The sequence below is a fragment of the Oceanospirillum multiglobuliferum genome, assembly GCF_900167095.1.
In the GTDB taxonomy this organism is placed as follows: domain Bacteria; phylum Pseudomonadota; class Gammaproteobacteria; order Pseudomonadales; family Halomonadaceae; genus Oceanospirillum; species Oceanospirillum multiglobuliferum.
In genome coordinates this window covers 201,670-256,906 of the sequence record NZ_FUXG01000003.1, presented here as the reverse complement: position 1 = coordinate 256,906, position 55,237 = coordinate 201,670, and the positions used below count along the sequence as shown (strand labels likewise).

The window sequence follows — 55,237 nt, the reverse complement described above, 5'->3', positions numbered from 1 at the left end:
CTTACCTTGATAATCTTGTGACTTTCCAAGACCATCGAAGCAAGCGCCCACACGAATTATCTGATTGAATTTTTAAAGAGCAATTTAGTTAATCGAAGGAGAGACAGAATCTCGATCACTTCGCTCAACTGAGGCTGCGTATTCTACAGGACCGAACCTCGTATTGTCAACCACTTTTTTCAACTTTCTTTTCAGTGATCATTTCGAAAACTTAAAGAAAACAAGCGGTTACACAAGCTGCCGAACATCTCTGCCTGACAACGAGGGCGAATTATACGCACCTCTGAGCACTAAGCAACTGTTTTATTAAACTTTTGTAGTTTTATTTCAAAACCGACTGTTTTCGTCCTCTTCCTTCTTTAATAGAGCAGCCACAAAAAGCCCATGACGCAGGCTTTTTGTGGTTTTGTTTCTTAGTCTAGATCTCGGTCGCTGTAACCGATTAGGTAGAGAATGGCATCCAATCCTAATGTTGAAAGCGAGTGTTTAGCACTTTCTTTTACAATAGGCTTAGCTCTGAATGCAATACCTAAACCTGCCGTTCCCAGCATTGGTAGGTCATTTGCACCGTCACCAACCGCGATGGTTTGCTCCAATCGTACACCTTCTTGCTGCGCGATTTGCTTTAGCAATTCACGTTTACGCTCACCATCCACCACGATACCAGTAACATTACCCGTCACTTTGCCGTCTTTGATTTCAAGCTCGTTTGCATATACGTAATCGATCCCTAATTTCGACTGAAGATACTGGCCAAAGTACGTAAAGCCACCTGACAAAATGGCCGTTTTATAACCGAGCGCCTTTAAAGTCGAAATGAGTTTCTCAGCGCCTTCGGTAATTGGCAGATTCTGAGCAATCTCACTCAAAACAGACTCATCTAAACCCTTGAGCAATGCCACGCGCCGTTTGAAGCTTTCAGTGAAGTCAATTTCACCACGCATTGCACTTTCAGTGATTTCAGAAACTTGCTCGCCAACCCCTGCACACTTGGCCAGCTCATCAATCACTTCTGCTTCGATTAGCGTCGAGTCCATATCAAATACGACCAACCGACGATTACGGCGGAAAACGTTATCCTCTTGGAAAGAGATATCCACACCCAGTTGATTTGCCAAACTCAAAAACTCACCGCGAATCTGTGCAGGATCATCAGGATTCCCTCTCACAGAGAACTCAACACAAGCGCGACTTTGTTCTATCAGCTGTTGCAAGGGAATACGACCGGACAAACGATTGATTCGGTCTATATTCAACCCATTATTCGCCACTACACCAGTCACTTTAGCAATATGCTCCGCTGTAATTCTGCGAGCTAGTAAAGTCACGATATAGCGTGACTTACCCTGACCTTCAACCCAATGGTCATAACTGTCACTCGAAACAGGTGTGAATCGAATATTGACACCTAGTTCATGCGCTTTAAAAAGCACATCACGCAGAACCGGTGACGACTCGGCTTCTTCCGGTATATGTATCAAGATACCCAATGACAGAGTGTCATGGATAACGGCTTGCCCAATATCAAGAATATTAACACCGTAACCCGCTAAAATTTCGGTAATAGATGAAGTTAATCCAGGCTTATCAACGCCCGATATATTGATCAAGATAATTTCTTTCATGAACCTGCCTGTTGCAGCCACTGTAAAGGGCTAATATGAAGTCATAAAGAGGGCTAGAAAACAGCTTCCAGTATATCAGTTCTACTTTTTTTTGCCGATCACGAACCGTAAAAAGGCCAAGCAATATGACAAAGCTTGACCTTTTTACTAACCCACTGAAATCTATTCTTGGGTTTTAACTTCTAGCAGATCAACTTTTTGGAAACCTCTTGGTAATTTGTTACCTCTGCGACCACGCTCACCTTGATAATGCTCCAAATCACTACCTTTAAGTACTAAGTGGCGTTTGCCTGCATGAACAATCAGCTGGTCATCTACAGACAGGACAACAATTGCCTTGACATATTCTTCTCGCCCCGCAGCTTTAAGCGCGGCAATATCAATCATTTTATTGCCTTTACCTTTGCTTAAAACAGGCAGTTGCTCTAATTTAAATAACAATAAACGACCTTCTGTACTTACAACCGCCACCTGTAGATTATCAGCTGTAGGCAATAATACTGGTGACAGCACTTCTCCGCCCTTAGGAACAGTCAATAGTGCTTTACCAACTTTATTTTTAGCCAACATCTCTGAGGCTTGCACTACAAAACCATAACCTGCATCACTTGCCATTAAATAGCGCTGCGCCTCGTCACAGATCAACATACCTTCAAAAGAAGCACCTGAGGGCGGATTGATTTTTCCAGTTAATGGCTCACCCTGGCCTCGCGCTGAAGGTAGCGAATGTGCAGCCAATGAATAGCTACGACCACTACTATCTATGAATACAACCTGCTGATTAGATTTACCTCTGGCGACTAAGTGAAAACCATCTCCCGCTTTATAGCTTAAGGTAGTTGGATCAATGTCATGGCCTTTTGCAGCACGCACCCAACCCTGCTTAGATAGCACGATAGTAACTGGATCAGCTCCTACAAGGTCAACTTCTGACAACGCCTTAGCTTCATGGCGCTCAACTAAGGGGGAGCGACGCACATCACCGTATTTGTCCGCATCCGCTTGCAGCTCCGCTTCAATCAGCTGATTTAAGGCCAACTCAGAACCTAACAGATGCTCTAGTTGTTTGCGCTCTTCCGACAGCTCGTCCTGTTCACCCCGAATTCGCACTTCCTCTAACTTCGCCAATTGACGCAATTTCAGCTCTAAAATTGCTTCTGATTGACGCTCGCTTAAGCCAAAGCGCGCCACCAGCACAGTTTTTGGCTCATCTTCTTGACGAATAATCTCAATGACCTCATCAATATTCAGATATGCGATGAGCAAGCCTTGCAGCAAGTGCAACCGATCAATCACTTTTTTTAGGCGGAAATCCAAACGTCTGCGTACTGTGGCACGACGATAGGCCAGCCACTCGGTTAAAATCTCAACCAAACCTTTAACCTGGGGCCGACCATCCGTACCAATCATATTCAAATTGATGCGGTAGCTACGTTCCAAATCTGTCGTAGCAAACAAATGTGCCATGATCGGCTCAACATCTACACGATTTGAACGCGGTACAATCACTAAGCGCGTAGGGTTCTCATGGTCAGATTCATCACGCAGATCAACTACCATTGGTAACTTTTTGGCCTGCATTTGCGCGGCAATTTGCTCAAGAATCTTTGCGCCTGACACTTGGTAAGGCAGGGCGGTGATCACAACATCGCCATCTTCAATTTGATATAACGCCCTCTGACGGATGCTTCCTCTACCCGTTTCATAAATTTTTTCAATATCAGCATGCGGTGTGATAATTTCAGCATCAGTCGGATAATCTGGCGCTTTAACAAAGCGCATCAAATCTGAAAGGCTAGCATCGGGTTGATTTAATAGTTGAATACAAGCCTGTACTAACTCTCTCAAGTTATGTGGAGGGATATCAGTTGCCATACCAACGGCTATACCCATTGATCCATTCAAGAGAATGTTAGGTACACGAGCAGGCAAGACCGAAGGCTCATCTAATGTGCCATCAAAATTCGGCACCCAATCCGCTGTACCCTGCCCTAACTCTGACAGCAGAAGCTCAGCATAGCGTGCTAATCGCGCTTCTGTGTAACGCATCGCTGCAAAAGATTTGGGGTCATCTGGAGAACCCCAATTACCTTGCCCATCAACCAATGGGTATCGATATGAAAATGGCTGCGCCATCAACACCATGGCTTCATAGCAAGCACTATCTCCATGAGGATGGAACTTACCTAAAACATCACCAACTGTACGCGCAGACTTCTTATGTTTAGCGCTGGCTTTTAAGCCAAGCTCTGACATTGCATAAACAATACGACGCTGAACAGGTTTTAGACCATCGCCAATATGAGGTAGTGCACGATCTAAAATGACGTACATGGAATAATCGAGGTAAGCTTTTTCGGTGTATTGCTTGAGCGATATCTGCTCAACACCCTCATGACTGATATGTGCGCTCATTGAAAAAGTTAGTCCACTGTAGAGATGAATCTTAATGCCGTGCAGTCTAACATCTGTTTATCTTTACAGCATCTTGGAAATGATTACTTTACTTTTTAAAGCTATACCTAAAGTGCAGCTACTCATTAGCATATTTTTCTGACTATAATTGTTAGGCTATCCAAGGACTTCATTAGAGCATTAACGCATGATTCTAACCGAATACAGTTATCGTCCAGACACCGACTCACGCGCAGAGGAAAACTGTGCTGATGTTGCCAGCAAGCTGAAAACCGCCTTCGCTGAGAGCGATGATTTTATTATTATCAACAATGCTCAGATTGATGTTTATGACCGCATGGTAAACATTGATCATATCGTGCTACACAGTTTTGGTATCACCCTAATCAATAGCCGTACGCTGTATGGCAAAATTGAGGTGAACTATCGTCAAGAATGGGTGCGCAGCGTCAAAGGCCGGGATATCCCTATGGAGAACCCGACCGATCTGTTTAAACATGTCAGCAAATCTCTACGCGACAATCTGGTCAAAAATGTCGAACTGATTCTCAGCAAGCATAATGGTGTACAAAAAACCTTTGATGGTTTACCGATCGAATTAATGTTTATTCAGGCTCCGAAAAGCGGCCTACAAGGCAACGGTATTAATTCATCCAATATTCTCTTTGCAGAACAGCTGACCAACACTATCACTCGCCACTTCAACTCCTATAAAAAGCGCGTGTATCAACAGTTTGGTGGCATGGATGTGTTTCGCTTTATTTCCTCAGACTTATACGCTTGTGCCGACTTTATTGTCGGTAATGAGATCCACAGAGAAAATTACCCTGTGGCACAACCAGATCAGTCACTAACGAATGAACAAACGGCTAAAGTTAGAAAATCTCAAAGACCTATGATTATTCGAACACGCAAGATAGGAGGGGGACCGGGTATTATTAAAGCAAGGGATATTAGACCCAGCCGAAAAAGTAGTGAGCCTGATACCCCAAAGTGAAGCTCAGCTAAACAAAGCACAATCTAAAAAATATAAAAGAGCCGACTGAAATCGGCTCTTTTTTCAAACCTACAGATCAAAACTTATTATCTAAGTTTAAATTGATCAACCATTTTTTCTAACTGAACAGCCAAAGCCAGCAAGCTTTCACTCACAGCAACACCTTGACTGGCCTCCTGAGAGGTTTTTTCTGCGATAGCGCTAATCTCTTGTACACTACGATTAACTTCTGCTGACGCTTTTTCCTGCTGTTGAGCAGATACTGTCATCTGACCATTCAAGCTATTGATACCAGACACTGCTGCAGCGATCTGTTGTAAGGAGCTGGATACCTTTTCCACCTCATCTACACTGCTTTTCGTGCTTTGCTGAGCGCCTTGCATCATTTGAATAGCTTCAGCGACCTCTTGCTGTAACTGTTCAATTGTTTTATGTACCTCTAATGTCGACTCATGAGTACGGTTGGCGAGTGAACGCACCTCATCAGCAACAACTGCAAAGCCTCGGCCTGCCTCACCTGCACGAGCCGCCTCAATAGCTGCATTTAGTGCTAATAAATTAGTTTGCTCTGCAATAGAGGTGATCACATCCAATACAGTACCCACTTCAGAGCTATAGTTACCTACTTTAGATATCACACCTGAGGCTTGCTCAATCTCTCCTGTTAGACGACTAATGGCTGCGATTGCGGTACTGGTTAATTTTGCACCCATCTGAGCCTCATGATCCGCACTCGATGAGGCATCAGATGCACGCTCGGCGTAACTTTTAACCTCATGGGCATTCATCTCAACCTGATGCATCGCACTCACAACGGTTTCCGTGCCTTTACGTTGACTATTAACGGCTGACACGGTGCTTTCAGCTACTTTAGAGATACTTTCTGCAGCTCCTTTCAAATCATGCGCCATACCAGATACTTGCTGCATACTGGTTCTGAAGCGCCCGAGCATATTATTAAAGGCTGCGGCTACAGCACCAATTTCATCTTTACTGGTAATACCTTTCACTTCTACCGACAGATCAGAGTTGCGCTCAACCTGCTGCATCACATCACGCAAAGTGTTCAACGGTTTAACAATTAAACGGTTAAGCAAGTAAACAATGACCAAAAAGCCAGCAACGAACAGAACAATTTGAGTACCTGCCAATGACCAGAGATTATCGTTGATATGGGAGTCTAAGGTGTCTAACGAATAGCTCACGCGTACAGCACCTAACACAGTGCCTTCATCGACTACGTGGCACATTAAGCAGTTGGTGCCGCGATAGTCTTTACTGGCAACCATCGGATTTAAAACTGTTAATACACGACCTTTATCAGTGGCCACAATTTCACTAATGCGCTCGCCTGATAAGGCTCTACGATCTAAGTCATCTTTGGCTTGCTCCTCTGCACGGCCACCCCCAAATACACCAGAAACCGCATCCCCACGAATAATACGCGCATCCACTACATCCGGTTGACTCATCACCTTTTGACGCAAAATATCACGGTTGTTTAACGTACCTGTGATCATCATAATATTGACTGCATCAAAGTAGGAGTCCGCAGTGTCTTGCGTATGCTGCAGAATCACTTGTTCAACCATCGCACGCTCATTACGTACACTGAAAACCATTGATACAACAAGGACGAGAACAAACACCAAAAGCAGCGCAATGGTAATTTTGGTTTGTACAGATGTTCCCGGGGACGACTGGCTCATATTTCTCTCCGTCTTATTATTTTCTTGGCGCAATTTTTCATTATTGTATCTAGTAGATTAGCTGCTATTTAATGCAGAAAAATTAAGATAACTTTTATTTATATTTTTATCGTGTGTAGTTTTAACCGATACTACAATAAAAGAAATCTCTTTCGATTCTTTTTTGTAGAGCTATTGTAACCTAAGACCTTAATAGGAATATTTCCGTGTCAGAGATCAATACTTCAGATGCAAGTCCTGAGCCGATTATCGCTTTTCAGGGTCATCTGGGCGCCTATTCTCACTTGGCCTGTCGTACAGCAACCCCCGCTTTTACACCTGTGCCCTGTGGCACTTTCACAGAAGCTATGCAGATGGTCGAAAAAGGTGCTGCTGAACTAGCCATGATTCCAATAGAGAACTCTACAGCAGGTCGAGTTGAAGAGATCTATCGGCAGTTACCCAAAACCCACCTTTCCATTATAGGCGAACATTTTGAAAGCATTAATCATTGCCTAATTGGTTTAAAAGGTAGCACATTAACGGATATTCAAACGGTTTGTTCTCACCCTCAAGCCTTAGCTCAGTGTGACAACAACATTATGCGGCTAGGCCTTGCCACCGATGTAAAATCGGATACCGCAGGTGCTGCACGAGAGATAATGCAATTACAAGACAAGAGTCGTGCCGCTATTGCTTCCTCTTTAGCTGCTGAGCTGTATGAAATGGAGATTCTGCAGGAGAATTTTCAAGATTTTGATGGCAATACGACTCGCTTCATTATTCTATCCCGTCAAGCAGAAGTCCCTGCTTACGAAGTTGGCAAACGCTATCTAACCTCATTGATGTTCCGTGTGCGAAATATGCCAGCAGCGTTATATAAGGCAATGGGCGGGTTTGCGACGAATGGTATCAACATGATCAAACTAGAAAGCTATATGAATACAGGCAGCTTTCAGGCAACTTCATTCTATGTCGACGTAGAGGCACATCAAGATGAACAGGGAATGATTAACGCTTTAGAAGAGTTGGCTTTTTTTGCACAGGATATTCGTATTTTAGGCACTTATCAGCCACATCAGTGGCGCAAAAAAGGTGGGACTTTATCTTAGTAAGTCAGTTGTACGAGAGCACCGCAACGGCCATCATTGTTGTGCTCTCTTGCTAATCATTGCCGCTTATCGGCTAAAAGTGGCAGGGTCAATCCAAACACCTAAAGAATTACGATCAATCCAAAGTGCCTTGCCTGCTTCTTTATAACGAAAAACCACTACATCCCCTAAAGCTACTGACAGCTCTGGATCTTCTGTTTGATATGAATAGCTTACAGCATCTACCACTAGGGTATGACGATATAACTCAGGCATCCCTAACCATTCTTGGAATGGTCCCTCTGTTGTAATCGACTCCAAGACTCCTTTGCCTTGCAATTTTGGGGTACGGGTACGGCGCGCACCTGGGCGAAATTTGCCAGCCATTCAAGCTCCTTAACTATCATTAATTCAATTAAAGCCTCTACAGTTAAGTCTACAATCGAGGCTTCAATAAGGGGAGGGCATTATAGGGGTTATTGTCTACTAGGCAAGCCATAGCCAAAGACTTTATTCATCCGAATTATGTCCATACTGACTATAGTAGTCCGGTGCTAAATCTTCAAAGCGAGTGTATTTACCAACAAATGCCAACTTTACGTTGCCAATAGGGCCATTACGCTGCTTGCCAATAATCACTTCAGCTATGCCTTTATTACTCTCATCATCCTTGTTATACACCTCATCACGATAAATGAATGCAATAACATCCGCATCTTGCTCAATCGCACCAGATTCACGTAAATCAGACATCACGGGGCGTTTATTAGGACGCTGCTCTAAGCTTCGGTTAAGCTGAGACAGTGCAATCACGGGGCAATTAAATTCTTTTGCCAAACCTTTTAACGAGCGTGAAATTTCAGAGATCTCAGCTGTGCGATTATCAGATAGCCCTGGCACACGCATCAATTGCAGATAGTCAATTACGACTAAGCCTATATCACCATTTTCACGTGCTAGTCGACGTATACGCGCCCTCATTTCATTAGGTGTTAGAGCAGGGGTGTCATCTACAAATAAGGGCTGACTTTCCAGCAGGTTGACAGCTGAAGTGAGCCGAGGCCAATCATCATCACCCAGTTTACCCGTACGCACATTGGTTTGATCAATACGTCCTAGCGATGACAACATACGCAACATAAGAGACTCACTTGGCATCTCCATACTGAACACGACCACAGGTTTTTTCTGAGACAAGGTGGCATGCTCTGCAATATTCATCGCAAAAGTGGTCTTACCCATCGAAGGACGGCCTGCCACAATCACAAGATCCGAAGGCTGTAAACCAGAGGTCATGGCATCAAGATCTTTAAAGCCTGTACTTAAGCCCGTCATGGCAGTATCAAGCTTATATAACTCATCAATACGCTCAATCGTTTTACGCAGGATAGTGGCTACCCCTTCTGGCCCACCAAATTTAGGACGAGACTCAGAAATCTCAAATACCAAGCGTTCCGCTTCATTGAGCAGCTCATCTGAAGTTTTACCCTGCGCATCAAAAGCCGTTTCCGCTATTTTGTTAGAGGCTTTGATCAGTTGACGTAGTGTTGAACGCTCGCGTACGATCTCAGCATAAGCCAATATATTGCTTGCAGATGGCGTGTTACGCGCTAGCTCAGCTAGGTAAGGCAAACCACCCACCTGATCTAGCTCTTTTTTCTGCTCAAGCACTTCTGAAATAGTTACCACATCAAAAGGCTTAGCAAACTCAGCTAAACTTGCCATCGCTTCAAAAATTAGCCGATGATCTCGTCGGTAAAAATCTTTTCCTGTTAAGCGCTCTGCAGCACCATCCCAAGCCTCATTGTCTAGTAGCAAGCCGCCCAGTACTGCCCTTTCCGCCTCTAACGAGTGTGGCGGCACTTTTATCGCAGCCGTTTGTTTATCAACCGGAGTAAAGTCGGACATAGTATTGTGGCCTCCAAAACTAAACTGATATGAAATACTCAGTACAAAAATATTGCGTAATTGAGAGATTATCTTACAAATTTACGCATAAAAAAAAGGCACATGACCTTAGGTCACGTGCCTCTCTTAACCAACTTAAAGTTGATTATTCTGCAGCAACAATCACGCGAACGCTTGTTGTTACATCGCTGTGCAGCTGGATTGCAACGTCGAATTCACCAACGTTACGAATCGGGCCGTCAGGCAGGCGTACTTCGCTCTTAGCAACATCGATACCTGCTGCGCAGATTGCGTCAGCCAGATCACGAGTACCAATAGAACCGAACAGTTTGCCTTCGTCACCAGCTTTGGCAACGATTGACAGTTCGATCTCTTCTAGAGCAGCAGCGCGTGCTTCTGCAGCTGCTTTAATTTCAGCTGCTTGAGCTTCTAATTCAGCACGACGTGCTTCGAACTCAGCCAAGTTAGCTGCAGTTGCTGTAACTGCTTTGCCGTATGGCAATAGGAAGTTACGGCCGTAACCAGATTTAACGGTTACTTTGTCGCCTAGGCCACCCAGTTTGCCAACTTTCTCGAGCAGAATAACTTCCATCTCGTTAACCTCTCTTTATTCTGTGTCCTGATCTGGTGGTCTTTTACTTGCCAATTTTTGGCGGAAATTAAAACCACTATCCAGAAAGGCCACAAAAATCATCAATACGTACAGTGAGTGTCCAGTGATGGCAAACAGCACATAAAATGCTATTAACCAAGATCGACTCAATTGTTTGATCGCTACAACACCATGAATCAGTGCAATACAGGCTATCGCCAGTGGAATCGTCAGAGACGGTATCCATTTAACTGTTTCTAAGCTGATACCAGCTCCAAAAACAATTACAGCTCCTAATGCCAGTGCGCCCCAAATAGGCAACCTAAGTTGATGAAACTCTTGTTGAAAGCCACCCGGATTAAAGAGTACAGCTTGCCACCAACGAGCAAGCATTAAGCTTCCAATCATCATCAATGTGTGAACGGCTGAGATGATACCGGTAAATAAACTGATTAATAGCTGATCTAGCCCAACACCTACGTGCTCGGCCAGCTCTGTACTACCAGAAATCATATCTCGGCTTGCTTGCGCAACTTGCGACATCACTTCTGGAGGTAACCAATCAATAAAACTACCGGTAATGGCTCCCATTACCGCACCCACAATTAAAGTTTGTGACCAGTTGGCTGAGCTTCTCAGCACCAGCGCCATTAACATGACACCAAAGATCACAAGAGCAGGTGTTGGATCACCTTGCCCGAGCCAAAACAATGCAGGTAGTGAGCCCCAAAGCATCACGTGACTGCCGTCTTTAGCTCCTTTTCTTAGGGTTATTACACCGACTACGGCGGCAGCAATCCAAAAAAACATTGGAATCGCCGCACTGATCGCCGTAGCGATAATCGCGTTAGTACGCGATTTCAGTGCATAGTTTGCGATGAAACGCATGCACTAAGCCTTATATCATTTAGATTACTGGTGGCTGTCAGTGTATGGCAGCAAAGCCAAGTAACGGGCACGCTTAATAGCAGTTGCCAGCTGACGCTGATAACGTGCTTTAGTACCAGTAATACGGCTTGGAACGATCTTGCCAGTTTCAGTGATATAGCTTTTCAGAATTTCGATGTCTTTATAATCGATCTGATCAACGCCTTCAGCGGTGAAACGACAGAACTTGCGACGACGGAAAAAACGTGCCATTTCTATACTCCCAAAAATTTATGTTGGTGCTTATTCTTCTGAATCGTCTGCTTCATCATCAGCATCGATATCATCAGACTCAACTTGGGCATCATCAGCACGCTCTGCACGACGATCATCGCGACGATCTTCACGAGAGGCTTCAGCTTTAACTGGAGATGCTTCTGTTACTGCAGCTTTAGTACGAACAACCAAATTACGGATGATCGCATCGCTATAACGGAAGATTTCAGTTAGCTCGTCAACAACTTCGCTAGTTGCTTCAACGTTCATTAGAACGTAGTGAGCTTTATGAATTTTGTTAATTGGGTATGCCAGATGACGACGACCCCAGTCTTCCATACGATGAATAGCACCACCAGCTTCCTGAATCAGGTTGGTGTAACGCTCGATCATCGCTGGAACTTGTTCGCTCTGATCCGGATGAACCATGAACACAATTTCGTAATGACGCATTATAGCTCCTTACGGTTTTACAGCTTTTTCAGTGATGTGATTAGCACCCGCGAAAAAGCAAGGAGTGGAAAGAATATTCTTTTAATCAAAAAGAACCGCGAAATTCTATAGATGGAAACAAAACTGCGCAAGAACTATTTACTGAAACGGCTTATTTTACGAAAGTACGTTGACGAACAATTTCATACAAACATACGCCAGTAGCAACTGAGACATTCAAACTGCTCACTTCACCCGACATAGGCAAGTTAATCAGCAAATCACAGTGCTCTCGTGTCAATCGACGCATGCCTTTGCCTTCGGCCCCCATCACCAATGCAATAGAACCTTTAACATCAGACTGATATATACTCTGTTTAGCTTCACCTGCCGTTCCCACAACCCAAACTCCCGCCTTCTTTAGGTCATTTAGCGTGCGCGATAAGTTAGTCACCGAAACGACTGGCATCGCTTCTGCTGCGCCACAAGCCACTTTACGTACAGTCGCATTTAACGGGGCAGCTCGATCCTTCGGCACAATCACCGCATGAACACCCGCAGCATCGGCTGTACGCAGACAAGCCCCTAGATTATGAGGATCTGTAACGCCATCTAAAACAAGTAACAAGGGCTGCTCTGTTTTATCTAACAACTGATCCAACCAAGCTTCACTGTAGGTTTTCAAAGGCTTGCAGATTGCGACTACGCCTTGGTGTACAACTTCACCTACCAGCTGATCTAACGACTCGCGATCATGACTCTGGGTTTGAATTCCCAGCTGCTGAGCCGATGATACAATCATGCTCAGTTTTTCATCTTCTCGACCCGACAAAAGGTGTAACGCAATAATTTGCTCAGGCTGTCGGCTAATCAAGCTTGTAACAGCATGAATACCAAACACAGCTTCAATGCCTGTGCCTTGGTTCGCTTTAGGCTTATGCTGTTTACGCTCAGGTTTTGCAGAACCCATACGAGCTGCACGTCCTACATTTTGATGGCGAGTTTCGTTTTTTGCTTTCACTATTATTCCAGACCTATACCAAGAATAAATACGGTAAAAAAACAAACCGCTCCACCAAAAGAGAGCGGCTGTTTTTAATCAATCACCGTCTTTAAATTACTCTGCTTTTGCCGCTTTATTGCGAGCACGTTCTTTTTTACCTGAACGCTTTTTCTTTTTCTTTTTGTGAGGTTTATCAGCTGTATTCAACACTGTTGCAGCACTCGCTTTTTTAGGCTTTTTACGCTTATGCTTTTTCGCAACTTGAGTAACCTCTTTAGCAATCCTTTGAGCTAGAGAGGTTTCCGCAGATGTAACCGCAGGCTTGGCACTAAACCTTCGCCCTTTTCTTTCTACAGGTTGCGACTGGTCCAGCTCGAAATCAATTTTACGTTCATCTAAATCAACTCGCGCTACAATTACAGTTAGCTCATCGCCTAGGTTAAATATTCGTCCACCACGCTCGCCTCTTAGGCGCTGTTTTGCAGGCTCGAACTGATAATAGTCTGATGGCAGCGAAGTGATATGCACCAAGCCTTCAACATAAATTTCATCTAAACGAACGAATAAGCCAAAGCCTGTAACACCCGTCACAGTGCCTTTGAAGCTGTCACCAATACGGCTGGCGGTATATTCACACTTCAGCCAAGCCAGTACATCGTACACGCCCTCATCCGCTCGGCGCTCCGCCATCGAACAATGTTCGCCTAACTCAATCATCTGTTCTAATGAGTATGGCAACCACTTGCTACGAGGCTCGACAACTGGATGATCTAAGCGCAAAACGTGATTGGTTTCTTGATCACTACGAATTAACGCACGAATCGCACGATGCACTAATAAATCAGGATAACGACGAATAGGCGAGGTAAAGTGCGCATAGGCTTTATAGTTCAGGCCAAAGTGACCCTGGTTATCTGGGCTGTAAACTGCCTGTGATAACGATTGCAGCAAGAAGGTTTGAATTGCAGAAGCATCAGGGCGATCCGCAATTGATTGCAGCAAAACCTGATAATCTTCAGGCGTTGGTTTTAAGCCGCCTTCCAGCGTTAAGCCAAGCTCACCTAAATAAGCTTTAAGTTTTTCTAGGCGCTGAGTTTTAGGCCCTTGGTGTACACGATACAAGCCATGTAGCTTATGCTTTTCTAATAGTCGCGCTGCTGCTACGTTCGCACACAACATACACTCTTCAATCAGCTTGTGAGCGTCGTTACGGACAACGGGGACAATCGATTCAATTTTGCGATTTTCATCAAATATGATGCGTGTTTCTACGGTTTCAAAATCGATTGCTCCACGCACTGTACGTGCTGCGCGCAGCACATGATATAAGCCATACAGGGTTTGAACGGGCTTGACGACATCGGCGTATCGAGTTCGGAAAATTTCAGCATCGGGATGTTTCGGATCTGTAAGCAAAGCCCCTACCTGAGTGTAGGTTAGTCGCGCCTGAGATTGAATAATCGCTTCACAGAAGCGATATCGGCTGATCTCACCATTGGCACTGATGTTCATCTCACACACCATGACCAAGCGATCAACATGCGGATTTAAAGAACATAGGCCATTAGAGAGCAACTCAGGTAGCATCGGCACCACTTGCCCAGGAAAATAGACCGATGTAGCACGATTATGAGCTTCAAGATCTAACGGTGTATTAACACCTACATAGTGCGATACATCTGCGATGGCGACATAAAGCTTCCAACTACCCCAACGCTTTTTCTCACAGTAAACCGCATCATCAAAATCTTTGGCGTCTTCACCGTCAATAGTAACAAAGGGTAGGTGGCGCAGGTCAATGCGATGCGCTTTATCCCCTTCTTCAACCTGCTCTGACATATGACCAATTTGATCAAGCACCGCATCAGGAAACTGGTGTGGAATATTGTATTTGCGAATTGCAATGTCAATTTCCATACCCGGTGCCATTTGATCACCTAGTACTTCTAGCACTTGGCCTTGAGCATGCAACCTTGGTCCCGGTTGCTGAACAACCTTGGCGCAGACCACTTGTCCATGCTCAGCATTTAAAGACAGACCGGGCGCAACAATTAAGTCATGTTGCAATTTACGGTTATCTGGGCGCACAAAACAGATGCCATTTTCTTGAACAAAGCGTCCAACTATTTCATCTGTATTGTGCTGTAGTACCTCAACGATTGCACCTTCACGGCGACCTTTACGGTCAACACCAACAATACGTGCCAATACCACATCCAAATGGAACACTTGACGCATTTGGCGACTGGATAAAAATAGATCATCCGAGCCATCTTCAGGAATTAAAAAGCCATAGCCATCAGTATGTGCTTCTACGCGTCCTTTAATAAGCTGCATTTTTGAGATCAAGCCGTAAGCACCTTTGCGATTACTTAACAGTTGACCATCTCGCTCCATCGCCCGTAAGCGGCGGCGCAGCGCTTCTATATCATCGTCAGTTACTAAGCCCATACGCTCGCACAGTTGCATGTGCGTGAGCGGCCGACCATAGTTTTTCAACCAATCCATAATAAACTCGCGGCTAGGTACCGGGTTGTCATACTTGTTGGCTTCTCGGTCGGCATGTGGGTCTTGTGTGACTGACCAGCGTTTCATATTAATTTGCCTTATCCTTTATAATTTTAAAGCGGAACACCTCAGATTATACGCTATATCTGTGTGATTTAATTTTTAGAATTTTTTCAGAAAACTATTGCGTGCATAAGCGGCTTGCGTATAATTCGCCCCCAGTTGCCCAGGTGGTGAAATTGGTAGACACGCTAGCTTCAGGTGCTAGTGGCCTTACGGTCGTGGAGGTTCAAGTCCTCTCCTGGGCACCAATAAGACTTTTAATTCCGTTAAAAGTTACGCAACTCAAAATTTGTTTTTCCTGTGCGTTGAGCCCAGGTGGTGAAATTGGTAGACACGCTAGCTTCAGGTGCTAGTGGCCTTACGGTCGTGGAGGTTCAAGTCCTCTTCTGGGCACCATATCCCAACGCAGAAAAACAACATTCCCTCGCCCCCTCTATTACAAATTTTATAGACAGTATGTTACCTTTTTTATGAAAGTTTCGAGTTCATTCATGCATCTGCTCTCAGTAACACCTCAAAGTCAGATTCAGATAGTGGCTTACTAAAGAAATAGCCCTGAAAATAGTCGCAACCTTTTTCTGATAGAAACTCAACTTGAGCTAACTCTTCTACACCTTCTGCGACAACAACCAAACCTAAACTACTGGCCATCGCTAGAATAGCATTAACCAACGCCACATCATTCTGATCGCTGGGAATATCACGTACAAAGCTTCTATCAATTTTCAAACAATCTAGCGGGAAACGCTTAAGATAGCTTAAAGAGGAGTATCCCGTACCAAAGTCATCAAGGGATATTTTGTAGCCTTCTCGTTTAAATGCTGACAACATTTCAGAGGTACGCTGTAAATCATCAAGTAAAACACCCTCTGTTACCTCTAATTCCAACCACCGAGGTTCAATACCAAAATTAGATACCTGCGTGTTGATCTGATCAACTAGATCTTGTTGTCTAAAATCCATTGCAGAGAGGTTTACAGCCAATTGAACCATTAAGCCTTGCTGGTGCCACGCCTTTAATACTCGGCACGCTTCGGTTATCACCCATTGTGTCACCTCTAAAATCATGCCTGTTTCTTCTAATACAGGTACAAACTCAACAGGAGAAACCATACCGCGCTCTGGTGAGTTCCAACGTATCAGCGCCTCAGCCCCAATGATTTTGCGTGTTTTGGCATCAACTTTAGGCTGGAAGTGTAATAAAAACTCATTACGGGACAATGCATAACGGAGTTGATTTTCTATTTCCAACCTATTATTCACCATACCGGCTAAGGCATGATCATAGAGACAGTATTGATTTCGTCCCAGCTCCTTAGCACGGTACAAAGCTATGTCCGCTTCTTTCAAAAGCTGCTGAGCGGCTATCTTTTCCCCTGCATAATGCACCACACCAATACTTGGCGTCACAAATAAATCATAGCCTTTCACTAAAAAAGGCCTCTCAAAAAGTGACAATATTTGCGCGGCAAAATGATTAGGCGCAAAAACAGCTTCACCTTGCTCTAATAAAAAACCAAACTCATCACCACCTAAACGCGCCAACACACCAAAGCCTTCACATTGATTGAGCAAACGCTGGCTCACCGCAACAAGCAGCTCGTCGCCTGAATCATGACCTAAACTATCATTGATATTTTTAAAGTTATCTAAGTCTAAAAATAGTAACGCTATGTTTTCATCCGTTCGACGGCAGCGCTCAATCGCACTATATAGACGCTGCAGCAGAAGTGAACGATTAGGCAAACCTGTTAATGGGTCGTTTAAGGTAAGGTAGTTCAGTTCTTCTTGTGCTATTTTTCGCTCACTAATATCTCGAATGATGACGACGTACTGCAACAAGCTTCCCGTATCATATTCTGTGATGGTAATTTCCATAGGAAAGGTAGTTCTATCGAGCCTAACCCCTACCGTTTCCGACAACTGTTCTAAACGGGCAATACGTGTGGAGACATCTACAGAAGAAACCACTGATTGCTCACTTACTGACAATAAAGAGAACAATGTTATCTGATGTAGATTGTCATCAGGCAGCATAAATAAAGCTACTGCGGCAGGATTTGCAGTTATTAAATAACCTTTCTCATCGGCGGTTAAAATCGCATCTGGGGCATTCACTAAAATTGACCGTGTACGCATTTCAGCTTCTAACAACTGCCTGCGATCAGACTGTATGGCATTAGCCATAGCATTAAAATTTTGAGCTAAATGCGCAACTTCATCTCGACCCACAACCTCTGCTCGTGCAGACACATTTCCACTGGCGAATGCGATAGCCATCTGCTGAATATTGTTAATTCGGCTCACAACAACCTTTCGGTATAGCAAGCCTGCAAAAAAGGCCAATGCAAATAAAATGCTAAACAGCTCCATACTTTGGATGAGAACATTTTTATGTGCAGACTTTAATTTATTTGAAATATCTAGCCCGACTACAAGCATTGCTGTTTGCTGACTACGTAACTGTCCATCCGCAAAGCTGTCTAAAGGATAGTAAGCCACCCATTTAGTGCTATGCACTGTATCAATAATTCCACGCTTTTGCTTTTCTGCTAGCAGATAGCGTGTTTCACTCAAATCTAACCCCATACCCCACAGATAGTGCTGTTGCCATTGATAGCGTGTAGAGGCTAAAACTGTTCTATTGGTATCAACAACTGCAGCCCAAAGCACACCTTCAACACCTGATAAATCTGACAGCTGAGAGGATAATTCGCCCCACCGCCCTGCAATAAGATTGCTATTAATACTGCCCTGAACCAAGCTCAATATGCCATGGTAGCTATTTTGGTTGCTTTCTCTAACATCCTCCTCAACCTGCGGCAGATATACCAGCAACTGGAATAAGCTAAATAGCAAGGCAAGCATTATCAGTAGCAAAGGAAATGTGATTCGAAGAGAATATTTAGCCAAGAAGAGCATTACTGACTGGCCTTTTTATAGATACTTGGGTCGATGATGAACGCCGCATTGGCACTTAGTTTAGATGACAACAAATGCTCTTCCAGCATCAAATCTTGCAAGCGCTGAATGCTCAAATACAGTGATGGCGGAGATTGGTTTAAGAATGATTGATTGACTTGAATATCTCCCATTTTCAACGTAGACAGCACTTCCAGCAACTCAGACTCAGACAGCCCGAGCTGTTGAGCAAGCAGTTCGCGATTAACTTTTCCCTCCTGCCAGCTGTGCCAAGACTTAAACCAACTTTTAGCTAAGGCAACCAGTTGTGCTTCGTCCTGCCACTCAGCATTAACCACCAGTACATCAACTATCTCATTCGGTATTGCAGATGAGTCAAAAATCTTTGTAACGGGGTAACCCTGTAAGTGTCTTAATTCTGATGCAAATGTAACAACAGCATCAATATCGCCTTGCCGGAGATGTTGAATATGATTATCTATAGAGGTAGGTACAACTGTAATATCTGTCGACGACAGTCCATTTAATGACAATGCTCGACTAAGCATAAAACCACCAACGGCAGTATTTTCAACGCCCACTCGCTTACCTTTAAGCTCAGCAACCGTTTTAATGCTTTGTCGGGCAACAATAATATCCGCGCCGTCCGATATATCTGCTACTAATATAATACGTAAAGGATAGCCCGTATCAGCCAGAGTCATTGCCTCATCTAGAGTCAATGCCGCAGCATTGATCACCCTATTCTTCAAAGCCCTAATCACATCGACAGAACTGGAATATTCCAGTAACTGAGTATTACTTTTTGCCAATAAACCTTCAGACTCTGCTAGATATAATGGGAAGTAACCTACCCAATGATTAGCACCAACCTTGAGACGATCCTGATAAGGACGATCACAACTTGATAACAGTACACTCATCAATAAGAGCCAAAACTTAAGGTAAAAAAGTCCTCGGCTGGTCATAGATCGCCCTTTTTATAAACTTTTTATCAACATAAGCACTTGCATTTAATATCGAGAGGCTTTACTTGCAACCTCTGCCAAACGCCAACGTTGAACCGCGATATTTTTCTCCAAATTATTTTCTACTTCGTCATCCAGCTGACTAAAAAAATCAAAGCCTGTCATCAACTCAAGTTGATCAACAGAGACAACAAACTTACTAAGCGACTCATTTCCTTTAACATTTTGCGGGAAGAAAAAAGCCAGCATACTGACGGCTTGATCCTTAGCATCAACACCCACAAAAACTTTGTAGAAACCATCAGGAACCTCAACCCAACTCGATAGCCGCTCTACTTCACCTTCAAATACTGGCCCAGTCATCACCCATACTTTGGAAAACTGTGGGGCAAAGTGATCAATAGCAGCCTCCTCCAGTCGTTGCCAAATTTTTCGATTGAGATTTGGCTTTTGCGGACTGATATTGGTCATCAAAAAAGTATCAAGCTGGGCTTGCTTACCAAACTGCCTAGATATTGCATAGTTTGGTGCTAAATGCCCACGATCATAGCCTGTGTTGCTATAGTCACCGTGGCTGACTCGCCAAAAAGTGCGCCAATCTTCGTTGAACTGAGATGGTCTTTTATAGCCCTGCTTTTTCTGTTCAGCCGTTAATGCTGTCAGCGGGTAACTCACCCACAAAGGGTTTAAACGTAAATCAGAATAACCTACTACAAAGCCTTCGTTTGGTAACACTCGATACCAGTTTTGCCATCCAGAATTGGTTCGCTCTGGTAGCCCTGCGTATACCATGCTTTGATCAGAGTGCTGCTCGAACCAGTACCAAGCACCACTACCAAAAGTAACCACAATAAAAACAAGTATTATTGGCATAAATCCTCATAGATAACAGTAAATAAATGTGCTGCTTTTGATTTAGATATGTCTATTAGCCACTGAAAAGTTCACTAAATCAATGATTTGTCCCGTTTGAGCAATCTCTGCTCTTAGGTTTAATTGGTGCTGAACCTCTAATTGTAGATCTTGTTGCGCTCCAGACTCACCATGTACTAAATAGAGTTTTGGAGGTCGCTTGAAAGCCTTTAGCCAATTCAATAACCCTTGTTGATCGGCGTAGGCAGAAAAACCTCCGACAGTGTGTACCTGAGCGGCAACATGAATTGACTCATGCCACAGTTTGATTACTTTCTCTCCCTCTACTAATCGACGCCCTAGTGTACCTTTGGCTTGAAAACCCACCATTAAAATATGGCTATTATGACGCCAAGCGTGATATTTCAGATGATGACGAATACGCCCGCCTTCACACATACCACTACCTGCTATAATAATCGCACCGGAACTAATTCTATTCAGCGCCATAGACTCTTCAGGGCTACGGGTAAACCTAAGATTTGGCAAATCATCTAGTTTATGGTCATTCAGCGCCAATCTCTTGGCCTCTTTATTGAATAACTCACTATGTTTGAGATAAACCTCTGTAGCCTCAATTGCCATAGGACTATCTAAAAATATTTGCCAGTGGCCTATATTCCATTCATTAAAGTGCTTCGCAAATAGATATAACAGCTCTTGCGTTCGCCCAACCGCAAACGATGGTATGAGCACATTACCTTTAGCTTTAGCAGCTTCAGAGAGTATCGCGCCCATCTCCTGCATACTTTCATCCCAAGGCTTATGACATCGCCCACCGTAGGTACTCTCCATAATGACAAGGTCAGCGTGATGAATTTCTGTTGGCTCACGCAAAATAGGCACACCAGCATGTCCCAAATCACCCGAAAACACCACTTTGCGCTGGTGTTTACCATCATCCAGCCACAGTTCAACTATTGCAGAGCCTAGAATATGCCCTGCGTCACGCAGACGTATGCGGATACCAGGTAATATTGCCTCTTCCGCATCATAATCCAGCCCCTGAAAGTGCTTCAAAGCCTGTTCTACATCTTGTAACGTATAAAGCGGCTCAACTGGGGGCAGGTGTTTACGAGCGCGTTTTCTATTCGCAGTGACGGCATCATGGGCATAAATATTAGCGGCATCTCGAAACATTATGCCGCACATCTCTCGACAGACTTTTTGTGTGTAGATAGGGCCTTTGAACCCTCTTTTCACTAATAAAGGAATCCGCCCACAGTGATCAAGGTGGGAGTGACTTAAAATAACGGCATCAATTTGCGTAATATCAAAAGGGAACGATTCTGCGTTACGTAATTCATCTTTTGCGCCACCTTGGATCAATCCGCAATCCAATAACACTCGATATTGGCCAACTTCGATCAGGTGACAAGAGCCTGTCACCTCCTGCGCTGCGCCATAAAATTCAATATGCATAATTGCCCATCCTTTTTGTTTGTATCTTAAATAAGCCAAGACAAAACTGAAGCAGACCAACAGCTACCTATCTTGATACTCTAACGAATAATCACTGGCCTATAAGGGGCTTTATCGGTACAGTTCCACAGTAAATGAACCACACTGCTGTAGCAAATGTCGCGTCTTAAATTATTGTTAAAATCCTTCGTACTCCTGCTGTCTATCAGCATTGGCTCTCCTATATTTGCAGCATTTGCAGCGGAGCAAACCATAGAGCAACAAGATGCTCTACAACAGTTTAGAGTTTTGCTAAGCAAACAACTTAACCCTAATCGCTCCAGTATTGAGCGGGTATTTAACCCTATGGGTGAGGGTGAGGCTCTGCTGGTTAGAACCTATCACACAGGTTTACAAGAGCTGGTGTTTCGCCCTTTGATAGATATTGGTAACCACCTAAACGGGCAAGAGAATAATCAGGACAGCTTCATACTGAGAACACTCCCCAATACAGAGCTTAACGAAGTGCTGATCAGCTTTGATCAAGCCAACTCAGAGTATCAAATCTATTTCGGTCAATTTCACTACAGTGTAGATCCTGACCTAAGTGCCACGCAGCGGCTACGTGTCAGCCCTGATGTATTGCCTTTTCTAACACGTAACTTTCAAACCCTATTTATTGATCAACCTTTAATTGCACTTGCAACCCAGTATCTGCTCCAACAACAATATCTGCTTGACCAACCCGCAATACTCCAACTTAAAAAAGAGTATCGTGACAGTATAACAGGACAGTTGCTGGTAAATGGTGACGGCGACATTATCAATCGTTATCGCTTTTCACTTTATAACTCGATTCCGATACAGCCGATTTACTTTATTGAACAATCGCCCTTTGGCTCAATCGAGTCCACTCGATATTACATTCAAGACAACGGGCTGCAGAGCTACCGTATTGACCAGTATGGGCAAAAAAAACCAACAGAATGGCTGTCTCTACAACAGATAAAATCATCTATAGAAAACACATACAACCTTGACGTACCCTCTTCTGAGAGCAATAAGGCATCAATACTAGACTAATTAATCGGCAGACTTACGACCTTTGGTCAGCTATTTTTGCATCAAAAAATCATTATGCTGCTTGAAAGATGATTTACGCCAATGCGATAAGGGGGTACTTTTGTTCTTATCGCACGGCAATAATTTTAATGCTCAGCACCTTGATTATAAGGTGACTGATCAGATTAGCTTGAAAACATTAAGTAAGGTGAACCTATGAAAAAACTACTCGCAATTGCAGGTATTGTCGCTCTAACTGCATCTGGCTCTGTTCTAGCAGCTGGCGATGCAGCAGCAGGCAAAGGTAAAGCAGCTGTATGTGCAGGCTGCCATGGTGCTAACGGTGTAAGCATGGTACCAATGTATCCAAACCTAGCAGGCCAAAAAGCGATGTACCTTGAAAATGCTCTGAAAGCTTACAAAGCAGGCCAGCGCACAGGTGGTACTGCTGCAATGATGGCACCGCAAGCAGCAGGTCTAAGTGATAAAGATATTGCAGATCTAGCGGCTTACTTCAGCTCTCTATAAGCGCTGCGGTCAATCGTCAGTTAGACATTGCGACACAAAAGGCCTGAGCTATCAGGCCTTTTGCTTTTCAAGAAGCATTAAAGGAGAAGTGATTAATGAACATAAATCGCCGAAAGTTTTTGTTGCTAGCCTGTACAGCACCAACAATCCCTTTTATTAGCTCACCAGTTTTAGCTGCCTTTCCTGTATTAAAAGAACGAGACTCAGCCGCACGTGCTTTACATTACAAAGCAGATGTACGAGATGTTCGGCACCCTAAATATCAATCCGGACAAAACTGCGCTAACTGCCAACTATTTAACTTTATTGATAACGGTTGTGTACTGTTCTCTTCAAATAGCGTATCACCAAATGGCTGGTGCCAAGCATGGGTAAAAAAGGTCTAAGGCGTGTTTCGCAACACAAATATCACATCTGTAGACCTTTTATCTTTTATCTTTTATCCTCTCTCCCCATCCCTTGAATAACTAAGCCTTAGCAGCCTCTGTCTCTGGCGGCCAAGCGTAGCACTGCTTAGTTCCATCCTCCATGATAGTTTTCAAGCGCACAGGAAAACCCCAAAGCTGGTAAATATAACGCAGAACTGAAGGTGTTCCCGCATCCAGTGGCCTGCGATTATGGGCGTAATGATTAAGTGTTAATGAGCGATCACCTCGCACATCCGCTTCAACCACCTGAATATTTGGCTCTCTATTGCCTAAATTATATTGTGCGGCTAATTGCTGGCGAATCAGTTTATAACCGGAGTCATCATGAATAGCGGCAATTTCTAATTCAGATTCTTTATCATCATCGACAATTGAGAACAACTTCAAATCACGCATCACTTTGGGCGATAAGAACTGTAAAATAAAACTCTCGTCCTTGAAGTTATGCATCGCAAAATGCAGTGTTTTCAGCCAGTCGGTGCCTGCTATATCAGGAAACCACTGACGGTCCTCTTCTGTTGGCTCTTCGCAGATACGCTTGATATCCGTATAAATAGCAAAACCTAATGCATAAGGGTTAATCCCATTGTAATAGGGGCTATCGTAACTCGGCTGATAAACAACACTGGTATGGGATTGCAAGAACTCTAGAATAAAGCCTTCTGTTACTAAACCCTCATCATAAAGCTGATTCATAATGGTGTAGTGCCAGAATGTTGCCCAACCTTCGTTCATGACTTGTGTCTGGCGCTGTGGATAAAAATACTGCGCGATCTTACGCACGATCCGCACAATCTCACGCTGCCAAGGTTCAAGCAGAGGGGCATTTTTTTCTATAAAGTAGAGAATATTTTCCTGAGGCTCAGAGGGATAGCGGAAACGCTTACCCGCAACCTCATCATCTGTCCGCTTTAAGGGAATCGTGCTCCAAAGCTGATTCACTTGCTGTTGCAAGTACTCTTCGCGCTCTTGTTGCCGTTTCTGCTCCTCCTCTGCGGAAATTGGCGCAGGGCGTTTATAACGGTCTACCCCATAGTTTTGCAAGGCATGACAAGCATCCAGCAAAGATTCAACCTCTTCAATACCGTGGCGCTCTTCACACTGCGCAATATACTTTTTCGCAAACAGCAGGTAATCCACTATAGCCGCAGCATCTGTCCATGTTTTGAATAAGTAATTCCCCTTAAAGAACGAATTGTGACCATAACAAGCATGAGCAATCACCAACGCCTGCATTGTCATGGTGTTTTCTTCCATGAGGTAAGCGATGCAAGGGTCAGAGTTAATCACGAGTTCGTAAGCCAAGCCCATTTGCCCACGCTTGTAACCCTGTTCAACTGACAGAAACTGCTTACCAAACGACCAATGATGGTAACCAAGGGGCATACCAACAGAGGAATAAGCATCCATCATCTGCTCTGTAGTTATCACTTCAATTTGATTAGGATAAGTATCTAAACCAAAGCTTCTGGCGATACGCCCAATCTCTCGGTCATAATCCTCCAAAAGCTCAAAAGTCCATTCTGAACTCGTTGAGATTGGCGTACGCTTCTCTGTATCAGTATTGGCACTTTCAGAAGCCTGATGTGCAATCACATTAGAGGTAATGTCATTCATGATTCTTTCCTCTTGAACAACTCCCTGAAGACAGGGTAAATATCAGCTTCACTGACGATCTGTTCCATTGCAAACCGATCAGGGTAGCGTTGGCGCACCCCAACATATTCCTCCCAAAGCGCCTGATGTGCATGTGGCGTAATTTCAACGTAGGCAAAATACTGAACCATTGGGATCAGCTCATTCATCAGTAGCTTGCTACAGTTTGTGGAGTCATCATCCCAGTTATCGCCATCTGAAGCTTGAGCAACGTAAATATTCCACTCATTCAATGGAAAGCGCTTACTGATCACCTCTTGAGTTAACTTGAGTGCACTTGAAACAATAGTGCCGCCTGTTTCTCTGGAGTAGAAAAATTCTTCTTCATCCACTTCTTTAGCGCTGGTGTGGTGACGGATAAATACCACTTCGATGCGCTGATAGTTACGCTCTAAAAATAGATACAACAAAATAAAGAAACGTTTCGCCATATCCTTGTGAGCTTGTGTCATAGAGCCGGACACATCCATCAAGCAGAACATCACCGCTTGATTGCTAGGCTGTGGCTCCAGCCGGAAGTGGTTATAACGAAGATCATAAGTATCTAAAAAAGGCACTCGGTCGATCTTTTGTTTAAGCTGTGCAATCTCAAGCTCTAACTCCTGAATTCGTAAAGGATTACGCAACAGCTCATCTTTCGTTTGCTCCTCTAATAACAATGCCTCTAATTCCCGTAAACGACGACGACTTTTACCTGTCATTGCTCTACGTCGTCCGTGGGCATTCTTCATGGAGCGCACAATATTGATCTTCGCGGGAGTACCATCTTTGATGATACCTGCACGAACCAGCTTAGCCGACTCCATATCCTTGAACATTTTCCGCTCAAGGTTTGGCAGCTCTAGACCATCAAACATAAACTCCAAAAATTCATCTTTGGTGATCGAGAATGAAAACTCGTCATCCCCCTCGCCCGAATTACTAGCCTGTCCATCGCCCGAGCCACCGCCGCCGCCCCCTTGAGGTCGACGAATACGATCTCCCTGTTGAAACTCTTTATTACCGGGATTAACGATCTCGCGACGTCCGCCTTTCCCCTGCTGGAAAATAGGCTCGTTGATATCTTTGGCAGGAATGTTGATTTTTTCACCGTGCTCAAGATCGGTGATGCTGCGGCGGTTCACCGCGTCTGTCACCGCTTTCTTGATATGACCACGATAGCGGTGCAAGAAACGCTGGCGGTTTACCGCGCTTTTATTTTTGCCATTGAGGCGTCGGTCAATAATGAAACTCATGCGGTTTCTCCTTATGCATCGGCAAACACACACCCTGTTGATTCAACAGCAAACCAGATTAAGCATCGAAACAAGAGGGTGTGAAGGCAGCGCTACTCACTCAAGCGGGAGAGCAACAACGCTGTCGTTGCGCCCTCTGGCCTAAGCGGCTCATCAATAAACAGAGCTTGTGGCCACCTCTCCTTCGCCCTTACTGAGATTTACGTACCCGTAGATACCACTCGGACAACAACCGCACTTGCTTCTCGGTATAACCACGCTGTTTCATTCTATCGACAAAGTCATCATGCTTACTTTGCTCAGATGAAGACGCTTTTGCATTAAAGGAGATCACAGGCAATAACTCTTCTGTATTAGCAAACATTTTGTGCTCAATCACCGTTTTCAGTTTTTCATAACTGAACCATGAAGGGTTTTGCCCACCGTTTTGTGCTTGTGCCCGCAACACAAAGTTAACCACCTCATTGCGGAAATCTTTTGGATTACTGATACCGGCTGGCTTCTCAATTTTTTCCAGCTCTTCGTTCAGCGCTTGACGATCAAACAGCTCACCCGTTTCAGGATCACGGAACTCTTGATCCTGAATCCAGAAATCAGCGTAGATCACATAGCGGTCGAAAATGTTCTGTCCATATTCGCTGTAAGATTCCAGATAAGCGGTTTGAATCTCTTTGCCGATAAAGTCGACATAGCGAGGCGCCAGCCATTCTTTAATAAAACGTAGGTAACGTTCTTGCAGTTCGGGCGCAAACTGTTCTCGCTCAATCTGTTGCTCCAATACGTACAGCAAGTGCACGGGGTTCGCGGCCACTTCTGTTGCATCAAAGTTAAAGACTTTAGACAAAATCTTGAACGCAAAACGGGTTGAGAGCCCTTCCATACCTTCGTCAACGCCTGCACTGTCGCGGTACTCTTGCAGTGACTTGGCTTTAGGGTCAGTGTCTTTTAGATTTTCACCATCATAGACACGCATTTTGGAGTAAATACTAGAGTTCTCAGGCTCTTTTAAACGCGACAGCGTGGTGAATTGAGCCAACATTTTCAAAGTGTCTGGCGCACAGTGCGCAGAGTGCAAAGAACTGTTTTCCAACAGTTTTTCGTAGATTTTGATCTCTTCAGACACTCTCAAACAATAAGGCACTTTCACGATGTAAACCCGATCGAGAAATGCTTCATTATTTTTGTTGTTTTTGAACGCTTTCCACTCAGACTCATTCGAGTGCGCCAAGATAATGCCTTCGTAAGGAATCGCAGACATCCCTTCTGTACTGTTGTAGTTACCCTCTTGAGTGGCGGTTAAGAGTGGGTGTAGCACTTTAATCGGCGCTTTAAACATCTCCACAAACTCAAGTAAACCTTGGTTCGCACGGCACAGACCACCGGAGAAGCTATAGGCGTCAGGGTCATTTTGTGCAAAGTCCTCCAACATTCTGATGTCAACTTTACCCACTAACGCACTAATATCTTGGTTGTTTTCATCCCCCGGTTCTGTTTTAGCCACCGCAATCTGATTGAGTCTTGAAGGGTAGAGTTTAACGACTCGGAATTTGGAGATATCCCCACCAAATTCTTTCAAACGTTTCGCGGCCCAAGGCGACATGATTGAGCGCAAATAGCGTTGCGGGATGCCGAACTCTTGTTCCAGAATTTCACCGTCCTCAGTGCTATCAAAAAGCCCTAGAGGCGATTCAAACACTGGTGAGCCTTTAATGGCATAGAAGGGGACTTTTTCCATCAAGGCTTTCAGTTTTTCAGCCAAAGATGACTTACCGCCCCCAACAGGCCCTAACAGATAGAGAATCTGTTTACGCTCTTCTAAACCTTGGGCAGAGTGTCTGAAGTAGGAGACAATCTGTTCAACAGCCTCCTCCATACCAAAGAAATCTGAAAAGGCCGGATAACGGCGAATCACCTTATTCGAAAAGATCCGACTGAGCCGGGTATCCTTCGCGGTATCAATCACTTCTGGCTCACCAATTGCCATCAACATACGTTCTGCTGCAGAGGCATAGGCCAGAGGATCACTTTTACAAATTTCTAAATATTCTTGCAGGCTATACTCTTCCTGCTGAACTCGATCAAAACGATTTTGTACATGGTTAAAAATGCTCATGACGGCCTCCTTTCATACAGCCGTGACAACGGAGTCGCTTAGGTGAACAGCGATACTGAATCACTCAGGTCACACTTACAGCATAGACGAAGTTCTGAACTGTCAATTAAGCTTTGCTCAACATTAGATAGATAAAAGAAGAATCTTTCATAAAATGAGGGCAACGTCAGAGAAAACACGAGAAATACACGACAAATATTGATGAAATAAAATTCCAAAAAAATATCTGCATGCTTTTAAGGAGATCAATAATGCTATTTTTAGTCACAACACTACTAGCATTTACTTTAATCGTTATCAGCCTTTTTCTAACCAGCTTTAGCCACCCGCCCAAGTTCCATAATGAGCGTAGCGACTTTATTCAGCTCATTGAACAGACCCTAACAGGACAAGCTGAGTACGAACAATGGAGTGCCGTAATACACATACCAATCAGACACGACCCAGCATTGGAAAGTATTAGAATACGTTGTATAGAAATAGAAAGGCTCTTCTATCTGGGCAGAGAAGCCAGTCTCGGTCATGCGGATAAAATGTTTTCCGCTTTAGGCTTGCGAAAGTTAGAAGATATTCTTCTTGAACTTCAAGATGTTACTCAGTTCAACCCAGAATAAAGGCTATACCAGATTGGCAAGGTGTAAGCCCATCAGATAAAAACCGCTTTACCCCTTTAACCAAAGTCGTACAATGGCCGCCCGTTAACAACAATCATTCACAGCCAACAGAGTACAGTGTTTGAGCCTTGTCATGCATACAAACATTCGTGTTTACAACTTACCCAACAGCTGTTTAAACCACGACCATAGCTTCCATCAGTTGGTTGTGGGGCTAACGGGCAGCGCTGAGTTTGAGATTGAAGGGGCTTGTGGACAGGTTAACCCTGTCAAAGGCTGCTTAGTACCTACAGAACAGACGCACTTTTATGAAGGTATAGGTACCAATAATCATCTGATTATTGATCTATCCACTCAGCACCCTCTCCTTCAAAGTAGCATGATGGACTTGAATCGAGTTTTCGATCAGCCGGGTTACTTCAACATCGATAATAACTTAAAACTATTTTTGTCATTCTTACTGAAAGAGGTCGAGTTATACGGTGACGATCCTAATACTGCTGACTTCTTAGCCTTTGCTTTTTTACACCGCCTGCATGAACGCCTTTTTGATCAAACCGTACCGATCAAACAGCCTGACAGGGTAACGCTGAACATGGATCGTATAGACCAGTTCATCGCTAAAAATATGGCTGATAAAATCTCAGTTGCACAGTTGTCTCAAGTGGCCTGTATGAGCGAAAGCCATTTCCATATTGTCTTTCGCAATATTGTTGGCACTACACCGCATCAGTATCTGATCCAAGCACGATTGAAAGAAGCTTATCGTCTATTGCAGTATTCAACTTTGCCGACCACTGACATTGCAGAGCAAGTAGGATTTACCAGCCAAAGTGCGCTTACCAACGCCTTTAAAAAATACTTTCAATCAACACCTGGGCAGGTTCGCCGCCAGCACTAGTTTTTCAACACCACCCATCAATTATCCAACGCCATAGTTTTTTACAAAAAATACCCAGTTTTTTGCAAGAAGCTATTCGACCTTCTTCATTACAGTGTCAGCACATTTCTATAGCGATTCTGAAAGTCGTTACATTTTGGTGAAATCCTCACCATCAATAAAAACAAATACGCCTCAGCTCTGAAAGGTAAATGCTATGATCGAAGCAAATGCAATTGTAGGCTGGACCTTTGTGGTCTATATCGCCCTAATGCTGGGCATTGGTATCTATGCCTATAAGAAAACTCAAGATTTGTCGGACTACATTCTAGGTGGTCGAAGCTTAGGCCCTTGGCCTTCTGCAATCTCTGCTGGCGCATCTGACATGAGCGGCTGGTTGTTGCTGGGTTTACCAGGCTATGCGTTAGCGGCAGGTATGGAAGCTTTCTGGTTGGCTGGAGGCCTTTTATTAGGCACTTGGTTAAACTGGTTGATCGTCGCAGGCCGTTTACGCGTTTACAGCCAAGTGGCACGCGACTCTCTTACTCTGCCTGAGTTCTTTGAGCAACGTTTCCGTGATAACTCTCACGTATTACGTGTAATCTCTGCATTCTTTATTCTGATGTTCTTCCTGTTCTATACCAGCTCTGGTTTAGTCGCAGGCGGTAAACTCTTTGCAACTGTATTCGGTATGGATTACTTCACTGCAGTACTAGTGGGTACTCTGGCAGTAATCACCTATACCTTCTTCGGCGGCTTCTTAGCAGTGTCTTGGACAGATTTAGTTCAAGGCTTAATGATGGCTGCGGCATTAGTTGCAGTGCCAATCGTGCTGATGGGTGAAGTTGGCGGTATTAGTGAAACTTTTGCTGTAATGGAAGCGAAAAACCCTGAACTATTAACCTTATTCACAGGCACTAACGGCGAGCCACTAGGTGCAATCGCTATTATCTCTTTGATGGCATGGGGCTTGGGCTATTTTGGTCAGCCACATATCTTGGCTCGTTTTGCTGCTATCCGTAGCGAAAAAGACATTCCAGCAGCGCGTCGTATCGCAACCAGCTGGACGGCTTTGACATTATTAGGCGCCGTATTTGTTGGTTTTGGTGCGATTGCTTACCTTGATGGCGGCCTAAAGGATGGTGAGACCGTATTTATGGTACTGGTGAACGCACTATTCCACCCAGTGGTTGCAGGCATTTTGCTAGCCGCAATTTTGGCGGCGGTGATGTCAACAGCGGACTCTCAGTTGTTGGTGTCTTCTTCTGCACTAACCGAAGACTTCTACAAGTCTCTATTCCGCAAAGAGGCCTCTCAGAAAGAGTTAGTGATGGTCGGCCGTATCGCCGTAATTGGTATTGCAGCAATTGCACTACTATTGGCACGTGATCCAGACTCTTCTGTACTAGGCTTAGTGTCTTATGCATGGGCAGGCTTTGGTGCAGCATTCGGCCCAGCACTTATCCTAGCTTTGTTCTGGAAGCGCATGACACGTAACGGTGCTTTAGCAGGTATCATTGTAGGTGCAATGACTGTTGTAATTTGGAAACAGCTGTCTGGTGGCATTTTTGATCTGTATGAAATTGTGCCGGGCTTTATTCTGGCTTGGATCTCAATTTATGTTGTAAGCCTAATGGGTGAAGCACCTTCTATGGAAATTCAAAATGAGTTTGACCAAGTGGTAAATCGCTAGTCAGCTCTATTGAGCAGTCTGGACAATTGCTAATTGCCCAGACTACACAACACTCTCATGCAAATTTAACCACAGGTTTCAGCCTGTGGTTTTTTTATACAAAAAAGTGCGCATTTGATTCAAAGCGTTGATCCTTCTGAGTTACAATTTCCATACATCATCACTAGGCTGCGATGTTTAAATATTGTTATCAGATTTCCTGTAGCCTTTTGCTTTAAGACTTTTACAAGATTTGGAATCAATATGCCTGCAACGTCTTCAAAAAGTGTCAATCAGAAATCTAAAGGGTTGTCTCACTGGCGTAAGCAGCTATTACAGGTCTCATTACCCGCTCTACATCAAACAGGGCAAAAACTCGCCATAGCGATGAGAAAACCAGATTGCGGACTGCTTGATCTAGAAAAAATCGTTGCTGAAGACCCTGTTTTATCCTTCCAAATGCTTTCTCATGCTAATAAAGCCAATCAGAACCCTGATAATGACGTGCTATCGCTGCCTCATGCCATGGCGCTTTTGGGCATGGATAAGGTCAAACCAATACTGAAAAATGTAAAATACATCCATTTCAACCCAGAGAAAATTGCTCACAATGCCTTTCTACAGGCTCTAAACACAAGTCTACACGCAGCCACTCAAGCTGAGAGTTGGGCCGAAATGAAAATCCAAGGCAGCGGGGAAGCGCATTATTGGATGGCATTACGCTTAAGTGTGGTTTACTGGTACTTAGCGCTTTCGGCACCCAAAGAGTACTACGCCATTGAGCATAGAGTGCAAACTGGAGAAAACCGTAACCATGTCGAAACAGAGATATTAGGCTGCACCTCCCAACAACTGAGCCGTACATTACTACCTTATTGGCGACTAACAGAGTTCACCGCTCAGAATTTGAATAAACTGCTAAATCCAGATGCCAAAATGCTGGGCAAGCTATCTAAATGCGCGTGGAAAACTAATGTCGCACCTGAAATACCTAAAGCGCAGGGTCTCTATCTGCAAACCCCTTGGCTGGCATCTATGTTGGCACACTGGTTAGCGATGAACAGTGCGGTTAGCTGGTATAGTCCACAAACGTTACGTACCCTTAAAATACTATCTGTATTTCTACACCGCCCATTACAAGAAGTTATTGTTCAGGTTCACAAAACGGCTGTGAGCTTTTCTAAGTTACATCAGCTACAAGGCGTATGGTCTCCTGCGGTACAACTACTACATCCCAAACTACCAAAACGCTCACTGCCTAAAAAAGTATTGCTTAGCGCACAAAAGAAAGCATCCACAAAGCCTGTAGCCGAAGCGACTAAGGTAAAGGCTAAAAAAGATCTTTCTGTCGATCTACGCAAAAAAGTAGAGATCAAGCCGACACGAACCACTCAAGACACTGCATTAGTACCTATAAAGCAACAACAGGTTTTGCCAGTCAATGAAGTACAAACAGCACTGTTTAAACTGTTTTATTTACAAACAGTGAAGCAGCAGCAAGTCTTTTCTATCCATCAACTAATGGATGGTGCTAGTCAGGTTCTGCACTTTGATTTGGGCTTAACACGTTGCATCTTATTTATGAAGTCTCGTAAACAAGGCTCCGTAAAGGGTATTTACGCAAAAGGCTTCGCAGACAATAGTCCATTTGCCAGCATGGAACTAAGCGCTGAAAGCGATCATTTACTCGGTAAGCTATTAGGAAAGCCAGCAGCCTTATGGGTACAACCCCATCAATGTGCAAAATATTTAAATGATTTGCCGGAGCCACTACAACAGGCATTAGAGAACCCTAAAGAATTTGTCATTGCGACAATCAGTATTAGAGGCGTGGCTTCAGGCATACTCTATGCCGATAACAAAGGTGGCGATAAAGCGATAACATCAGCGCATTACAGCACTTTCCGCAGCCTATCACAGGCCGTTAATCACGGTTTTGGCACACTCGCGCAGAAAAAAGAAAAAGAGCATAAACAACAGCGCTAAACTATTAAAGCCGAGAGGCTTCAGAGGTAGGCATCTGAATAATCAAATGCACATCTTGTGTTTGTGCATTCAGATTTTGGCGTTCAATTCGCACTTGATAAACACCATACTGCCATTGTGAATTTTCATTGGACTGCAACACTTGGCCAACCTCGACAGGCAATGTATGGCCCATAACAGGCAGTGCCAAGCTATTACCAAAGCGGATTAACTCTTTGATGGCTTGCAAATCATATTGGCTCATTCTCAAGGAGAGTCGCATCTCTTCAATCTGCTCTAGCGTACCGAAAGCAGCATAGCGTATGCCATGACGCTTATTATGACCAAAATAACGAATAGAGCTAACACAGGCCATACGACCTGTAGCCAATAATTGATAAGGCTCGGCATCAAGAAAAAAATGCTTCAGGTACTGGCACTCTTGCGGCATCGCTTGAGGGCTAGAAATAACAGAATGTATTTGAGGCTTAGAAAACAAAAATGTAAAACCAGCCCATATCAGCGCCAGTAAAAACCAAAGAATTGCAACCAACTGCCAATAAGGTGCAGATTTTAAAAACGAGAGCAAGCGATTAAAGTTGGACTTCTGCATTGTAGGGGAAAGCCCAATATCAGACATTAAATCAGTATTAGATCGTCCTGACCGAACATCTGAGAACATGCTATAAAGTTGGGTTATTTTGCTGCCCATACCGAACTCCTTATTCGGAACCGGAACTAAGCTAACCACAGCGAGTGAATTTTGTCTAATACTTTAGTTCTAACAAAAAAACTGGGGTATCATCAATAGAATCAACCCCAGCACTTAATATCCTTATTATAAAGCGCATCTAGCAGTGTAAAATTAATTTACCGAAGCAAAGCCATCGCAAGCCCAGGCCTCTGGTTGGCTTGAGCCAGAACAGAGCTTACTGTGTCAAATAAGATCCTATTCCGAGTCAAGCTTGCAGTTTCAGCTGCATAGTCGGTATCCGTAATACGACCTCTAGCCTCTTTAATATTCACCATAGCCGTACTATTCGCTCTAATGGTTGAACTAAGTCCATTTTGCTCAGCACCGAGACGGGTTCTCTGCCGCGTGACTTCTGAAGAAAGTCCTGTCATCGCCGTCAGTAAAGCGTCAGTAGTAAAGGCATGCAGTTGATTGATTTGCGAATCAGAAAAGCCTGTAGCAGAGTCAACGGCCGTATCTGCAAATGCAGTAAAGGCAGCAGCAACACCTGTAATTAAAGCTGACTGCCCAACCTGAGCTGTCACTTCATTTACAAGCACCTTTTTCAACTCTGTAATATCAACCTCAATAGCACTATTATCTAGCATCAGACTGATATCACCCGCTCGGGTTCCTGTCAGCAGAGCATCAGCACCAACGCCCGCGTCAGACTCACCTGTCACAACCATATAAGCCGCAATAAGCTTACCAAGCGTTCCAGTATTACCTAGATTTGCACTAATCGTTGAAAGTGTTTGCCCTGTTATACTCTCTGTATTGGCAAGCTTGCCAAACAAAGCGCCTAAAATAGCATTACCTGTGGTCACTGTTTCTGCCGCAGCAGGCTCTGGACGAGTTTGGATTTTAAAGCCCGCACTATCAGACTCGTAGTTTAAAATTTGTATATCGCCATATTTCGTATTGTTTGCAATACGATTATTGGTTTCCATTAAAACTTTAAACTCTTCGCCAAGCGCTATTCGCCCTTCGCTCGATAAAGTACGGTTACCACTGGTTACAGCAAGCTGGTAGCCACGCTGCAAGTTTGTTGAAACTTCTGTTAACGAACCTTCTGCAATCTGCGCTAATGCCAAGCCATAGTTGGCATTACGGTTAGATTGCGTTAAGCCTGTTAGTTGGGTCGTCATTTGATCGGCAAGCCGCAACCCTGCAGCATCATCCCTTGACGCATTAACTCTACTGCCCGTTGATAATTTTTGGACAGATAAATTAATTTGGTCTGAAATTTGCTGTAAGTTATACCGACCAGTGGACGCTGCCATATTCGTATTAAGAAATAGCGCCATCGGGTCACCTCTGATTGTTGTTTGCCTATAGATCAAAACGGTCAAGCTTGATCTAAAGCGCAATGGTCAGGAATCACATGGTTTTTGGAGACTGGATGGCATAGCACTACTACAGAAAACAATAGCTCAGAAAAGTAATAGCGGTCTGGTCACCACTCTTACTGCTTTCTAGGTATTATTATCTGTTAGCTCATGTTATTTCAGGTGAACCCATGGAATGTGTATCGGCAAAACTTTGCCGCTATTGTCGACTGGTACTCGGCAATAACACGCCCATAGATTCAATTCACCATAACATTCAGGCTCCATTAACCATAATTCTTCCCAAGCGTTACATCACCACCTCTTTGTAGAAAAGCCTTGTCACTTAAGGCTTATCGAATTTTATTTTTAAAACTCGACTACTATATCGACTATTTAACAGTAATCTTTAACAACTCTTCACAAAAAACCACAAACTGTGCCGCTTGGCTTTCAAAACCATAACTCGAACTCCACTCACCAGTAACAGCAATACCGCTAAGGCTGACAATATGACAAAGCCTTTACTCCACAACCCTGCTTTCGCCATATGCAAGGCTGAGATCCAGCTCGTAAAACTGTCCACTGCAAACTCTCCAGTTGGTATATAAACCGCTTTCATCTCCCCATTGAGAGCATCAAACCAGATTGAGGTTCTCGCATAGTCTCCTGACACATCTAGCTCACTGTGCACCCGATAAAGATAGTGGCCACTATAAGGTGAGTAAGAGAGGCCAACAGGCGCAACGATTTGAAAATCCCGCTGAGCGGCCAGTTCTACCATTAAAGCCCGCCCATGTTGTAATGCCTGATCAGAAGACATAGGAATGTGCTGCATGAATGGAGTAGAAGCCAGAGTAAGATGTGCAGTTTGTCGATTCAAAAATAAGTCAGTCACAGCGAAATAAAGAGGCTTTAAATTAAACGCCAACCCAGATAGCACAAAAACTAGCATCATAGGGCTCAGCCATAACCCTAACCAACGATGCCTAAAATAACGCGCCTGAAACTCGCTTCGCCCTTTACGAAAACGCCAATAACCCAACCATTTATAACCCTGCTGCACAAAACCTATTGAGCGACCTTTTGGCCAAGTCAGATAAAGCCCCAGCAACATTTGCAGCAACCAAAATAAACAGGCGATCCCTAAAGCTTTCGCGCCGCCAACGCCCAACATCAGTGAATAATGTAATTGATAAGTTAGGGGCATGAGATTCACCAAAGGTGAACGCCAATCGCCCCAACGCCGCCCCCCTAAAATTTCCCCTGTGGATAAATCAATAAAGATCTGATTATGCTCGGGTGCAATATATTGCCCCGTTTCTAGGTGAGCTTGACCTGACAACCAATATATAGCAGCTCGTTGATGAGCAGGTTTTAGATCGAACCATGAAACTCGGCTATTGGGGTAACGCTGTTTAATCTGTAGTTCGATTTGCTCAAGAGATAAACGTGAAATCTTTGAGGACTCTGGTTCAGCCAACCACATCATGTCACGGTTGATCAAATAATCGACTTCATCCTTAAACACCAGTAACAAACCTGTCAAACAGGAGAGTAAAAGAATGACCATTAACAATAAGCCAAAGCACTGATGCATCAGTTTGACTAGCCTACAAATCTGTTTGAACCGCATCGACCACCTGCAAACAACATGAAAGAAATTGAGAGATTGATACCCGCTCAACTACACTGACCTTAAAACAATGGTTCACACCATCAAGATGAATTGAGACTGTTATGCTGAAGTTTTTCTTTGGGTTCATCCTTATAGGGGCATCTTTTTCGGCGTTCGCCTGCGAACTCGTCATGGGCTACCGCACCAATGCCAAACCGCCTTTTATTTCTGCCGCACCCGATAACTCAGGGCTTTATCAAGCGTTATATAAGGAGGCAAGCCGTAGGATTAACTGCACATTAACCGTTGTGCGCCAGCCAAAAGCGCGCATTTTGCACCTTATGAAAGAGGGTGCCGTTGATTTCTACCCCGGTCTCTCCTTCTCCTCAGCAAGAGCCGAACATTTTGTTTTTTTGCCTAACGGCCTTAAAGATGGCTATATCGGCCTGACTCGGAGTAGCGAACAAGAGATCCACTCGCTGCACGACGTAGCGGCAAGAAAACTGGTGATGGTGGTCTCTTTTGGAGGTTACGACTTAAATGCCAAGCAATATGGGATCCATACCCGAAAACCCTATGATTTCACCCTGACACAAATTGTTGATCTAATCCTTGAGGGGCATGCGGATTTTTATGCTTACAACCTCTTGGCCGTGCGCTACTTTCTCAAAACACACCCCGAAAGAGCTTCGCGCTTGAAAATACACAATCACTGCTGCCAAGAAGCACAACAAATGTTTTTTGGTGTGTCAAAGCGGTCAAAGCATATTTTACTTCGCCCCAATCCAAACTACCGCCCAGATCTTACCCTTTCTGAAACCAACACACCTGAGCAAGTGCAGGAAAACAGCACCATCTGGCGGCTTTATCAAGCTTTAGAAGAGATGGCGCAAGATGGCAGCCTGAGGGCCATTGAAGCGCGTTACTTTGGGCAAGAGTAGTCTCTCTACCCTCCTGCAACCAAACCGCACGCTAACCAGAGACCGAGAGCTGATAGGCGCAGATTCCAACTGAACTGGCTAAATTGAGCGAATCAATACGGCCACATCCAGCAATGGTATAGGCCTCAGCATTAAAAGCCGACAACGCCTCCAACGGTACACCTCGCGCTTCATTGCCAAATAAGTAACATTGATAGTCTGCAAAAGCGGACGCATTGATAACTTCACCGTTTAAATCCAGATACGCAAATTGACTGAAGCGCTGCGACAGTGTGGTTAACGGCACATCAAGTTCAATCGGCAAATGAAAAATAGCCCCCATACTGGCGCGCACCACCTTTGAATTAAAGGGATCGACACTGTTGGGACTGAGCAGTAAACGAAAATTGCCGAACCAAGCCAAAGTGCGAATAATCGTCCCCAGATTGCCGGGGTCCTGTACCTCATGCAAATAGATACAACGCTCTCCCTGTTGTAATGCCTCAGGCTGATGACAAAGATCCGGTAAGGGTAAGCGAGCCATAATCCCCTGAGGCGTTTTGGTATCACTCAGCTGCGCCATCTGCTTTTCACTCAGCACCACCTGCTGAAAGTTAGCATCGAGTTGACGGGCCCAGTCCTGATGCGTTTCGGTCACATACAAGGTGATCGGTGTTGCATAAGGCTTTGCCTTAAGGGCTTTTTGCAGTTCCAAAATCAGATGCTCGCCCTCCACCAGATAATGACCAAACTGGGTGCGATACTTCTTCTGGTGGAGCTTTTTAACATCGTCTAATTTCATGTCTCTGCCTTTGTGGCCTGATATTTCCGCCGCCTACGCGATACCTTGTTCACTGTACCGCGCTTAGCGTAGGAGGTTTTGCAATTCAAAGGCGAAAGTTTACAATAAGTGCCGTTTTAGCGACAGCAGACTCCCCTCATGGCCCGATCAAAAACTAGTCAGAAATGGCTGGACGAACATGTTAACGATCCTTATGTAAAAAAAGCTCAGATGGACGGCTATCGTTCACGCGCCAGCTATAAGCTGATCGAGATTAACGAAAAAGACAAACTGTACCGATCCGGCAGTGTCGTGATGGATCTCGGCTCAGCCCCCGGTGGCTGGTCACAGGTCGTTGCACCTGTTGTGGGCGAGTCTGGGCGCGTGATCGCCTCAGACATTTTGCCAATGGATGGGTTAGACGGTGTCACTTTCATTCAGGGCGACTTTACCGACGAAGCGGTCTATGAAGAGATTATCCAAGCACTAGAGGGTGATCAGGTGGATACAGTGATCTCTGACATGGCACCCAATATGAGCGGTGTAAACACTACCGATCAGTACGCGTCGATGTATCTGGTCGAGCTGGCACTGGATATGGCGCGCAACGTATTAAAGCCCGGCGGTAGCTTCTGCGCCAAGGTCTTCCAAGGGGTGGGGTATGAAGAATACGTGAAAGATGTACGCAGCTCTTTTGACAAAGTGATCGTACGTAAGCCAGCAGCCTCTCGTCCACGTTCAAGAGAAGTCTATCTGGTTGGTAAAGGTTTCAAAGGCTGAGCGCTCATTAGCGCTCAAGCAAATGCAGCTTATCCGCCACCCCATTCCACTCATCCGCATCGGCAAGCGGTGCCTTCAATTGAGTGATGTTAGGCCACACCTGAGACAACTCTGCATTTAATGTAATGTACGGTGTTTGTTCAGGTGGCAACTCTATATCTTGAAAAATGGCATCTGCTGGGCATTCCGGCAGACACAAGCCACAATCGATACAGATCACTGGATCGATAACCAAAAAGTTAGGCCCCTCAAAAAAAGCATCTACGGGACAAACCGCGACACAATCGGTGTACTTGCATCGAATGCAATTGTCAGTGACTACAAAGGCCATTGCGGGCTAATACCTCCATCATTCTGTGTGGGCGGCAAGTGTAAAGTAGCTTATTCAAAACTCAAGTTTTTTGCACCGGAATCCCTTTAACAGGGCAGTTTACCTACCTAAAGCATAGCAACTGATTTAGAATGTTCTGCTTGCCTTTGGCACCGCCCTGCAAAGTAAACGAGTACTTTTAATTATGTTGCGTTTAACCGATATCAAACTTCCCCTGAATCATGATGAACAGGCGCTGGAACAGGCCATTTTGCGTAAGCTGGCCATCAAAAAACAGCAGCTCCAAGCCTTTACGATATTCCGAAGGGGTTACGACGCACGTAACAAAAGAGATATTCAACTGATCTACACCTTAGACGTAGAGGTGACGGGCGAAGCCGAACTGTTAGCTCAGGATTCAAGCGTAAGAGCAACGCCCGACATGACCTACAAGTTTGTCGCCCAAGCCCCTAGCGACTTAGCAGAACGCCCAGTGGTAGTGGGTCTTGGCCCTTGCGGCTTATTTGCTGCACTTATTCTGGCACAAATGGGCTTTAAACCCATTGTACTGGAGCGCGGTAAAGCAGTACGAGAACGTACCAAAGACACCTTCGGTTTCTGGCGCAAACAACCGCTTAACCCTGAGTCTAATGTACAGTTCGGTGAAGGCGGAGCAGGCACCTTTTCCGATGGCAAACTTTACAGCCAAGTCAAAGACCCCAAACACTATGGGCGCAAAGTACTGCATGAGTTTGTGGCTGCAGGCGCTCCAGAAGAGATCATGTATGTCAGCAAACCCCATATCGGCACCTTTAGGTTGGTCAATATGGTGGAGAAGATGCGCCAACAGATTATTGATCTGGGTGGTGAAGTTCGTTTCAGCACTCGCGTTGAAAAACTCGACCTCGAACCACTGGCAGAAGGCTACAAACTGAAAGGTTTACATCTATCAACGGGGGAATACCTCAGTTGCTCCAAGATGGTCTTGGCCGTAGGCCACAGCGCCCGCGACACCTTTCAGGCTTTGTATGATCAAGGCGTCTACATTGAAGCCAAGCCCTTCTCTGTCGGGTTCCGAATTGAACATGAGCAAAGCATGATTGACCGCTGCCGCTTTGGCGACAATGCAGGCCATCCTATTTTGGGTGCAGCAGATTATAAGTTGGTACATCACTGCAAAAATGGTCGCAGCGTGTACAGCTTCTGTATGTGCCCCGGTGGCACCGTGGTTGCCGCCACCTCTGAAGAGGGTCGCGTGGTCACCAACGGCATGAGTCAATACTCCCGTAATGAGCGCAACGCCAACAGCGCCATTGTCGTGGGCATCGATCCAGAAAGAGACTATCCGGGTCACCCACTGGCGGGCATCGACCTACAGCGTCGATTAGAAGAGCAAGCGTTCAAAGCAGGCGGCGAAAACTACCATGCACCCGCTCAACTGATTGGCGATTTTCTATCTGGCAAACCAAGCGCAGAACTGGGCGAGGTTCAACCCTCATACACACCGGGCATCACACTGACCGATCTGAGCAAAGTGGTACCTGATTTTGTAACAGCAGCCATCCGTGAAGCCATTCCCGCATTCGACCGGCAGATCAAAGGCTTTGCTAAACCCGACGGATTACTGACTGGCGTTGAAACCCGCACCTCATCCCCTGTTTGCATCAAACGTGGCAAAGACTATCAGAGCATCAACGTACAAGGTTTGTATCCCGCAGGTGAGGGCGCAGGCTACGCGGGTGGTATTTGGTCAGCGGGCATCGACGGCATTCGCGTCGCAGAAGCACTGGCGTTGGCTTATTTAGAAGATTAAGACAGACAACAAAAAGCCCGCGATTAAGCGCGGGCTTTAGAGATGATAGACCTACATTTACATCTCTTTTACCTTAACAGATACTCTATCCACATTGTAGGTGGTCAACTGGCCACCTGTGGCCTGATCTGGATTGAATAAAGCAAGATTAATCCCCTCACTAACAGAGCTGCGATAAACAACTCCATCAAATCCTTTCTTTTTAATAAACTCACACAAGTATTGACTGGGTATATAGTCTATAGCGGCACCTGAGGGCTGAACAGGTCTTGTCAGCTCTTCCCCTAAACGCTCTAGAAAAGGCAAATCAGCTCGCAACTGAGCTATTTTTCCTGCATCATCCAACATGAAGGGAGAAACAAATTCACGTGGGTTACGCAAATCTACAGCTTTAATTTCTGGAATATCAAAAATGGCTACGGAAGCAACCTCACCTGTATGCGGCCTGACTTCTGCAACAGCCGTCTCAGGTATAGAGCCCAAATAGAGGTAAGGAATACCAGCAGGGTTTGCACGACCATTTGAAGAACGTCTCTTAGGTGGAGCACCCATTTCATCTATTTTAAAAGCTCTACCCTCAGACTGGATTCTAGCTCGATACCAACGTAACGGTAGCTCTTTCGCTATTAGCATATCGAGAAGATCCTCGAGGTTATCTTGATCGATTGTTACATCAAGAAACCAACGATTTGTGTACATCATCTCGTCTCGCAGTCTGTCCCATTTGAGCAGAGCATCACTACTGTAACGAGTAGAAGGCTCAAACGTGCGACGAACTATTTCACCATCATTAAGAATGTCACTCAGTAGTTCTTTTGCATGAGCGATGTCCATACGGTGATGGCTAAATATCAACCAATCATCTTTCATCCACTCAACTAATGTTTTTCCATCAGGACTTGGTTCATAAACATTCACCAGAAGTTCAAAATATATAGCTAAACTAGCAGGAGCAACTAGAAAGGTATTATCTGTCCCACAATAATCACAAGTTCCTTCTTTTGGTTCCAATGTCGGAAATACCCCATCCCGCAAAAAACGATCGCCAAAACATTCAGGGCAACAGAAATGCTTAGCCATAACTACCTCACTTCAAATAGTCGGCAAGCGTTTCGATATGATGCTTCATCGAAAGCTTTTTTACATAGCCTAAACCGGGAAAATGCCCTTTGGCATGAAGAGCTTTAAACTCCTCAATTGCCTTACCTTCGAAAATCCCTGAGGTGCCACTCTCGAGTTTACTGATTAACTTATTAAGTGCTTGGCCAAACTTGCCAGCAGGGTCTGTTGGGGTATCTTTTGTATCTGAAACAAAATGATAAATGTACATCACGTCATCCTTTTCGCGATCTATAAATGTTAAGTGAATTGCGACGGCGTATGCTGGGCCGCCACCCTCAGTATATGCATCCCCAACCATCAAAAAATCCCCAAATCCACTCATTCCTAGATCTGAATAGGTTGCATGAACCTCGGAAAAAACTTCAACTTCGGGATAATCTGCATTGCGTTGGCGGTTGAAGCCATCGCGAATCAGAATACGCTTACTTCTACCGAAATGCTTTCTGTATAATAGCTTTGCATAGTCGTCTATAAAGATATTTGTCAGCTCTGGCATTCGTGTTTCTAATTTAGCCGCCAAAGCCTTTGGCTCAGTAAAACCTGCATGAACTAGAACAGGATTATGGGATTGATGCTGTTCAAAGCAATGCAGGGCATCATCTACCGTCATACCATTGCGTAGTAGGATTCCTGCAGATATTTTCTCAGAATCAGAAAACTCATCTTCAAGAAAACAGGATATATTAGCGCCATCATCTTGATGATCCCCATGGTAAGGATTAACTATTACTATTGCCCCTCCATCTGCGTCATGAATCGCGCCTAGCGCCTTTTTCAAGCCATTAAATGACTCACGAACAGGCTCTATAATCGGTATAAAATGATTTTCAGCCAAAAGCGGAGCCATTTCACGAATCGTTATGAGTTCAAATTGCTTTCCACGAAAATATGGGTAGTACATACGTCGATTAACTCCATGTCATTGCCGCATGTAGCGGGGTTTCTGTAGCATCGATAAGTTTTGATTGATCAGAGCGACGTACAGATATTGATAGCGCAGCTGTTTGTAAGGATTTTGGCAGACTTTCGACAAAATCATTAAGAGATGCAAGGTCTCGAGTCCGCTTTAGCGTTTTTACCATTTCAAAGTGCAAAGTAGCAGGATCAAGCTCAGAAAATAGCTTACGTAATACTGCATACCGCTGCGTATTAGGCACATCAGGAACCCCAACCCCTAAACTCTCAAGGATTGAGGTACTTTCAGTTATACGCAAAGAGTCAAATACAGTACTAGGGCAGATCCTTTCGGGACAACTCTTAGCCTCACGTATCGTTTTAATTTGATAACGCTTAGTCAGGCACATAACTCCAACATCTTCTGGTACAGTTTCAAGGATACCATCGATGTGACCTTCATTAGATATGACATTAACTTTTGCAAACACACGTTTGTAATTCGCTACTTGATTTTCAAGGCGGGCAAGAGAGTCTCTCTCAGACTTTATCTCATAAACAGTTGCAGTACCGTTTAAAATAACAATATCTGCCTTACAGCCACCTGCTCGAAACTCATTAAGCATTGAGGCCGTACGAAGAGAATGAGTTCCAAGAAGAACTTTATGACTTACAGCTGCCCGATATATGTATTCGTCACGATGCCCTGCAACTTTCAGTATATTAAACGCAAAATCAAACGCTTCACCAACCGTTGCATTTAGCCCAATGTGGTCAACTAATCCTGCTTCTTTAAGCAAGCGAGAGAACAAAGCTGACTGCCCCCTCTTCGCCATCTCTCTAAAAACAGCAGCAGAAAAAAACCTAGTCAGAGCAGAAAGCTGAGTTACACTATCGATCTTCATTTAGATACCAGACAAACGCCTTTACACCACATATATCATCACCGAGAAGACCATCTAATTTTTTAAGCCTACGCTCAAGATAATCTGTACATTTTAAATCACATCGAGATTTGGCTGGGATACTAGCACCCACATTGAATTGAGGCGATGAAAAAGCACTCCCTGATTTCAATCGACTCATATTATTGAACTTTAGACCATTACAACCTACATGCCCTTATACAACAATCTTTAATACTTCTAATTAAGAAATAACACCAAAAACAAAAAGCCCGCGATTAAGCGGGCTTTGAGCGTTTATCTTGCTTAAAAACGTCGAATCATTCCCACTCAATGGTCGCTGGTGGCTTGCTAGACACATCGTAAGCGACACGAGAAATACCGCTGATCTCGTTGATGATACGGTTAGACACTTTCTCTAACAGCTCATAAGGCAGGTGCGCCCAACGTGCGGTCATAAAGTCGATGGTTTCAACGGCACGCAGTGAAACAACCCACTCGTAACGACGACCATCGCCCACAACACCAACCGATTTAACTGGCAGGAAGACCACAAACGCCTGACTGGTTTTGTGATACCAACCAAAGTTGTGCAACTCTTCTAGGAAGATGGCATCGGCTTCACGCAGGATGTCAGCATATTCTTTTTTCACTTCACCTAGAATACGCACGCCCAAACCTGGACCTGGGAATGGGTGGCGATACACCATGTCGTACGGCAAACCCAGCTCCAAACCAATTTTGCGTACTTCGTCTTTGAACAACTCACGCAATGGCTCAACCAAGGCCATTTTCATATCGTCAGGCAGGCCGCCTACGTTATGGTGCGATTTGATCACATGAGCTTTGCCAGTCTTAGCAGCGGCTGATTCAATCACATCAGGGTAGATGGTGCCTTGTGCAAGGAAGTTTACATCCTTCAGCTTGGTGGCTTCTGCATCGAAGACTTCGATGAAGGTGTTACCGATAATTTTGCGTTTCTGCTCTGGATCAGAAACCCCTGCTAATTTGCCTAGGAACAGTTCCTCTGCATCGGCACGGATCACTTTGACGCCCATGTTCTTCGCGAACATGTCCATCACCATGTCGCCTTCGTTTTTGCGCAACAAGCCGTTATCCACAAATACGCAGGTCAGTTGATCGCCAATCGCTTTATGCAATAGAGCAGCAACAACAGAAGAATCCACACCGCCTGACAAGCCTAGCAAAACTTTCTGGTCGCCTACTTGCTCGCGTACACGGGCAATTTGGTCTTCGATAATGTTGGCCGCAGTCCATAGCGCTTCACAGCCACAGATGTCCATTAGGAAGTGTTCTAGTAAACGACCACCTTGAAGCGTGTGTGTCACTTCTGGGTGAAACTGTACACCAAAGAAGTTTTTCTCAGCATGGAACATCCCTGCAATGGCGCAGCTTGGTGTTGATGCCATCAGCTCAAAGCCTTCCGGCATTTTGGTGACTTTATCACCATGGCTCATCCACACATCGAGCAATGCTTTGCCATCGGCATCAACATGGTCTTTAACCGCTTTGGTCAGGGCATTGTCTGCTTCAATTTTGACCTGTGCATAACCAAATTCACGAATGTCTGAGCCTTGAACTTTACCGCCCATCTGTTCAGCCATCGTTTGCATGCCGTAACAGATGCCCAGTACTGGCAGTCCCATTGTGAATACGCACTCTGGCGCGCGTGGAGAATCTGCTTCTGTGACAGACTCAGGGCCACCCGCCAAAATAATACCTTTAGGGTTATATTCGCGAATCTCTGCTTCGCTCATATCAAAGGCACGAATCTCACTGTATACGCCCAGTTCACGTACACGACGTGCAATCAGTTGCGTATATTGAGATCCAAAATCCAAAATCAGGACTTTCTGAGCATGAATATCTTGGCTCATTGTTTTACCAACCCGTTATCAAGTGACGACCAGTCTGAAAGCTCAGACTGCATAAACAAAACTGCTAATTTAGAACGCAAAGTGGGGCATAAAGCCCCACTTTTTAACTAACGCTAAGCCTAGCCCACACGATAGTTAGGCGCTTCTTTTGTGATCTGCACGTCATGGACATGAGACTCACGCATACCTGCGCCAGTGATTTGCACAAAGGTCGGCTTCGTACGCATCTGTTGAATATCACGGCTACCAGTGTAACCCATTGAAGAGCGTAAACCGCCCATCAACTGATGTACAATCGCTGTCATTGAGCCTTTGTAAGGCACTCGACCTTCGATACCTTCCGGCACTAACTTCTCAACACCGGCATTTTTATCTTGGAAATAGCGGTCGCTAGAACCTTGAGACTGAGACATCGCGCCTAAAGAACCCATGCCACGATACGCTTTATAAGAGCGACCTTGATACAGTTCAATTTCACCCGGCGCTTCTTCTGTACCCGCCAGCAGACCACCCACCATGATTACGCTTGCACCTGCAACAATCGCTTTGGCTAAGTCACCAGAGAAACGCACGCCACCATCCGCGATTAGCGGGATGTCATACTTTTCCAACGCCGCAGAGACGTTCGCAATAGCAGAAATCTGTGGAACACCTACACCAGCAACGATACGAGTGGTGCAGATAGAGCCTGGGCCGATACCTACTTTAACGGCATCTGCACCTGCTTCAGCCAGTGCGATAGCCGCTTCAGCTGTTGCAATGTTGCCGCCAATCACTTGTACCTGTGGGAAGTTTTCTTTCACCCAGCGTACACGGTCAATCACGCCTTTTGAGTGTCCGTGAGCAGTATCAACCACGATCACATCCACGCCAGCTTCAACCAGTGCGGTGACACGATCAGGGGTTTCTGGCCCTGTACCCACTGCTGCGCCCACGCGTAAACGACCATCTTCGTCTTTACAAGCGTTCGGATAAGTACGCGCTTTTTCAATATCCTTAACTGTTACCAAACCTTTCAAGTGGAACTCTTTGTCTACCACTAGAATTTTTTCTACACGGTGTTGGTGCAGTTTGGTTTTGATTTCATCTAAAGAAGTACCTTCTAGCACTGTCACCAACTTATCTTTCGGCGTCATAATGCTAGCCACTGAATCATTCAGATTCGGCTGAAAACGTACATCACGACTGGTCACAATACCGACCAGTTCTTCACCTGAAACCACAGGCATACCAGAGAAACGTGTGTCGCGCGTCAATTCCATTAATTCACTAACAGTGGTTTCTGGAGTCACTGTAACAGGGTCTTTAACAATCACGCTTTCGTATTTTTTCACCTGACGCACTTGCTGAGCTTGCTGCGTAATGGTCATGTTTTTGTGAATAATACCGATGCCGCCTTCCTGCGCCATAGCGATTGCCAGACGTGCTTCTGTTACTGTATCCATCGCCGCAGAAACCAGCGGGATATTCAGAGAGATGCCACGGGTGATTCGTGTTTTCAGGTTAACGTCGTTCGGAAGAACATCAGAGTAACCTGGAACCAGCAAAACATCATCAAAGGTGAGTGCTTCTTGAGCAATACGTAACATATTCTGCGAGCCTGCTGAAGAGAGAGTATAGAATGAAGATTAACCTAACATTTTATCGTAAGAGTCTTTTTTCGTAAACATTAACAATCACCTCATTTCACACTTTAGTCGGTCTATCTACTGGTGATTTCCGCTTAAAAACTTATTTCTTAAGCTAAACTCTAGTGGCTTGCGCTGAAAATGACAGCCACTCAACTTGTTAAAGCAATCTGTCAGCCTACTGCTCACAACCTAAGTCAGTGATAAGATAAACCCTTTTGATGATTTGGATCGATAATGCAGCCTGCCTCTCCCTCCCTATCAAATATTGGCCGCCCAGTTTTAACCGTTACCCAGCTAAATCAAAAAGCGCGTCAATTATTGGAGGGGCAGTTCTCGCTCGTCATCGTTGAAGGCGAAATTTCCAACTTAAGCATACCCAGCTCTGGACACTTATATTTCAGTTTAAAAGACGAACAGTCTCAGGTGCGCTGCGCGTTGTTTCGCAATCGCGCGCAACTGTTGGCGTTCAAACCTCAGAATGGCGACAAGGTGCAGTTGTACGCAAAAGCGAGTTTATTCGAGGGACGCGGAGACTTTCAGCTGATTGCCGAAACCATGGAGCAACAAGGTAGAGGGGCACTGATACGGGCTTTTGAGGCTCTAAAGTTTCGCTTACAAAGCGAAGGTCTATTTGAAACCAAGCACAAACAAGCACTACCACCTATCCCCAACACTATAGGCGTGATTACTTCAACAACTGGAGCCGCTATCCAAGATATTTTGACGGTATTGGAGCGTCGTTTTCCACTTGCAGAAATCATCATCTACCCCACATTAGTGCAAGGCAGTGAAGCACCAAATACTATCGCCCGCGCTATTGAGTTAGCCAACTTGCATGACCAGGCAGATTTATTGATTGTTGGCCGTGGCGGTGGCAGCCTAGAAGACCTATGGGCATTTAACGATGAGCGTGTTGCCCGTGCAATATTTGCCAGCTTTATCCCCATTGTCAGCGCTATAGGACACGAAACAGATACCACAATTGCCGACTATGTTGCCGACTTAAGAGCGCCTACACCTTCAGCTGCCGCAGAACTGATTAGCCCAGATTTGGAGCAATGGTTAAACTGGCTGACGCAGGCAGAAAAGCGACTGATAAAAGTTAACACCCAACTTCTTATTCAACAGCAACAGCGTTTAGATTATTTAGAGCAGCGTTTTAAACAGAACATCAAGCAGCTTGAACAACAGAAGCAGCAGCTTGTTTATACCGAGCAGCGTTTACATCGAGCTTTGGCACAACAAATCCAGCAGTATCACCATCGGTTAAGTAAACTAGAGCTAAAACTGCGCCACCCGCAAACGCAGCTAAATCAACAGCACAGCACGCTCAAGCAATTAAGTCAGCGCTTAGAGCAAGCGTTCCAACAACAGATGCATCGGCAACAAGCCCAATTTTCAGATTTGAGTGCGCGCCTATGGCGAGCATCGCCAGTTAAGCCACTCAATCAACAACAGCAAAAACTAGCCAAACTGCATCAAAGCCTACAGCGCGGTATACGCCAGCAACTGCTGCAACAAGAACAAAAATTAGCCCAAATTGGACAGCAATTACAGATCGTGAGTCCTTTAGCCACACTTTCAAGAGGTTATGCCATTGTTCAGGATGACGAACAACAGATTATTCGCCATTATCAACAGGTAAAGCTTGGTGATACCATCAACATTCGGCTAGCTGACGGTGAATTGGTCAGCGTTGTACAAGCGCAAAAGCCCTAAGCCGTTATTGATCTATCGGGCACGGATATTCAAACAGGGGAACACTATGCCATCTGCCACTCTGTCAGCCACTAAAGCAGATCTATTTAAACGCGCCAGCACCCTGAGCCTGCTGAGCTTATCTCTCGCTTTTAGCAGCTTTTCTTCAGCTGATTTCAGCCCGAAAGCAAATCCGGTGCCGGGTGGCGTTGCAGTAATCGAACTACCAAATAGCATTGGCGAAGGTACGCCAGAGATTTATTTTCAAGGCCAGAGAGTTTTCACCATGAGTCGCGCACAAAATAAGCGCAGTGATGAGCGTCGCGTGACATGGGTAGGCCTGCCTCTTAGTCTAAATGCAGGCAAGCACAGCCTTGATATCCATCAGCCAGGCGGGCGAATTCGCAATGTATTTTTAGAGGTTCGCGCGCCAGAAAAACCTCAACAAAAACACATTATCAGCCGAACTCCTCTGCAAAAAGATTTGACACCCGCTCAGCAACAGCGAATTCAGCAAGAGAAAAATAAAATACAAAGCTTCTTACAACGTTGGAGCGGTAACCCACCAGATAACAGAGTTTTTTTACGCCCCACTGAAGGTAGTGTGAGCCAAGGCTTTGGAGAGCAAAGGTTCTATAACGGAGAAGAAGTCTACAGCCACACGGGTGTTGATATGTCAGGCCAGCGCGTATTTGCGCCCGCAGATGGTACGGTTGTCTTAATTGACGATCTATTTTACCAAGGCAAGCATGTCATTATTGATCATGGACAAGGTCTTATTACCCAGTACAGCCACTTGCAAGCAATCAACGTGCGTATAAGAGAAGGTCAAAAAATACGCCGCGGTGAAGAGATTGGCAAAGTTGGTAATACAGGGCGTCACATCGAAGGCATGCGATTTGCTCAACCAATTAAAACACCACATCTACACTGGAGCGTCAGCCTCAATGGCACCTATGTTGATCCAGAATTATTTCTTATAAAGACACAATAAGAAGTCATATAAATATCACTGACAAAGATGAAGAATGCAGACTACACTGATAGTGAGACCTAATATTAATATTAATGTTATAGAATATAACGACGATCACCCGACCATTTGTTAGAGCCGAAGAAGGATTTACAGGATGAAAACAGTTGTTGACGCGTGGAGCGAGCTTTATAAAAACCCTTTAGCCCCTTGGAGTGGCCTGCCACAACAATGGACAGAAGAAGTTGAAAAGCTAATGGAAATTGAATTTGCAGCGGTACAGCAGTACAACCATCTTTGGCTGTCTATGCTCAATAGCTGCGCACAGGCAGAGTCTAGCGACGACTTGCAAGCTTGCAGCACTCAATATGCTGAAACCTTAGCACAGCAGCACAAACTCTTTCTTGATCATATCGGCAAGCGCCAAAAATTACTGCAAGATTGGCGTGAACATATCAGCGAAGTAATCCGCTAAATATGCACTTAATAGGTGTTAATCAAAACTAGCCTAGCCAACAGTAGCAAGTCACCTCAATGCCCATCTGGGCATTGAGTTTTTTTTTATACTCGTTCTTAGATTAAGTTACATCTGGCCGGCAACTTGTTCACAATGGGGCAAGAAATTTGCCACTATCAACAACTGCCCTCCATGATTGATCGTTCCTTGAATAATGTTGTCCACATCATAATTAGGCGGCAACTCAATATTGCTTGGCTCAAAGTTCACAATAGCTTCCACACTGTCAACTACGATGCCACACACACCATTGCAGGTCTCTATAGAAATAATTTTAGACGCCTCTATGAGATCATATTCTGGTAAGTTCATCAGCCTACGAGCAGAGATAACCGTTAACACTTCACCACGAACATTCAAAATACCCTGTACCTCAAAAGTCGCTCCCGGAACTGAAGAGGGCTCCTGAAAATGAAGCACCTCTTTAATACTGCTTACAGGGTGTGCATATTTTTCACCTGCCAGACAAAAACTGACCCATTGGTCGCACCAACTATGATGTTGCAGATCAGCTGGCTAACTTAGGTATGGAGGCGATTCATCCCAAAGCAGCAAAAGGTCTACGTCAGCAACGTTTACCACTGCGAGTAATGAATACCTTTGAGCCTGATCACTCAGGCACCTTAATCACAGCAGATTATGTCAGTGAAAAACCTTCGGTAGAAATTATCGCAGGACGCCAAAACGTCTATGCACTTGAATTTTTTGATCAAGATATGATGGGAAATATGAGTCGTTATGGCCGTGAGCTTTTAGGCATTATTGAACGCTTCAAAGTGCCGTTGATCTCCAAAGATAACAATGCGAACACCCTAACACATTACTTAGCAGCCAACCTGAAGACAATCAAACGCATTCAAAGTGCTATTCAAGCACTCTTCCCAAACTGTGAAATGAGTTTGAAAAAAGTCTCTATCGTTTCGGCCATTGGTAGCGACATGAAAGTTCCCGGTATTTTAGCAAGCACAGTAAACGCACTAGCTGAGGCTAATATCAGCGTGTTAGCTATCCAGCAATCCATGCGCCAAGTTGATATTCAGTTTATTGTCTCTGATGATGATTACGACCTAGCAGTACAAAGCCTGCATTGCAGCCTGATTGAAGTACACAATCATGGTGAAGCGATCTGTGCGGCTTAATCTGCTTTGACAATAGGGTAGGTACTCTCTTTACCCTATTAAAGCAGCCAACAGCGCACAAAAAAGCCGCTGCACACCTATTTAGAAAGGCGTACAGCGGCTTAATTAGTATCGTTCTTCGTTGAGTACTACTTTAACAGTGCACTCAGGTCTTTCGCTTCCCAATGAGGGAAATGCTTACGGATCAAGCCGTTCAGCTCTAACTCAAAGGCACTGATTGGGCCAGCTGCGGTTTGAGCCCCTTGTTCGGCAGCCGCGTCGATCATACCTGCGCCAACGGTAATGTTGTTCAGGCGATCAATCACAATAAAGCTACCTGTAAAGCGGCTGTTGCGATATGCATCAAAAACCACAGGCTCTGTCAGTTCAACTTTAACTTGAGCAATGCCATTAAGCGCCAACTCAGTAGCAGGCGAGTGCTCTAGTGTGTTCACATCAATTTGATGATCAATTTCAGTCACATAACCACTGGTAAAGTCTGTACCCACTTTGAAGCTATACTGCTTACCCAGTTGCAATGGCTGCTCGTGCATCCACACCATGTGTGCCGTAAACGTATTGCTGACAGTGGCTTCTTTGCCCGTTTCCACCAACATATCACCGCGAGAAATATCAATTTCATCGTTTAAGGTGATAGTCACCGCTTGGCCTGCTTGCGCTTGCTCTAACTCACCATCAAAAGTGACGATAGATTTTACAGTACTGGTTTTGCCTGAAGGCAATGCGGTGATCTGCTGACCTTTACGCACAGTACCCGCTGCAACGGTGCCGCAGTAACCACGGAAATTCAGGTTGGGGCGGTTCACATATTGCACAGGGAAACGTAGCGCTTCCAAAGGAATATCGTGGCTCAGTTCAACGTTTTCCAGAATTTCCATCAGTGGCGCACCTTTGTACCAAGGCATCAGCTCACTGTTGTTCACAACGTTTTCGCCTTTTAGCGCTGACACTGGCACAAAGCGCACATCAGGTAGATCTAAATCTTTAGAGAACGCTTGGTAGTCCGCTACGATTTCATTAAAACGAGCTTCGCTATACTCCGCCAAATCCATTTTGTTGATCGCAACCACAACGTGTTTGATCCCCAATAGCGACACAATAAAGCTGTGACGTTTGGTTTGGGTTAACACGCCATAACGCGCATCAATTAGGATAATCGCCAAAGACGCTGTTGACGCCCCTGTCGCCATGTTGCGCGTGTACTGCTCATGCCCCGGCGTATCCGCGATGATGAACTTACGCTTTTCTGTTGAGAAATAGCGGTAGGCCACGTCAATGGTAATGCCTTGCTCACGCTCAGACTGCAAGCCATCCACCAGCAATGCTAGGTCGATCTCTTCACCTGTGGTGCCGCTTTTCTTGCTGTCTTTGCTCAATGCAGCAAGCTGATCTTCATAGATCATTTTGGAGTCGTGCAGCAAACGGCCAATCAGCGTACTTTTACCATCATCCACGCTACCGCAGGTGATAAAGCGCAGTAGGTCTTTCTGTTCGTGTTGCTTGAGATACTCTTCAATATCTTCCGCGATTAAATCGGACTGGTGAGACATTTTTGTTCCTCGTAACTTTTAGGGGAGTGCTCGCACTTGGCTCAGCACCCGCCTTAAATCTGGTTTTGATCAAGCGAAACGCGGCTTAGAAATAACCTTCGCGTTTTTTCTCTTCCATCGAACCTGTGCCGTCGTGATCAATCACACGACCTTGACGCTCAGAGGTCGTGGTCAGCAACATCTCTTGGATAATCTCAGGCAAAGTCGCCGCCGTAGATTCCACCGCACCTGTAAGCGGGTAACAACCCAAGGTACGGAAACGCACAGAACGCATCTGTGGTTTTTCATTTTCTTTCAATGGCAAACGCTCATCATCAACCATGATCAAAGTGCCATCACGCTCCACCACTGGACGCTCTGCGGAGTAATAAAGCGGTACAATCGGGATAGACTCTAGATAGATATATTGCCAAATATCCAGCTCCGTCCAGTTTGACAGCGGGAATACACGGATCGACTCGCCCTTATTCACTTTGCCATTGAATAGATTCCACAGCTCTGGACGTTGGCTTTTTGGGTCCCAACGGTGAAATTTGTCACGGAAAGAATACACACGCTCTTTTGCCCGTGATTTTTCTTCATCACGACGCGCACCGCCAAAAGCCGCATCAAACTTGTATTTGTTTAAGGCTTGCTTTAAGCCTTCTGTTTTCATCACATCCGTATATTTACGGCTACCATGATCAAAAGGATTGATACCTGCCGCACGACCCTCTTCATTGGTGTGTACAATCAGGTCCATACCCGCTTCAGCCGCCATTTTATCGCGGAACTCGATCATTTCGCGGAATTTCCATGTGGTGTCC

At 44.8% G+C, this 55,237-nt stretch carries 47 protein-coding genes and 2 tRNA genes (1 of these 49 cut by a window edge); 18 read left to right on the top strand and 31 right to left on the bottom strand.

Features of this window, described 5'->3' with window-relative positions:
• Positions 1-413: 413 nt before the first annotated feature.
• Positions 414-1,625 (bottom strand): phosphoserine phosphatase SerB, encoded by a 1,212-nt coding sequence (gene serB / locus B5D26_RS03800; protein WP_078744359.1) that lies wholly within the window; start codon positions 1,623-1,625, stop codon positions 414-416.
• Positions 1,626-1,787: 162 nt separating this feature from the next.
• Positions 1,788-4,040, bottom strand: a complete 2,253-nt coding sequence (gene parC, locus B5D26_RS03795) for a DNA topoisomerase IV subunit A (protein ID WP_078744358.1) — start codon at positions 4,038-4,040, stop codon at positions 1,788-1,790.
• Positions 4,041-4,227: 187 nt separating this feature from the next.
• Here parC and B5D26_RS03790 point away from each other — a divergent pair, with 187 nt between their 5' ends.
• Positions 4,228-5,037 (top strand): nuclease-related domain-containing protein, encoded by an 810-nt coding sequence (locus B5D26_RS03790; RefSeq protein ID WP_078744357.1) that lies wholly within the window; start codon positions 4,228-4,230, stop codon positions 5,035-5,037.
• A gap of 86 nt (positions 5,038-5,123) precedes the next feature.
• Here B5D26_RS03790 and B5D26_RS03785 read toward each other — a convergent pair whose 3' ends face one another.
• Entirely contained in the window at positions 5,124-6,746 is a 1,623-nt protein-coding gene (locus B5D26_RS03785) for a methyl-accepting chemotaxis protein (protein WP_078744356.1), read from the bottom strand.
• Positions 6,747-6,952: 206 nt separating this feature from the next.
• Between B5D26_RS03785 and B5D26_RS03780 the strand changes: the two genes are divergently transcribed.
• Positions 6,953-7,837 (top strand): prephenate dehydratase, encoded by an 885-nt coding sequence (locus tag B5D26_RS03780; RefSeq protein WP_234985176.1) that lies wholly within the window; start codon positions 6,953-6,955, stop codon positions 7,835-7,837.
• 66 nt (positions 7,838-7,903) lie between these two features.
• On the opposite strand, the gene B5D26_RS03775 is transcribed toward B5D26_RS03780, so the two are convergent.
• The 8 genes from B5D26_RS03775 to rnr all read right to left on the bottom strand — a co-directional run bounded on the left by B5D26_RS03775 (position 7,904) and on the right by rnr (position 15,489).
• Positions 7,904-8,203 carry a hypothetical protein gene (locus B5D26_RS03775; RefSeq protein WP_078744355.1) on the bottom strand — a complete coding sequence of 100 codons (300 nt, stop codon included), beginning with the start codon at positions 8,201-8,203 and terminating at the stop codon, positions 7,904-7,906.
• Positions 8,204-8,326: 123 nt separating this feature from the next.
• The gene (gene dnaB / locus B5D26_RS03770) at positions 8,327-9,724 is read right to left on the bottom strand and encodes a replicative DNA helicase (RefSeq protein WP_078744354.1); all 1,398 of its coding nucleotides are present in this window, start codon (positions 9,722-9,724) and stop codon (positions 8,327-8,329) included.
• Between the two features lie 145 nt (positions 9,725-9,869).
• Positions 9,870-10,316 (bottom strand): 50S ribosomal protein L9, encoded by a 447-nt coding sequence (rplI, locus tag B5D26_RS03765; protein WP_078744353.1) that lies wholly within the window; start codon positions 10,314-10,316, stop codon positions 9,870-9,872.
• 15 nt (positions 10,317-10,331) lie between these two features.
• Positions 10,332-11,204, bottom strand: a complete 873-nt coding sequence (locus tag B5D26_RS03760) for a hypothetical protein (protein ID WP_078744352.1) — start codon at positions 11,202-11,204, stop codon at positions 10,332-10,334.
• Positions 11,205-11,228: 24 nt separating this feature from the next.
• Positions 11,229-11,456, bottom strand: coding sequence for a 30S ribosomal protein S18 (rpsR, locus tag B5D26_RS03755; RefSeq protein ID WP_078744351.1), 228 nt, complete (start codon positions 11,454-11,456; stop codon positions 11,229-11,231).
• A 30-nt stretch (positions 11,457-11,486) separates the two neighbouring features.
• Positions 11,487-11,912: a 30S ribosomal protein S6 gene (rpsF, locus tag B5D26_RS03750; protein ID WP_078744350.1), complete on the bottom strand. Its 426-nt coding sequence runs from the start codon at positions 11,910-11,912 to the stop codon at positions 11,487-11,489.
• Positions 11,913-12,063: 151 nt separating this feature from the next.
• Positions 12,064-12,912, bottom strand: coding sequence for a 23S rRNA (guanosine(2251)-2'-O)-methyltransferase RlmB (rlmB, locus tag B5D26_RS03745; protein ID WP_234985174.1), 849 nt, complete (start codon positions 12,910-12,912; stop codon positions 12,064-12,066).
• Between the two features lie 96 nt (positions 12,913-13,008).
• A complete protein-coding gene (gene rnr / locus B5D26_RS03740) occupies positions 13,009-15,489 on the bottom strand; it encodes a ribonuclease R (protein WP_139776586.1) in 2,481 nt (826 codons plus the stop codon).
• Between the two features lie 137 nt (positions 15,490-15,626).
• Here rnr and B5D26_RS03735 point away from each other — a divergent pair.
• A tRNA-Leu gene (locus B5D26_RS03735) sits at positions 15,627-15,713 on the top strand.
• Between the two features lie 61 nt (positions 15,714-15,774).
• Positions 15,775-15,861 (top strand) — tRNA-Leu (locus B5D26_RS03730).
• Between the two features lie 93 nt (positions 15,862-15,954).
• Here B5D26_RS03730 and B5D26_RS03725 read toward each other — a convergent pair.
• The 4 genes from B5D26_RS03725 to B5D26_RS03710 form a co-directional block, all read right to left on the bottom strand.
• Entirely contained in the window at positions 15,955-18,333 is a 2,379-nt protein-coding gene (locus B5D26_RS03725) for a putative bifunctional diguanylate cyclase/phosphodiesterase (protein WP_159445582.1), read from the bottom strand.
• 53 nt (positions 18,334-18,386) lie between these two features.
• On the bottom strand, positions 18,387-19,310 hold the full coding sequence (locus B5D26_RS03720) for an ABC transporter substrate-binding protein (protein ID WP_159445581.1): 924 nt from the start codon (positions 19,308-19,310) through the stop codon (positions 18,387-18,389).
• Positions 19,311-19,400: 90 nt separating this feature from the next.
• Positions 19,401-20,228 carry a DNA/RNA non-specific endonuclease gene (locus tag B5D26_RS03715; protein ID WP_200810610.1) on the bottom strand — a complete coding sequence of 276 codons (828 nt, stop codon included), beginning with the start codon at positions 20,226-20,228 and terminating at the stop codon, positions 19,401-19,403.
• Between the two features lie 42 nt (positions 20,229-20,270).
• A complete protein-coding gene (locus B5D26_RS03710) occupies positions 20,271-21,689 on the bottom strand; it encodes an MBL fold metallo-hydrolase (protein WP_078744346.1) in 1,419 nt (472 codons plus the stop codon).
• Positions 21,690-21,845: 156 nt separating this feature from the next.
• Here B5D26_RS03710 and B5D26_RS03705 point away from each other — a divergent pair, with 156 nt between their 5' ends.
• From B5D26_RS03705 to B5D26_RS03695, 3 genes are all read left to right on the top strand, one after another.
• Complete coding sequence (locus tag B5D26_RS03705; RefSeq protein ID WP_078744345.1) at positions 21,846-22,751, top strand: hypothetical protein; 906 nt, start codon at positions 21,846-21,848, stop codon at positions 22,749-22,751.
• Positions 22,752-22,946: 195 nt separating this feature from the next.
• Positions 22,947-23,258 (top strand): c-type cytochrome, encoded by a 312-nt coding sequence (locus tag B5D26_RS03700; protein WP_078744344.1) that lies wholly within the window; start codon positions 22,947-22,949, stop codon positions 23,256-23,258.
• A 95-nt stretch (positions 23,259-23,353) separates the two neighbouring features.
• Complete coding sequence (locus tag B5D26_RS03695) at positions 23,354-23,644, top strand: high-potential iron-sulfur protein (protein WP_078744343.1); 291 nt, start codon at positions 23,354-23,356, stop codon at positions 23,642-23,644.
• An 81-nt stretch (positions 23,645-23,725) separates the two neighbouring features.
• On the opposite strand, the gene B5D26_RS03690 is transcribed toward B5D26_RS03695, so the two are convergent.
• The 3 genes from B5D26_RS03690 to B5D26_RS03680 all read right to left on the bottom strand — a co-directional run bounded on the left by B5D26_RS03690 (position 23,726) and on the right by B5D26_RS03680 (position 28,690).
• Entirely contained in the window at positions 23,726-25,303 is a 1,578-nt protein-coding gene (locus tag B5D26_RS03690; protein ID WP_078744342.1) for a SpoVR family protein, read from the bottom strand.
• Positions 25,300-26,577, bottom strand: a complete 1,278-nt coding sequence (locus tag B5D26_RS03685) for a YeaH/YhbH family protein (RefSeq protein WP_078744341.1) — start codon at positions 26,575-26,577, stop codon at positions 25,300-25,302. The genes B5D26_RS03690 and B5D26_RS03685 overlap by 4 nt, the downstream gene beginning before the upstream one ends.
• A gap of 190 nt (positions 26,578-26,767) precedes the next feature.
• A complete protein-coding gene (locus tag B5D26_RS03680; protein ID WP_078744340.1) occupies positions 26,768-28,690 on the bottom strand; it encodes a PrkA family serine protein kinase in 1,923 nt (640 codons plus the stop codon).
• A 251-nt stretch (positions 28,691-28,941) separates the two neighbouring features.
• On the opposite strand from B5D26_RS03680, the gene B5D26_RS03675 reads away from it, so the two are divergent.
• The 4 genes from B5D26_RS03675 to B5D26_RS03660 all read left to right on the top strand — a co-directional run bounded on the left by B5D26_RS03675 (position 28,942) and on the right by B5D26_RS03660 (position 33,842).
• A complete protein-coding gene (locus B5D26_RS03675; protein ID WP_078744339.1) occupies positions 28,942-29,304 on the top strand; it encodes a hypothetical protein in 363 nt (120 codons plus the stop codon).
• Positions 29,305-29,437: 133 nt separating this feature from the next.
• On the top strand, positions 29,438-30,205 hold the full coding sequence (locus B5D26_RS03670; RefSeq protein ID WP_078744338.1) for an AraC family transcriptional regulator: 768 nt from the start codon (positions 29,438-29,440) through the stop codon (positions 30,203-30,205).
• Positions 30,206-30,401: 196 nt separating this feature from the next.
• Positions 30,402-31,877: a sodium/proline symporter PutP gene (putP, locus tag B5D26_RS03665; RefSeq protein WP_078744337.1), complete on the top strand. Its 1,476-nt coding sequence runs from the start codon at positions 30,402-30,404 to the stop codon at positions 31,875-31,877.
• A gap of 243 nt (positions 31,878-32,120) precedes the next feature.
• A complete protein-coding gene (locus B5D26_RS03660) occupies positions 32,121-33,842 on the top strand; it encodes an HDOD domain-containing protein (RefSeq protein ID WP_078744336.1) in 1,722 nt (573 codons plus the stop codon).
• Between the two features lie 4 nt (positions 33,843-33,846).
• Here B5D26_RS03660 and B5D26_RS03655 read toward each other — a convergent pair whose 3' ends face one another.
• From B5D26_RS03655 to B5D26_RS03645, 3 genes are all read right to left on the bottom strand, one after another.
• Complete coding sequence (locus B5D26_RS03655; protein WP_078744335.1) at positions 33,847-34,533, bottom strand: hypothetical protein; 687 nt, start codon at positions 34,531-34,533, stop codon at positions 33,847-33,849.
• 158 nt (positions 34,534-34,691) lie between these two features.
• Positions 34,692-35,861 (bottom strand): flagellin N-terminal helical domain-containing protein, encoded by a 1,170-nt coding sequence (locus tag B5D26_RS03650; protein WP_078744334.1) that lies wholly within the window; start codon positions 35,859-35,861, stop codon positions 34,692-34,694.
• A 430-nt stretch (positions 35,862-36,291) separates the two neighbouring features.
• Complete coding sequence (locus B5D26_RS03645) at positions 36,292-37,518, bottom strand: PepSY-associated TM helix domain-containing protein (RefSeq protein ID WP_078744333.1); 1,227 nt, start codon at positions 37,516-37,518, stop codon at positions 36,292-36,294.
• 104 nt (positions 37,519-37,622) lie between these two features.
• On the opposite strand from B5D26_RS03645, the gene B5D26_RS03640 reads away from it, so the two are divergent.
• The gene (locus tag B5D26_RS03640) at positions 37,623-38,441 is read left to right on the top strand and encodes a transporter substrate-binding domain-containing protein (RefSeq protein WP_078744332.1); all 819 of its coding nucleotides are present in this window, start codon (positions 37,623-37,625) and stop codon (positions 38,439-38,441) included.
• Between the two features lie 31 nt (positions 38,442-38,472).
• On the opposite strand, the gene B5D26_RS03635 is transcribed toward B5D26_RS03640, so the two are convergent.
• Positions 38,473-39,222: a TrmH family RNA methyltransferase gene (locus B5D26_RS03635; protein ID WP_078744331.1), complete on the bottom strand. Its 750-nt coding sequence runs from the start codon at positions 39,220-39,222 to the stop codon at positions 38,473-38,475.
• A gap of 138 nt (positions 39,223-39,360) precedes the next feature.
• On the opposite strand from B5D26_RS03635, the gene rlmE reads away from it, so the two are divergent.
• Positions 39,361-39,981 carry a 23S rRNA (uridine(2552)-2'-O)-methyltransferase RlmE gene (gene rlmE / locus B5D26_RS03630; RefSeq protein WP_078744330.1) on the top strand — a complete coding sequence of 207 codons (621 nt, stop codon included), beginning with the start codon at positions 39,361-39,363 and terminating at the stop codon, positions 39,979-39,981.
• 7 nt (positions 39,982-39,988) lie between these two features.
• On the opposite strand, the gene fdxA is transcribed toward rlmE, so the two are convergent.
• Complete coding sequence (fdxA, locus tag B5D26_RS03625) at positions 39,989-40,312, bottom strand: ferredoxin FdxA (protein ID WP_078744329.1); 324 nt, start codon at positions 40,310-40,312, stop codon at positions 39,989-39,991.
• Between the two features lie 184 nt (positions 40,313-40,496).
• Here fdxA and B5D26_RS03620 point away from each other — a divergent pair, with 184 nt between their 5' ends.
• Positions 40,497-42,104 carry an NAD(P)/FAD-dependent oxidoreductase gene (locus B5D26_RS03620; RefSeq protein ID WP_078744328.1) on the top strand — a complete coding sequence of 536 codons (1,608 nt, stop codon included), beginning with the start codon at positions 40,497-40,499 and terminating at the stop codon, positions 42,102-42,104.
• Between the two features lie 57 nt (positions 42,105-42,161).
• Here the strand turns inward: B5D26_RS03620 and B5D26_RS03615 are convergent, their stop codons facing one another.
• From B5D26_RS03615 to guaB, 5 genes are all read right to left on the bottom strand, one after another.
• Positions 42,162-43,184, bottom strand: a complete 1,023-nt coding sequence (locus tag B5D26_RS03615) for an RES family NAD+ phosphorylase (protein WP_078744327.1) — start codon at positions 43,182-43,184, stop codon at positions 42,162-42,164.
• A 7-nt stretch (positions 43,185-43,191) separates the two neighbouring features.
• On the bottom strand, positions 43,192-44,127 hold the full coding sequence (locus B5D26_RS03610) for a sce7725 family protein (RefSeq protein ID WP_078744326.1): 936 nt from the start codon (positions 44,125-44,127) through the stop codon (positions 43,192-43,194).
• Between the two features lie 7 nt (positions 44,128-44,134).
• Positions 44,135-45,025 carry a sce7726 family protein gene (locus tag B5D26_RS03605; protein ID WP_078744325.1) on the bottom strand — a complete coding sequence of 297 codons (891 nt, stop codon included), beginning with the start codon at positions 45,023-45,025 and terminating at the stop codon, positions 44,135-44,137.
• A 320-nt stretch (positions 45,026-45,345) separates the two neighbouring features.
• Complete coding sequence (gene guaA, locus B5D26_RS03600) at positions 45,346-46,923, bottom strand: glutamine-hydrolyzing GMP synthase (protein ID WP_078744324.1); 1,578 nt, start codon at positions 46,921-46,923, stop codon at positions 45,346-45,348.
• A 119-nt stretch (positions 46,924-47,042) separates the two neighbouring features.
• A complete protein-coding gene (gene guaB, locus B5D26_RS03595) occupies positions 47,043-48,512 on the bottom strand; it encodes an IMP dehydrogenase (protein ID WP_078744323.1) in 1,470 nt (489 codons plus the stop codon).
• Between the two features lie 276 nt (positions 48,513-48,788).
• On the opposite strand from guaB, the gene xseA reads away from it, so the two are divergent.
• From xseA to B5D26_RS03580, 3 genes are all read left to right on the top strand, one after another.
• Positions 48,789-50,273 carry an exodeoxyribonuclease VII large subunit gene (xseA, locus tag B5D26_RS03590; RefSeq protein ID WP_139776587.1) on the top strand — a complete coding sequence of 495 codons (1,485 nt, stop codon included), beginning with the start codon at positions 48,789-48,791 and terminating at the stop codon, positions 50,271-50,273.
• Positions 50,274-50,319: 46 nt separating this feature from the next.
• Complete coding sequence (locus B5D26_RS03585) at positions 50,320-51,246, top strand: M23 family metallopeptidase (protein WP_078744321.1); 927 nt, start codon at positions 50,320-50,322, stop codon at positions 51,244-51,246.
• A 136-nt stretch (positions 51,247-51,382) separates the two neighbouring features.
• Positions 51,383-51,700, top strand: coding sequence for a hypothetical protein (locus tag B5D26_RS03580; RefSeq protein ID WP_078744320.1), 318 nt, complete (start codon positions 51,383-51,385; stop codon positions 51,698-51,700).
• 108 nt (positions 51,701-51,808) lie between these two features.
• Here the strand turns inward: B5D26_RS03580 and B5D26_RS03575 are convergent, their stop codons facing one another.
• Entirely contained in the window at positions 51,809-52,171 is a 363-nt protein-coding gene (locus tag B5D26_RS03575) for a chemotaxis protein CheW (protein ID WP_234985180.1), read from the bottom strand.
• A gap of 98 nt (positions 52,172-52,269) precedes the next feature.
• Here B5D26_RS03575 and B5D26_RS03570 point away from each other — a divergent pair, with 98 nt between their 5' ends.
• Positions 52,270-52,881 (top strand): ACT domain-containing protein, encoded by a 612-nt coding sequence (locus tag B5D26_RS03570; RefSeq protein ID WP_078744318.1) that lies wholly within the window; start codon positions 52,270-52,272, stop codon positions 52,879-52,881.
• A 128-nt stretch (positions 52,882-53,009) separates the two neighbouring features.
• Here the strand turns inward: B5D26_RS03570 and cysN are convergent, their stop codons facing one another.
• The gene (gene cysN, locus B5D26_RS03565; protein ID WP_078744317.1) at positions 53,010-54,431 is read right to left on the bottom strand and encodes a sulfate adenylyltransferase subunit CysN; all 1,422 of its coding nucleotides are present in this window, start codon (positions 54,429-54,431) and stop codon (positions 53,010-53,012) included.
• 85 nt (positions 54,432-54,516) lie between these two features.
• Positions 54,517-55,237, bottom strand: partial view of a sulfate adenylyltransferase subunit CysD gene (cysD, locus tag B5D26_RS03560; RefSeq protein WP_078744316.1) — the 3' portion only. Its footprint extends 191 nt past the window's final position; only the last 721 of its 912 coding nucleotides appear in the window; its start codon lies beyond the right edge, outside the window; the stop codon is at positions 54,517-54,519.

What these genes read in the sequence shown, in the direction of transcription:
- B5D26_RS03705 (WP_078744345.1), top strand. Translation starts at nt 21,846, where the DNA reads ATGTCGCGTCTTAAATTATTGTTAAAATCCTTCGTACTCCTGCTGTCT.
- fdxA (WP_078744329.1), bottom strand. Translation starts at nt 40,312, where the DNA reads ATGGCCTTTGTAGTCACTGACAATTGCATTCGATGCAAGTACACCGAT.
- B5D26_RS03620 (WP_078744328.1), top strand. Translation starts at nt 40,497, where the DNA reads ATGTTGCGTTTAACCGATATCAAACTTCCCCTGAATCATGATGAACAG.
- B5D26_RS03670 (WP_078744338.1), top strand. Translation starts at nt 29,438, where the DNA reads ATGCATACAAACATTCGTGTTTACAACTTACCCAACAGCTGTTTAAAC.
- B5D26_RS03655 (WP_078744335.1), bottom strand. Translation starts at nt 34,533, where the DNA reads ATGGGCAGCAAAATAACCCAACTTTATAGCATGTTCTCAGATGTTCGG.
- rpsR (WP_078744351.1), bottom strand. Translation starts at nt 11,456, where the DNA reads ATGGCACGTTTTTTCCGTCGTCGCAAGTTCTGTCGTTTCACCGCTGAA.
- B5D26_RS03635 (WP_078744331.1), bottom strand. Translation starts at nt 39,222, where the DNA reads ATGAAATTAGACGATGTTAAAAAGCTCCACCAGAAGAAGTATCGCACC.
- rnr (WP_139776586.1), bottom strand. Translation starts at nt 15,489, where the DNA reads ATGAAACGCTGGTCAGTCACACAAGACCCACATGCCGACCGAGAAGCC.
- putP (WP_078744337.1), top strand. Translation starts at nt 30,402, where the DNA reads ATGATCGAAGCAAATGCAATTGTAGGCTGGACCTTTGTGGTCTATATC.
- B5D26_RS03695 (WP_078744343.1), top strand. Translation starts at nt 23,354, where the DNA reads ATGAACATAAATCGCCGAAAGTTTTTGTTGCTAGCCTGTACAGCACCA.
- B5D26_RS03585 (WP_078744321.1), top strand. Translation starts at nt 50,320, where the DNA reads ATGCCATCTGCCACTCTGTCAGCCACTAAAGCAGATCTATTTAAACGC.
- rlmE (WP_078744330.1), top strand. Translation starts at nt 39,361, where the DNA reads ATGGCCCGATCAAAAACTAGTCAGAAATGGCTGGACGAACATGTTAAC.
- cysN (WP_078744317.1), bottom strand. Translation starts at nt 54,431, where the DNA reads ATGTCTCACCAGTCCGATTTAATCGCGGAAGATATTGAAGAGTATCTC.
- B5D26_RS03775 (WP_078744355.1), bottom strand. Translation starts at nt 8,203, where the DNA reads ATGGCTGGCAAATTTCGCCCAGGTGCGCGCCGTACCCGTACCCCAAAA.
- serB (WP_078744359.1), bottom strand. Translation starts at nt 1,625, where the DNA reads ATGAAAGAAATTATCTTGATCAATATATCGGGCGTTGATAAGCCTGGA.
- guaB (WP_078744323.1), bottom strand. Translation starts at nt 48,512, where the DNA reads ATGTTACGTATTGCTCAAGAAGCACTCACCTTTGATGATGTTTTGCTG.
- parC (WP_078744358.1), bottom strand. Translation starts at nt 4,040, where the DNA reads ATGAGCGCACATATCAGTCATGAGGGTGTTGAGCAGATATCGCTCAAG.
- B5D26_RS03570 (WP_078744318.1), top strand. Translation starts at nt 52,270, where the DNA reads ATGGAGGCGATTCATCCCAAAGCAGCAAAAGGTCTACGTCAGCAACGT.
- rplI (WP_078744353.1), bottom strand. Translation starts at nt 10,316, where the DNA reads ATGGAAGTTATTCTGCTCGAGAAAGTTGGCAAACTGGGTGGCCTAGGC.
- B5D26_RS03645 (WP_078744333.1), bottom strand. Translation starts at nt 37,518, where the DNA reads ATGCGGTTCAAACAGATTTGTAGGCTAGTCAAACTGATGCATCAGTGC.
- B5D26_RS03650 (WP_078744334.1), bottom strand. Translation starts at nt 35,861, where the DNA reads ATGGCGCTATTTCTTAATACGAATATGGCAGCGTCCACTGGTCGGTAT.
- B5D26_RS03725 (WP_159445582.1), bottom strand. Translation starts at nt 18,333, where the DNA reads ATGCTTGCCTTGCTATTTAGCTTATTCCAGTTGCTGGTATATCTGCCG.
- B5D26_RS03640 (WP_078744332.1), top strand. Translation starts at nt 37,623, where the DNA reads ATGCTGAAGTTTTTCTTTGGGTTCATCCTTATAGGGGCATCTTTTTCG.
- B5D26_RS03580 (WP_078744320.1), top strand. Translation starts at nt 51,383, where the DNA reads ATGAAAACAGTTGTTGACGCGTGGAGCGAGCTTTATAAAAACCCTTTA.
- B5D26_RS03720 (WP_159445581.1), bottom strand. Translation starts at nt 19,310, where the DNA reads ATGAGTGTACTGTTATCAAGTTGTGATCGTCCTTATCAGGATCGTCTC.
- B5D26_RS03760 (WP_078744352.1), bottom strand. Translation starts at nt 11,204, where the DNA reads ATGCGTTTCATCGCAAACTATGCACTGAAATCGCGTACTAACGCGATT.
- dnaB (WP_078744354.1), bottom strand. Translation starts at nt 9,724, where the DNA reads ATGTCCGACTTTACTCCGGTTGATAAACAAACGGCTGCGATAAAAGTG.
- B5D26_RS03615 (WP_078744327.1), bottom strand. Translation starts at nt 43,184, where the DNA reads ATGGCTAAGCATTTCTGTTGCCCTGAATGTTTTGGCGATCGTTTTTTG.
- B5D26_RS03710 (WP_078744346.1), bottom strand. Translation starts at nt 21,689, where the DNA reads ATGCATATTGAATTTTATGGCGCAGCGCAGGAGGTGACAGGCTCTTGT.
- B5D26_RS03715 (WP_200810610.1), bottom strand. Translation starts at nt 20,228, where the DNA reads ATGCCAATAATACTTGTTTTTATTGTGGTTACTTTTGGTAGTGGTGCT.
- B5D26_RS03610 (WP_078744326.1), bottom strand. Translation starts at nt 44,127, where the DNA reads ATGTACTACCCATATTTTCGTGGAAAGCAATTTGAACTCATAACGATT.
- B5D26_RS03675 (WP_078744339.1), top strand. Translation starts at nt 28,942, where the DNA reads ATGCTATTTTTAGTCACAACACTACTAGCATTTACTTTAATCGTTATC.
- rpsF (WP_078744350.1), bottom strand. Translation starts at nt 11,912, where the DNA reads ATGCGTCATTACGAAATTGTGTTCATGGTTCATCCGGATCAGAGCGAA.
- B5D26_RS03700 (WP_078744344.1), top strand. Translation starts at nt 22,947, where the DNA reads ATGAAAAAACTACTCGCAATTGCAGGTATTGTCGCTCTAACTGCATCT.
- B5D26_RS03685 (WP_078744341.1), bottom strand. Translation starts at nt 26,577, where the DNA reads ATGAGTTTCATTATTGACCGACGCCTCAATGGCAAAAATAAAAGCGCG.
- guaA (WP_078744324.1), bottom strand. Translation starts at nt 46,923, where the DNA reads ATGAGCCAAGATATTCATGCTCAGAAAGTCCTGATTTTGGATTTTGGA.
- B5D26_RS03785 (WP_078744356.1), bottom strand. Translation starts at nt 6,746, where the DNA reads ATGAGCCAGTCGTCCCCGGGAACATCTGTACAAACCAAAATTACCATT.
- B5D26_RS03690 (WP_078744342.1), bottom strand. Translation starts at nt 25,303, where the DNA reads ATGAATGACATTACCTCTAATGTGATTGCACATCAGGCTTCTGAAAGT.
- xseA (WP_139776587.1), top strand. Translation starts at nt 48,789, where the DNA reads ATGCAGCCTGCCTCTCCCTCCCTATCAAATATTGGCCGCCCAGTTTTA.
- B5D26_RS03605 (WP_078744325.1), bottom strand. Translation starts at nt 45,025, where the DNA reads ATGAAGATCGATAGTGTAACTCAGCTTTCTGCTCTGACTAGGTTTTTT.
- B5D26_RS03660 (WP_078744336.1), top strand. Translation starts at nt 32,121, where the DNA reads ATGCCTGCAACGTCTTCAAAAAGTGTCAATCAGAAATCTAAAGGGTTG.
- B5D26_RS03680 (WP_078744340.1), bottom strand. Translation starts at nt 28,690, where the DNA reads ATGAGCATTTTTAACCATGTACAAAATCGTTTTGATCGAGTTCAGCAG.
- B5D26_RS03790 (WP_078744357.1), top strand. Translation starts at nt 4,228, where the DNA reads ATGATTCTAACCGAATACAGTTATCGTCCAGACACCGACTCACGCGCA.